This window comes from Corynebacterium yudongzhengii (assembly GCF_003065405.1).
GTDB lineage: Bacteria > Actinomycetota > Actinomycetes > Mycobacteriales > Mycobacteriaceae > Corynebacterium > Corynebacterium yudongzhengii.
This window is the reverse complement of record NZ_CP026947.1, coordinates 1,781,295-1,838,965: the sequence shown is the minus strand read 5'-3', so window position 1 is coordinate 1,838,965 and position 57,671 is coordinate 1,781,295. Positions and strand designations below refer to the sequence as shown.

At 62.7% G+C, this 57,671-nt stretch carries 47 protein-coding genes, 3 rRNA genes, 1 other RNA gene, 1 pseudogene and 1 riboswitch (2 of these 53 cut by a window edge); of the genes and pseudogenes, 25 read left to right on the top strand and 27 right to left on the bottom strand.

All coding sequences use genetic code 11. The features are described from left to right. From C3B44_RS08550 to C3B44_RS08540, 3 genes are all read right to left on the bottom strand, one after another. Positions 1-3, bottom strand: partial view of an SLC13 family permease gene (locus C3B44_RS08550; protein ID WP_108432007.1) — the 5' end (the start) only. It extends 1,491 nt beyond the left edge of the window; the window shows 3 of its 1,494 coding nt (coding positions 1-3); it begins with the start codon at positions 1-3; its stop codon lies beyond the left edge, outside the window. A 708-nt stretch (positions 4-711) separates the two neighbouring features. Beyond that, the gene (gene hisN / locus C3B44_RS08545; RefSeq protein WP_108432006.1) at positions 712-1,497 is read right to left on the bottom strand and encodes a histidinol-phosphatase; all 786 of its coding nucleotides are present in this window, start codon (positions 1,495-1,497) and stop codon (positions 712-714) included. Between the two features lie 10 nt (positions 1,498-1,507). Then, complete coding sequence (locus tag C3B44_RS08540) at positions 1,508-2,335, bottom strand: inositol monophosphatase family protein (protein ID WP_108432005.1); 828 nt, start codon at positions 2,333-2,335, stop codon at positions 1,508-1,510. Positions 2,336-2,362: 27 nt separating this feature from the next. On the opposite strand from C3B44_RS08540, the gene prfB reads away from it, so the two are divergent. Genes prfB through C3B44_RS08515 form a run of 5 tightly spaced genes read left to right on the top strand, consistent with a single transcriptional unit; the run spans position 2,363 to position 6,332 of the window. Then, positions 2,363-3,460, top strand: a complete 1,098-nt coding sequence (gene prfB / locus C3B44_RS08535; protein WP_108432004.1) for a peptide chain release factor 2 — start codon at positions 2,363-2,365, stop codon at positions 3,458-3,460. 20 nt (positions 3,461-3,480) lie between these two features. Then, positions 3,481-4,173: a cell division ATP-binding protein FtsE gene (gene ftsE / locus C3B44_RS08530; protein ID WP_108432003.1), complete on the top strand. Its 693-nt coding sequence runs from the start codon at positions 3,481-3,483 to the stop codon at positions 4,171-4,173. Further along, the gene (gene ftsX / locus C3B44_RS08525; RefSeq protein ID WP_108432002.1) at positions 4,173-5,069 is read left to right on the top strand and encodes a permease-like cell division protein FtsX; all 897 of its coding nucleotides are present in this window, start codon (positions 4,173-4,175) and stop codon (positions 5,067-5,069) included. Before ftsE ends, ftsX begins: the two co-directional genes overlap by 1 nt. 25 nt (positions 5,070-5,094) lie before the next feature. Further along, complete coding sequence (gene smpB / locus C3B44_RS08520) at positions 5,095-5,586, top strand: SsrA-binding protein SmpB (protein ID WP_108432001.1); 492 nt, start codon at positions 5,095-5,097, stop codon at positions 5,584-5,586. A gap of 56 nt (positions 5,587-5,642) precedes the next feature. Further along, positions 5,643-6,332, top strand: a complete 690-nt coding sequence (locus C3B44_RS08515; RefSeq protein ID WP_108432000.1) for an SDR family oxidoreductase — start codon at positions 5,643-5,645, stop codon at positions 6,330-6,332. Between the two features lie 150 nt (positions 6,333-6,482). On the opposite strand, the gene C3B44_RS08510 is transcribed toward C3B44_RS08515, so the two are convergent. Next, positions 6,483-8,123, bottom strand: coding sequence for an AbgT family transporter (locus C3B44_RS08510; protein ID WP_108431999.1), 1,641 nt, complete (start codon positions 8,121-8,123; stop codon positions 6,483-6,485). Between the two features lie 193 nt (positions 8,124-8,316). Here C3B44_RS08510 and ssrA point away from each other — a divergent pair. After that, positions 8,317-8,702, top strand: a transfer-messenger RNA (tmRNA) gene (gene ssrA / locus C3B44_RS08505). A gap of 690 nt (positions 8,703-9,392) precedes the next feature. On the opposite strand, the gene C3B44_RS08500 is transcribed toward ssrA, so the two are convergent. Then, entirely contained in the window at positions 9,393-10,907 is a 1,515-nt protein-coding gene (locus C3B44_RS08500) for an SLC13 family permease (RefSeq protein ID WP_199222469.1), read from the bottom strand. Positions 10,908-11,076: 169 nt separating this feature from the next. After that, positions 11,077-12,330, bottom strand: a complete 1,254-nt coding sequence (locus C3B44_RS08495; RefSeq protein ID WP_108430618.1) for an IS256 family transposase — start codon at positions 12,328-12,330, stop codon at positions 11,077-11,079. Between the two features lie 144 nt (positions 12,331-12,474). Here C3B44_RS08495 and C3B44_RS08490 point away from each other — a divergent pair, with 144 nt between their 5' ends. Continuing rightward, positions 12,475-13,041, top strand: a complete 567-nt coding sequence (locus tag C3B44_RS08490) for an ATP-grasp domain-containing protein (protein WP_108431997.1) — start codon at positions 12,475-12,477, stop codon at positions 13,039-13,041. A 24-nt stretch (positions 13,042-13,065) separates the two neighbouring features. On the opposite strand, the gene C3B44_RS08485 is transcribed toward C3B44_RS08490, so the two are convergent. From C3B44_RS08485 to C3B44_RS08465, 5 genes are read right to left on the bottom strand one after another with little or no spacing between them, the layout of a single operon-like run. Continuing rightward, the gene (locus C3B44_RS08485) at positions 13,066-14,445 is read right to left on the bottom strand and encodes a TRAP transporter large permease (RefSeq protein ID WP_108431996.1); all 1,380 of its coding nucleotides are present in this window, start codon (positions 14,443-14,445) and stop codon (positions 13,066-13,068) included. After that, positions 14,442-14,945 carry a TRAP transporter small permease subunit gene (locus tag C3B44_RS08480; protein WP_108431995.1) on the bottom strand — a complete coding sequence of 168 codons (504 nt, stop codon included), beginning with the start codon at positions 14,943-14,945 and terminating at the stop codon, positions 14,442-14,444. The genes C3B44_RS08485 and C3B44_RS08480 overlap by 4 nt, the downstream gene beginning before the upstream one ends. Then, complete coding sequence (dctP, locus tag C3B44_RS08475; protein WP_199222472.1) at positions 14,942-16,030, bottom strand: TRAP transporter substrate-binding protein DctP; 1,089 nt, start codon at positions 16,028-16,030, stop codon at positions 14,942-14,944. The genes C3B44_RS08480 and dctP overlap by 4 nt, the downstream gene beginning before the upstream one ends. Further along, on the bottom strand, positions 16,027-17,622 hold the full coding sequence (locus C3B44_RS08470) for a hydantoinase B/oxoprolinase family protein (protein ID WP_108431994.1): 1,596 nt from the start codon (positions 17,620-17,622) through the stop codon (positions 16,027-16,029). Before C3B44_RS08470 ends, dctP begins: the two co-directional genes overlap by 4 nt. 4 nt (positions 17,623-17,626) lie before the next feature. Then, positions 17,627-19,666, bottom strand: a complete 2,040-nt coding sequence (locus tag C3B44_RS08465) for a hydantoinase/oxoprolinase family protein (RefSeq protein WP_108431993.1) — start codon at positions 19,664-19,666, stop codon at positions 17,627-17,629. Between the two features lie 104 nt (positions 19,667-19,770). Here C3B44_RS08465 and C3B44_RS08460 point away from each other — a divergent pair, with 104 nt between their 5' ends. The 9 genes from C3B44_RS08460 (at position 19,771) to rrf (ending at position 31,151) form a co-directional block, all read left to right on the top strand. Next, positions 19,771-20,490, top strand: a complete 720-nt coding sequence (locus tag C3B44_RS08460) for a DUF4261 domain-containing protein (protein ID WP_158268675.1) — start codon at positions 19,771-19,773, stop codon at positions 20,488-20,490. Positions 20,491-20,559: 69 nt separating this feature from the next. Beyond that, complete coding sequence (locus C3B44_RS08455; protein WP_108431991.1) at positions 20,560-21,021, top strand: hypothetical protein; 462 nt, start codon at positions 20,560-20,562, stop codon at positions 21,019-21,021. A 212-nt stretch (positions 21,022-21,233) separates the two neighbouring features. Next, the gene (locus tag C3B44_RS08450; protein ID WP_108431990.1) at positions 21,234-22,280 is read left to right on the top strand and encodes a siderophore ABC transporter substrate-binding protein; all 1,047 of its coding nucleotides are present in this window, start codon (positions 21,234-21,236) and stop codon (positions 22,278-22,280) included. A 113-nt stretch (positions 22,281-22,393) separates the two neighbouring features. Beyond that, positions 22,394-23,389: an ABC transporter permease gene (locus C3B44_RS08445; RefSeq protein WP_108431989.1), complete on the top strand. Its 996-nt coding sequence runs from the start codon at positions 22,394-22,396 to the stop codon at positions 23,387-23,389. Beyond that, positions 23,382-24,542, top strand: a complete 1,161-nt coding sequence (locus C3B44_RS08440) for an iron chelate uptake ABC transporter family permease subunit (protein ID WP_235840513.1) — start codon at positions 23,382-23,384, stop codon at positions 24,540-24,542. Before C3B44_RS08445 ends, C3B44_RS08440 begins: the two co-directional genes overlap by 8 nt. After that, a complete protein-coding gene (locus C3B44_RS08435; protein ID WP_108431988.1) occupies positions 24,539-25,294 on the top strand; it encodes an iron ABC transporter ATP-binding protein in 756 nt (251 codons plus the stop codon). The genes C3B44_RS08440 and C3B44_RS08435 overlap by 4 nt, the downstream gene beginning before the upstream one ends. 603 nt (positions 25,295-25,897) lie before the next feature. Then, a 16S ribosomal RNA gene (locus C3B44_RS08430) occupies positions 25,898-27,423 on the top strand. Between the two features lie 388 nt (positions 27,424-27,811). Further along, positions 27,812-30,909 (top strand): 23S ribosomal RNA (locus tag C3B44_RS08425). A gap of 124 nt (positions 30,910-31,033) precedes the next feature. Beyond that, positions 31,034-31,151: ribosomal RNA gene (gene rrf / locus C3B44_RS08420) — 5S ribosomal RNA — on the top strand. The 16S, 23S and 5S rRNA genes sit together here, the layout of an rRNA operon. A 1,880-nt stretch (positions 31,152-33,031) precedes the next feature. On the opposite strand, the gene C3B44_RS08415 is transcribed toward rrf, so the two are convergent. Then, a complete protein-coding gene (locus tag C3B44_RS08415; protein WP_242979239.1) occupies positions 33,032-33,514 on the bottom strand; it encodes a sodium:solute symporter family transporter in 483 nt (160 codons plus the stop codon). Between the two features lie 202 nt (positions 33,515-33,716). Between C3B44_RS08415 and C3B44_RS08410 the strand changes: the two genes are divergently transcribed. Then, positions 33,717-34,475: a FadR/GntR family transcriptional regulator gene (locus C3B44_RS08410; protein ID WP_108431987.1), complete on the top strand. Its 759-nt coding sequence runs from the start codon at positions 33,717-33,719 to the stop codon at positions 34,473-34,475. On the opposite strand, the gene C3B44_RS08405 is transcribed toward C3B44_RS08410, so the two are convergent. The 3 genes from C3B44_RS08405 to C3B44_RS08395 all read right to left on the bottom strand — a co-directional run bounded on the left by C3B44_RS08405 (position 34,435) and on the right by C3B44_RS08395 (position 37,118). Next, complete coding sequence (locus C3B44_RS08405) at positions 34,435-35,166, bottom strand: N-acetylmannosamine-6-phosphate 2-epimerase (protein WP_108431986.1); 732 nt, start codon at positions 35,164-35,166, stop codon at positions 34,435-34,437. The genes C3B44_RS08410 and C3B44_RS08405 overlap by 41 nt on opposite strands. 11 nt (positions 35,167-35,177) lie before the next feature. Continuing rightward, the gene (locus tag C3B44_RS08400) at positions 35,178-35,915 is read right to left on the bottom strand and encodes an ROK family protein (RefSeq protein ID WP_108431985.1); all 738 of its coding nucleotides are present in this window, start codon (positions 35,913-35,915) and stop codon (positions 35,178-35,180) included. A gap of 237 nt (positions 35,916-36,152) precedes the next feature. Next, positions 36,153-37,118, bottom strand: coding sequence for a dihydrodipicolinate synthase family protein (locus tag C3B44_RS08395; RefSeq protein ID WP_108431984.1), 966 nt, complete (start codon positions 37,116-37,118; stop codon positions 36,153-36,155). Positions 37,119-37,254: 136 nt separating this feature from the next. On the opposite strand from C3B44_RS08395, the gene nagB reads away from it, so the two are divergent. Then, positions 37,255-38,028 (top strand): glucosamine-6-phosphate deaminase, encoded by a 774-nt coding sequence (nagB, locus tag C3B44_RS08390; RefSeq protein WP_108431983.1) that lies wholly within the window; start codon positions 37,255-37,257, stop codon positions 38,026-38,028. A gap of 116 nt (positions 38,029-38,144) precedes the next feature. Here the strand turns inward: nagB and C3B44_RS08385 are convergent, their stop codons facing one another. Beyond that, entirely contained in the window at positions 38,145-39,389 is a 1,245-nt protein-coding gene (locus tag C3B44_RS08385; protein WP_108430557.1) for an IS256 family transposase, read from the bottom strand. A gap of 251 nt (positions 39,390-39,640) precedes the next feature. On the opposite strand from C3B44_RS08385, the pseudogene C3B44_RS08380 reads away from it, so the two are divergent. Together C3B44_RS08380 and C3B44_RS08375 are read left to right on the top strand one after the other, a co-directional pair. After that, positions 39,641-40,883: pseudogene (locus C3B44_RS08380) on the top strand (IS256 family transposase). 166 nt (positions 40,884-41,049) lie between these two features. Continuing rightward, a complete protein-coding gene (locus C3B44_RS08375) occupies positions 41,050-41,925 on the top strand; it encodes an SGNH/GDSL hydrolase family protein (protein WP_158268633.1) in 876 nt (291 codons plus the stop codon). An 891-nt stretch (positions 41,926-42,816) separates the two neighbouring features. On the opposite strand, the gene C3B44_RS08365 is transcribed toward C3B44_RS08375, so the two are convergent. The 7 genes from C3B44_RS08365 to C3B44_RS08335 form a co-directional block, all read right to left on the bottom strand. Further along, entirely contained in the window at positions 42,817-43,602 is a 786-nt protein-coding gene (locus tag C3B44_RS08365) for a 3-oxoacyl-ACP reductase (protein ID WP_235840410.1), read from the bottom strand. 34 nt (positions 43,603-43,636) lie between these two features. After that, positions 43,637-43,760, bottom strand: a riboswitch (TPP riboswitch). A gap of 24 nt (positions 43,761-43,784) precedes the next feature. Beyond that, positions 43,785-44,432 carry a DUF3239 domain-containing protein gene (locus C3B44_RS08360; protein WP_108431980.1) on the bottom strand — a complete coding sequence of 216 codons (648 nt, stop codon included), beginning with the start codon at positions 44,430-44,432 and terminating at the stop codon, positions 43,785-43,787. Next, positions 44,429-46,081: a DNA repair helicase XPB gene (locus C3B44_RS08355; RefSeq protein ID WP_108431979.1), complete on the bottom strand. Its 1,653-nt coding sequence runs from the start codon at positions 46,079-46,081 to the stop codon at positions 44,429-44,431. The genes C3B44_RS08360 and C3B44_RS08355 overlap by 4 nt, the downstream gene beginning before the upstream one ends. 19 nt (positions 46,082-46,100) lie before the next feature. Next, entirely contained in the window at positions 46,101-47,291 is a 1,191-nt protein-coding gene (locus tag C3B44_RS08350; protein WP_108431978.1) for an ABC transporter permease, read from the bottom strand. After that, positions 47,288-48,169: an ABC transporter ATP-binding protein gene (locus tag C3B44_RS08345; protein ID WP_108431977.1), complete on the bottom strand. Its 882-nt coding sequence runs from the start codon at positions 48,167-48,169 to the stop codon at positions 47,288-47,290. Before C3B44_RS08345 ends, C3B44_RS08350 begins: the two co-directional genes overlap by 4 nt. 115 nt (positions 48,170-48,284) lie before the next feature. Beyond that, positions 48,285-49,106 (bottom strand): helicase-associated domain-containing protein, encoded by an 822-nt coding sequence (locus C3B44_RS08340; RefSeq protein WP_108431976.1) that lies wholly within the window; start codon positions 49,104-49,106, stop codon positions 48,285-48,287. Beyond that, positions 49,103-50,539, bottom strand: a complete 1,437-nt coding sequence (locus C3B44_RS08335) for a hypothetical protein (RefSeq protein ID WP_108431975.1) — start codon at positions 50,537-50,539, stop codon at positions 49,103-49,105. The genes C3B44_RS08340 and C3B44_RS08335 overlap by 4 nt, the downstream gene beginning before the upstream one ends. 64 nt (positions 50,540-50,603) lie before the next feature. On the opposite strand from C3B44_RS08335, the gene C3B44_RS08330 reads away from it, so the two are divergent. After that, positions 50,604-50,798, top strand: a complete 195-nt coding sequence (locus C3B44_RS08330; RefSeq protein ID WP_108431974.1) for a hypothetical protein — start codon at positions 50,604-50,606, stop codon at positions 50,796-50,798. Positions 50,799-50,878: 80 nt separating this feature from the next. Here C3B44_RS08330 and C3B44_RS08325 read toward each other — a convergent pair whose 3' ends face one another. After that, positions 50,879-51,508 (bottom strand): resuscitation-promoting factor Rpf1 domain-containing protein, encoded by a 630-nt coding sequence (locus tag C3B44_RS08325; RefSeq protein ID WP_108431973.1) that lies wholly within the window; start codon positions 51,506-51,508, stop codon positions 50,879-50,881. Between the two features lie 499 nt (positions 51,509-52,007). Here C3B44_RS08325 and C3B44_RS08320 point away from each other — a divergent pair, with 499 nt between their 5' ends. Next, the gene (locus tag C3B44_RS08320) at positions 52,008-52,391 is read left to right on the top strand and encodes a cold-shock protein (RefSeq protein WP_108432620.1); all 384 of its coding nucleotides are present in this window, start codon (positions 52,008-52,010) and stop codon (positions 52,389-52,391) included. Between the two features lie 16 nt (positions 52,392-52,407). On the opposite strand, the gene C3B44_RS08315 is transcribed toward C3B44_RS08320, so the two are convergent. Together C3B44_RS08315 and C3B44_RS08310 are read right to left on the bottom strand one after the other, a co-directional pair. Continuing rightward, positions 52,408-52,938 (bottom strand): DUF2771 domain-containing protein, encoded by a 531-nt coding sequence (locus C3B44_RS08315; RefSeq protein WP_108431972.1) that lies wholly within the window; start codon positions 52,936-52,938, stop codon positions 52,408-52,410. Positions 52,939-52,949: 11 nt separating this feature from the next. After that, entirely contained in the window at positions 52,950-53,747 is a 798-nt protein-coding gene (locus tag C3B44_RS08310) for a glutaminyl-peptide cyclotransferase (RefSeq protein ID WP_108431971.1), read from the bottom strand. Between the two features lie 29 nt (positions 53,748-53,776). Between C3B44_RS08310 and C3B44_RS08305 the strand changes: the two genes are divergently transcribed. After that, positions 53,777-54,526 carry a DUF3027 domain-containing protein gene (locus C3B44_RS08305; protein WP_108431970.1) on the top strand — a complete coding sequence of 250 codons (750 nt, stop codon included), beginning with the start codon at positions 53,777-53,779 and terminating at the stop codon, positions 54,524-54,526. Between the two features lie 282 nt (positions 54,527-54,808). Here C3B44_RS08305 and C3B44_RS08300 read toward each other — a convergent pair whose 3' ends face one another. Next, positions 54,809-55,537, bottom strand: coding sequence for an aminotransferase class IV (locus C3B44_RS08300; RefSeq protein WP_108431969.1), 729 nt, complete (start codon positions 55,535-55,537; stop codon positions 54,809-54,811). Positions 55,538-55,671: 134 nt separating this feature from the next. Here C3B44_RS08300 and C3B44_RS08295 point away from each other — a divergent pair, with 134 nt between their 5' ends. Together C3B44_RS08295 and C3B44_RS08290 are read left to right on the top strand one after the other, a co-directional pair. After that, on the top strand, positions 55,672-57,144 hold the full coding sequence (locus C3B44_RS08295; protein ID WP_108431968.1) for an NCS2 family permease: 1,473 nt from the start codon (positions 55,672-55,674) through the stop codon (positions 57,142-57,144). A gap of 15 nt (positions 57,145-57,159) precedes the next feature. Then, positions 57,160-57,671, top strand: partial view of a TrmH family RNA methyltransferase gene (locus C3B44_RS08290; RefSeq protein ID WP_108431967.1) — the 5' portion only. Its footprint extends 322 nt past the window's final position; the window shows 512 of its 834 coding nt (coding positions 1-512); the start codon lies at positions 57,160-57,162; its stop codon lies beyond the right edge, outside the window.

Genomic DNA, 57,671 nt, shown 5'->3' with positions numbered 1-57,671 from the left:
CATAAACAGAATCTTACTAGGAGATCTGCTGGCTTATGGGGTGAGCGTTGGGGGTTGTGTTCAGAGCTGCATGATGCGCTTGCGCTGTTTGGAAAGGGGCGGGGTAGAAGTGGATCTCGCGCGGTTGACGGGTCTTTTCCACCTGTTGGTTTCGGCCAGCGGTAACGCTGCATGCGTTGTGGGTGTCTGGGGTGGTTCTGAACGTGGTTCTGGACGTGGTGTGGGCTTCGCGGTCTCGCAGAACCTATGGTGCGATAACGCTGGTCGAAAGGAGGCGCACAGAAAGGACTCCCGCGTGGTCGAAAGGGCGCTTCGTTCCGACCGGTTGGTTTCGACCAGCGCTAGCGCATCATGGGTGCGGGTTTACCGAAGGTCAGTAGGTGCTCAGGGGTGTCATCACAATCCACACGCCAGCCCCATCCGCCACAGCAGAAACTTAAACGCCGTTTAACTAGACGCCTGGTCGAAAGCACCCTCATAGAAAGGAGTCCCGCGCGGTCGAAAGGGCGCTTCGTTTCGACCGGTTGCTTTCGACCAGCGCTAGCGCAACACGCACGCGGGCTTACCGAAAGCCTGCAGGCGACCAGGAGCGTCATCACAATCCACACGCCAGCCCCATCCGCCACAGCGGAAACTTAAACGCCGTTTAACCAGACGCCTGGTCGAAAGCACCCTCTCCGAAACGACTGCTTTCGACTCCCCGCAGCCCCGCTACGCCCCCAGCACGCTCAGGGTGTCTTCGTGCAGCTTGCCGTTGGTCGCCAAGGCGTCGCCGCCGTGCGGTCCGGGCTCGCCGGAGAGCGCGCTAAAGCGTCCGCCGGCCTCGGTGACCAGCACGGAGAGCGCGGCGAGGTCCCAGAGGGAGACTTCGGGTTCGCAGGCGATGTCGACGGTGCCTTCGGCGACGAGGCAGTAGGAGTAGAAGTCGCCGTAGCCGCGCAGTCGCCAGGTCTTTTCGGTCAGGGCGAGGAAGTTATCGCGCAGGCCGCGGGCCGCCCAGCCGGAGAGGGAGCTGAAGGAGACGGAGGCGTCGGCGAGTGAGGAGACACCGGAGACTCCCAGGCGGCGCGGGGACCCGCCGTCGACGATGCGCCACGCGCCGGAGTCCTTCGACGCCCACCACCGGCGGTTCAGGGCTGGGGCGGAGATGACGCCGACGACGGGCTCGCCGTCGTCGAGAAGTGCGATGAGCGTGGCCCACACCGGCACGCCGCGTACGTAGTTCTTGGTGCCGTCGATGGGGTCGATGACCCACTGGCGGCCGCTGAAGGTGACGTCGCCGCCGAACTCTTCGCCCAACAGGGCGTCGGAGGGGCGGGCCTCGGTGAGTTTTTCGCGTAGTGCTTCCTCGACGGCGACGTCTGCCTCGGAGACGGGGGTCATGTCCGGCTTGGTGTCGACTTGAAGATCCGCGGATTCGAAGTGTTCGGTGGTGAGGGAATCGGCGGCGTCGGCAAGCTCGATGGCGAGGGCGAGGTCGTCGGCATAGGAAGTCATGGCCCAAAGTCTAGGCGTTTTCGGCCAACTGCGAGCAGATCTCGTCAACGACGGCGCGGTTGCCGGCCACACACCACTCGACGCCGCCGGCTTCCACCTTGCGTCCCGCACCGCCGGCGCCGGTGACCAGGGCCTTGCCGGGCAGCCAATCCCAGTCGGCCACCGAGTGCTGCACCCACGCCCCCACCTTGCCCGAGGCCACCAGCGCTAAGTCGACGGAGCCGGCGCCGAGCATGCGTACCGTCGCAAAGCGGGAGATAGCGGCGACCCAGGCGTCGCGGATGGCCTCGTCGAGCATGACCGTCGGGTGCAGGTAGCTGGCGACGCTGATCTCGGCGGCCTGCTTTTCGGCAAGCGGGGCGACCGGCTCGCCATCGACCGTGGTGGGCCGCTCCGGCCCGCCGAGATACGTCACCCCCGGCTCGGGGCGGTGCACCGCGCCCAAAAGCAGCCGATCCGGGTGAGCGGCCGGGCCTTCGACCAACGCGAGCGCCGAGCAGTAGTAACTGAACCCGGAAGTGAAGTTGTAGGTGCCGTCGACCGGGTCGATCACCCAGGTGCGCCCGGTGCGCGACGTCCTCGCCGCGCCCTCCTCGCCGAGCACGCCGTCGTCGCCACGCAGTCCCTCGAGCACGCCGGCGACGAACTTCTCGGCCGCGCGGTCGGCTTCGGTCACGACGTCCGAGATCGAGGTCTTGTAGTCCGTCGATAGGCCGGAAGCGCGCATGCGGCTGGCCAGGCGCCCGGCCTCGGTGACCAGAGCGCGGGCGAGGGTGGCGTCGTCGGAGGAGGAATGCTGGGAGATGAAGTCGTCGATAAGCGTCGTCATGACTCCCATTATGGGCGCCTAGTAGCATGACAAACCATGCGACCAGAGATCACCTCCCAAATCGATGACCTGGAGACCACCCTGCGCACCATCGAGCAGGTGATGGACATCGATGAACTCGACTCGCGCGCCCGCGAGCTCGAGCAGCAGGCCGCCGATCCCAGCCTGTGGGACGATCCCGACCACGCTCAGCAGATCACCACCGAACTCTCCGGGGTGCAGGCGAAGCTGCGGCGCGTGCGAGATCTGCGCCAGCGTCTCGACGATCTGCCGGTCATGTTTGAGCTCGCCGAAGAAGAAGGCGACACCTCGCTGGCCGACGACGAGCTCGCCCAGCTTGCCGAAGGCATCGAAAAACTCGAGATCACCACCATGCTCTCCGGTGATTATGACGAGCGCGAGGCCGTCATCAACATCCGCTCCGGCGCCGGGGGAGTCGACGCCGCCGACTGGGCCGAGATGCTCATGCGCATGTACACCCGCTGGGCCGAGCACAACGGCCACAAGGTCGACGTCTACGACGTCTCCTACGCCGAAGAGGCCGGCATCAAGTCGGCCACCTTCGTCGTGCACGGCGAGTACATGTACGGCCAGCTCTCCGTCGAGCAGGGCGCACACCGGCTCGTGCGCATCTCGCCCTTCGACAACCAGGCCCGCCGCCAGACCTCTTTCGCGGAGGTGGAGGTGCTGCCGGTCGTCGAAAAGACCGACCACATCGAGATCCCCGATACCGACATTCGTGTCGACGTCTACCGCTCCTCCGGACCCGGCGGGCAGTCGGTGAACACCACCGACTCCGCCGTGCGCATCACGCATATCCCGACGGGTATCGTGGTGACCTGTCAGAACGAGAAATCCCAGATCCAAAACCGCGCCTCCGCGATGAACGTCCTGCAGGCCAAGCTTTTGGAGCGCAAACGCCAAGAGGAACAGGCCGAGATGGACGCCCTCGGCGCCGGCGGCAATGCCTCGTGGGGCAACCAGATGCGCTCGTATGTCTTGCACCCGTATCAGATGGTCAAGGACCTACGCACCGGCTATGAGGTCGGCGACCCGCAGAAGGTTCTGGACGGCGACATCGACGGCCTGCTCGAAGCCGGCATCCGCTGGCGCATGGCCGAGCATCAAAAATAGAGCAGAAGGAGTTTTCCGCCATGATCACCTTCCGTCAGGTCAGCAGAACCTACCCCCATTCACAGCGCCCTGCCCTCGACCACCTCGATCTCGAAATCGACCAGGGTGAGTTCTGCTTCCTCATCGGGCCGTCCGGCTCCGGCAAATCGACGCTGTTCAACCTCTTGATGTGCGAAGAAGACCCCACCGAAGGCGAAATAGAATTCGATGGCACGCGCGTGGATACGCTGCGCGGCGAGCAGATCGCGCGGCACCGCCGGCGCATCGGGTATGTCTTCCAGAACTTCCGCCTGCTCAACCGCATGAGCGTGCGCGACAACATCGCCTTCGCCCTCGAGGTCATCGACACCCCGCGCGCGGAGATCGACGCGCGTGTCGACGACGCGCTGGCCACCGTCGGCCTCGCCGACAAAGCCGGGCGCTTCCCGCGGGAGCTGTCCGGCGGCGAGCAGCAGCGCGCGGCGATCGCCCGGGCGTTCGTCAACAAACCGCAGCTCCTGCTCGCCGACGAGCCCACCGGCAACCTCGATCCCGACACGGCCGACGAGATCATGGAGCTGATCAACCGGCTGCACGCCGACGGCGCGACGGTGTTGATGTCGACGCACAACGAACGTGCCGTCGATAAGCTGCCGCATCGCATCCTCGCCATGCGCGACGGCAAAATCGTGCGCGACGACTACGGCACCTACCACCAGGCGGAGGAGGACTGATGCCTTTCATTCTGCGCGAAGGATTTCGTGGTCTCCGGCGCAACCTGACCATGACCATCGCCCTGATCATCACCACGGCGCTCTCGCTGGCGCTGCTCGGCACCGGGCTGCTGGTGGGCAAGATGACTTCGGATACCAAGGACATCTACCTCGAGCAGGTCCAGGTGCTGGTGCAGTTCGACGAGAACATCTCGGCGACGGACGGCGAGTGTTCGTCGCCCGAATGCTCCGAGCTACGGACTGAGCTCGAAGGCACCGACGGCGTCGAATCCGTCGAATTCCGCTCCCGCGAGGAGTCCTACCAGCGCTTCGTCGAGCTCTTCGCGGAATCCGACCCGGTGCTCGTCGAAGAGACCACGCCTGAGGCCCTGCCGGCGGCGCTGCACGTGCGCCTGAGCGATCCCACCGACATCAGCCCGCTCGACGGCGTGGGCGAGCGCCCCGGCGTCGAGCGCGTCGTCGACCAGACCGAAGACGTGCGCGGCGCGACCCAGCATTTGGACTCGATCCGCAACGCCACTTTGATCCTGGCGCTGGTGCAGCTGGTCGCGGCGGCGTTTTTGATCGCGAACATGGTGACGCTGTCCGCCCACCACCGCCGCGAGGAGACGGCGATCATGCGCGTCGTCGGCGCCTCGCGGATGATGACGAACGGGCCCTTCGTCCTCGAGGCCGTCGTCGCCACGGCGATCGGCGCGGTCGCGGGCACCGTGGGCATGCTCATCGGCAACAGCGTCGTGGTCGCCCCGGCTTTGCGCGGGCTTTACGACGCCCGCCTCCTCGCCCGCATCACAGCCGGCGACATACTGCTGTACATGCCTTTCGTGGGGTTAGGTGGCCTAGTGCTCGCCGGGGTCGTCGCCGCGGTCACCCTGCGTCTTTACGTGCGCAAATAGCCCGCGGGTACACTGAGCGGCAACTATGGGCAAGAAAAAGAACAAGAAGCAGGCACCCGGCACCATCGCCACCAACCGCAAGGCCCGCCACGACTATCACATCCTCGATACCTACGAGGCGGGCATCGCGCTGGTCGGCACCGAGATCAAATCCTTGCGCGAAGGCAAGGCCTCCCTCGTCGAGGCCTTCGCGACAATCGACGACGGCGAAGTCTGGCTGCGTAACCTGCACATCCCCGAATACTCCATGGGGTCCTGGACCAACCACTCGCCGCGCCGGCACCGCAAGCTTCTGCTGCACCGCCGCGAGATCGACTCGCTGGCCGGCAAGGTGCGCGACGGTAACCGCACCCTCGTGCCGCTGAGCCTCTACCTCAAAGACGGGCGCGTGAAAGTCGAGCTCGGCCTCGCCGAGGGTAAGCAGGCGCACGACAAGCGGCAGGCGATTAAGAAGCGCACCGAAGAACGCGAGATCGTCCGCGAGATGGGCCGGAAGATCAAGGGCATTAACGCTTAAGCCATGAACGCGTAGCCTGGCGCATAGACATCGCTTCCGCGAAAGGAGAGCTTTCTATGCGCACAGTCTTGATCACCGGAGCTTCCCGCGGCATCGGCCGCGCGATTGCCGAAAACCTGGGCCGCGACAGCCACATCCTCGTCGGCTCGACCACCCCAGAGGGCGCGGATGCCGTCGTTAAGACGCTGCCCAGCGCCGAGCCCTTCGTGGTGGATCTCACCGACCCGGACGCCGTCGAAGCCGCGGTGGCCAAGCTCGACCGCGTCGACGCCGTGGTGCACTCCGCCGGCATGCTGGAGCTCGCCCCCATCGCCGAGGTGACCTGGAAGCAGTGGCAGGACTCTTTCGGCCTCAACCTCTTCGCGGTGGCCGGACTGACCAAGCATCTGCTGCCGAAGCTGCGTGAGGCCCGCGGAACCGTGGTGACTATCAACTCCGGCTCCGGCTTCCACTCCGGGCCCAACCAAGCGCTGTACTCCGGCACCAAGTACGCGCTGCGCGCGTTTACCGACGCCCTGCGCGCCGAAGAAGCCGGCCACATCCGGGTGACCTCCGTGCACCCCGGCCGCGTGAACACCGAAATGCAACAAGCTTTGCGACGCGCCGAAGGCCACGCCGACGAAGACTACGACGGCTCGCAGTGGGCGCAGCCCGCCTCCATCGCCGACACGGTGCGCACGGTACTCGACCTGGGTGAGGACGCCACCGTGCCGGAGATTCGCGTGAACCCGAGCGGGTTGGCGTAGGTTTTCGCTGGTCCGCGTCTGGGTGCGTGTGCCCTAGTCGAAAGGACCCTCACAGAAAGGAGTCCTGCTTTCGACCGCGCGTGACTCGTTTCTGTGCTCTTCCTTTAGGTGAAGCGTGGGCGCACTATGGGGGATAGGCAGCCCGCCAGGCTAAGCCGCCGGGTACTCCATCGGCGAGCCCGGCCCGAGCGGGATGCCCAGGAAGTACCAGATGAGGAAGAAGACGAACCAACCCGCCATCATCGCTACCGCATAGGGCAGCGCCAGCGACATCAGGGTGCCGACGCCCGCCTTGTTGTAGTAGCGCTGCAGGAAGGTCAGCGCCAGGGCGAAGTACGGCGACATCGGGGTGATGATGTTGGTCGGGGAGTCACCGATACGGAACAGCATCTGCGCGACCTCCGGGGAGTGGCCGAGGTACATCATGATCGGCACGACGATTGGGGCCATCAGCGCCCACTGCGCCGAGCCGGAGGTGATGAACAGGTTGAGCGCGGCGACCAGCAGGACGAAGGCGCCGAAGAGTGCCCAGGTCGGCAGGTTCATGGCCTCGAGCAGCTCTGCGCCGCGGATCGAGGTCCACTGGCCGAGGTTCGACCACTCGAACCAGGCGAGGAACTGCGAGACCGCGAAGAAGAGCACGATCATCGGCAGCATGGTCTTCAGTCCCTTGACCATCATCTCCGGGATATCGCCCGGAGACGTAATCGACTTCGCGACCAGGCCATAAACAATGCCCGAGAGCAGGAAGAACAGGGTGATCGGCACCGCGATGTCGTTGATCAGCGGCGACTCCATGACCTCACCGTTGTTGACCATCGGCGAGCCCGGGATGAACAGCAGGGCGAAGTAGACCGCGAGCATGATCGCCAGGGCGATGCCGGTGATCCCCAGGGCGCGCTTCTCGTGCGGCTCCAGCTTCAGCTGCTCGATGCGCTCTTGCTTGCTCTGTGGGGTCTTGTCGCCGAAGGAGACCTCGTCCTCGTTGATCTGGGAATGATCGATCATCTGGCTGGCACGACGATCGACGAAGAACTCCGTGACCGCGGTGATGATCAGTGCCAGAACGATAGCGGAGGGGATGACGAAGAAGATGTTCGCCAGGCCGGAGACCGAGTACTCCGGATCGACCAGCTGCGCGGCGGAGGTCGAGATACCGGCCAGCAGCAGGTCGGTGATGTTCAAGACCAGCGAGGCGTTGAAGCCTGCCGACGACGCCGCGAACGCCACCATCGCACCAACGATGGGGGAGCGGCCCAGCGCGTAGAAGGACATCGCACCCAGCGGGATGACGATGACGTACACCGCATCCGAGGCCACCGAGCCGGTCACACCGGCCAGGGCAACCATGAAGGTCAGGGTCTTCGGGCCGGTCTTGGTGACCATCGCGCGCACCGCGGCAGACAGAAGGCCGGAGTGCTCGGCGACGGCAACACCCAGCATCGCGATGAGGATGACGCCCAGCGGCGGGAACGTCACGAAGTTCTCGACGGCGCCGGAGACCATCTGCTGCAGGCCCTCGGCGGTGAGTAGGTTGACGACCTCGACGGTGTCACCCGTATCCGGCTGGGTAGCACTCATGCCCACCTGGGATCCGATCCAGGAGGCGAGTGCCGTGATTCCGGCGAGGATGACGAACAGCCAGAACGGGTGAGGCAGCTTGTTACCAACCTGCTCGACGAACCCGAGGAAGCCTTTCGGCTTCGGCTGTTGTGCTTCTTGCTCTCCGGAGCCCTGCGCGGATTCCGTGTCGATGTGGGAAGCGGGCGTGGAGCCCCGGCGGTCGCTCATCGGACATCCAATCGTCGACTGTGAAGTGCACTACATGTTATATGGGTGGGTGGGCTCCTGTGGAAGTACACCCCCATCTTGCGGGAACCGAACGTCGGAAAGCCTGCCTGTTGTATCTGAGAGTGTCAAGAGGTATAGTTAGTTCTCCTGCTGATGGTGCGATCGCACGATCCCCGCCACAGCAGACGGACGAGGGGCTGATTTAGGTTTCGACTCCGGACATGAAGCCAGGGGAAGCGTGCCGGTGCAGGCTGGAGACCACCGTAAGCGTCGCAGCAACTTGATAAGCGCCGAGAAGAACTCTCAGCGTGACTACGCCCTCGCTGCCTAACTTGCAGCGACCGCGTGTCTGTCAGACCGGGCTCGTCACTGGCCCGGACCCTGGCATCGACTAAAGTGACTTGCCTTCCGGCCGCGTCAGCGGGGCCGGTGGGGACCTCATACCGCTGACTGGGCCCATCATCCGGAACGGAGTCCGACCACGCCGGAGGGCCGAGCAGAGATCATCTTCGGACTGCGCACGGAGAAGCCCTGGCGACGTGCTGGAGGACCCGGGTTCAATTCCCGGCAGCTCCACCACTAGGACGCTCATTTTGATACAAAGTGAGCGTTCTTTTGTTTTGCCTTCCGAGCGAGGTTTTGGCTTGTCAGAGGCGGTTTCTGGGCGAATAGGTGCCCGCTGGTTGGGTGCGGTGGGTGGTGCGTTGACACCCTCAATCGAGATCAGCCGTTGGAAATCGGCCCAGAAGAGAAATCGGCTCTGCACCAAGAATTTCTTAAAAATGGCGAGGTTAGCGCGATTAAAAGACTTCGGGAAACCACCCGAATGTAAGTATCGAGGATGCCCGTCACGTACTAAGTACCCTCATCAAGTAAAACACCACTACTAGGGTGCACGGCGATAGTGCAACTGTTGCCGTTCTTGTGATCAGCGCTTCGTAGGAGTTTCCCGTTCCCATCGCGGATGACAAGCAGTTAGCCCGAACATTACCTGAGCAGACCTCATCTATCGCCGAGTTGCAGGGGCAGAATAAGACACCGCGTGCAAACAACCTCACTCACCTGGGCGATGTGAAGGTGCGTTGAGGACCTGCAAAGGAAACGGGGACTACAAGTGGTTTGCCCCACCTTATGCAGTACTCGGCGTAGGGCTCAGGGCTGGAAACAGACTTCAGACAGGGCTCACTTTTCACGCACGTTTTGCTTCCTCAAAGCACAAACGCCGCGAGTATGAGGTCTCGCGGCGCTTGGGGACTAAACATATGCTTTCTACACTAGGCCCAGCCAGTTCCAGTACGTGACTGAGAAGATGAGTACCAATACGTAGCCCACCAGGGTCAATGGGATGCCCACTTTAAGGAACTGTTTCGTGGTGAACGTACCCGTTCCATAGGCCAGCATGTTCTGCGGCGCGGAGACAGGCAGAAGGAATCCGAAGGAAATGACAAACTGCTGGATGATGATGAACCCCAGCCCCTGGTCAGGGACCGGCAGGGTTGCGGCAAGGGCAATATAGATTGGGATCAAGGCCGAAGCCAGCGAGGTAGCAGAAGCAAAGCCCAAGTGGATGACAATGGTAAACGCCGTAACCAGTGCGATGGTGGCAAGGAGAGGGAAGTTCTCGATCCCCAAGGCACTAAAGAGGGAGTTAGATAGCCACTGAGCGGCACCCGTCTTGAGAAGTAGTGAACCGAGTGAAATGCCGATAGCGAAAACGAGAAGAGTACCCCAGTCCACTTTCTGCTCTAGATCCTTCCACGAGTTGAACACACCAACTCGTGGAATCAACAAGACACCGATAGCCAAGACGGTGATGGTGGCTGAGTCAATAGGCTGGAGAATTCCTTCCGTTGCCCAGAACAACAGCAGCAGAACAGAAACCACAATCAGGACGATTTCTTCCCGCTTGATTCGGCCGAGTTCAGCAAGCTGCTGCCTGATAGTATCGCGGCCACCGGCGAGGCGGTCAGTTTCAGGCTTAATGCTCATGCGCATGATGAAGTACAGCGCTATAGACATCAGGATGGACCACGGGGCTGCCCACAGGAACCATTGGCCCCACGTCACTTGAACACCCAAGCTCTCCTCAATAAAACCGATAGCTACAAGGTTCTGCGCAGCAGCCGTCTTGATGCCCACGTTCCAAATAGAAATAGACTGAACCGCACAAATGACCAAGAGGGCAGCCAAGTTTGAGGTCTTCGCTGCGCCGAAAGCCGCGATCATGCCGAGCAAAATAGGCAAGATAGCGCCACCGCGGGCAGTAGCGGAAGGAACAAAGAAGGCCAGCACAATAGAGATCATGATCGTGCCAACAAGCACATGGGATGTCTTCTCCCCGGCGATCCTGAGAATGCCTAGTGCTATGCGGTGGTGAAGACCGGTGACTTGCATTGCGACCGCAAGCATCAAGGCCGAGGCGACCAGCGCCACGGAGGAGCTTGAAAAACCATCTAGGGCTGTCCCAAGAGCTTTGGACGTGCCTGTGACGGTGCTTGGATCTTCCTCGCTGGGCGTGAACCCAATAAGGATAGCTATCAGAGCAGTCAGGATGATAGCGCTAATAGGGTAGGAGACCGACTCCGTGACCCACAAAATAACCGCAAAGCCCAATAACGCTAGGGCTATGTGACCTTGCTGCGTGAGCGGAGTTTCACCGGTGCCTTGTAACGGCAGAAGCAAGATACCGATCAGGACGGCGAAAGCCAATCCGAGATATGCCGGTTTGAAGTGACTTATTTCCTTTTTCTTTTCTGCAACGTCAGGAGACACTGCGGTGCTCATGAGGCATGTCCCTTCATCTAAGGAGCTCGGATGGGCGGTGGGTGTAAAGAAAACCCTCATAATTTTACGTCCGGCGTTCACAATTTAATGAATCGGTTACGTGAGAATGACCAGCTCAGGGTCAAGCCCCTGGTAGTGGTGTAACTGGTTTTTGATCCTTCGTTGGTGCTCAGGCGGGTAGTTGCATCAGTGGGTCGGTGTTTACCTCCGTCTGCGAGCTGGTGTCGGTGGTCAGGGCGAGTCGGCATCGGCTCAGGACTTCGAGGCCGAGGCAGCGACGTCCTTCGGCCCATTCGTCGGTCTGCTCGGCCAGGACGGCGCCGATGAGGCGGACGATGGCATCCCGGTTGGAGAAGATCCCTACAACGTCGGTGCGGCGGCGGATCTCGCGGTTGAGCCGCTCGGTGGGGTTGTTGGACCAGATCTTCCGCCACACGTCGTCGGGGAACGTGGTGAAGGCGAGCAGGTCCTCTCGAGCGTCACCGAGGTGGTCGGCGACCTCGGGCAGCCGGTGCTCGGTGTAGTCCAATAGTCGGTCGAACTGGGCGTTGACGGCGTCTGCGGTGGGCTGGTCATAGACGCTGTGCAGCATGGCCTTCACGGCCGGCCACATGGACTTCGGGCACACCGCCATGAGGTTCGCCGCGTAGTGGGTGCGGCAGCGCTGCCAGGCGGCTCCGGGCAGATTCGCCGAGATCGCATCCACGAGGCCGGCGTGCGCATCAGAGGTCACCAGCCGCATGCCGCCCAGGCCGCGGGCGACCAGGTCGGCGAAGAAGGTGTTCCACGAGGCCTTGGTCTCACTGGTCGCCACTTGCATGCCCAGCACCTCGCGGTGCCCGTCGCCGTTGACCCCGGTGGCCAGCAGCACCGAGGCCTTGACGACCTGCTTGTTTTCCCGAACCTTGATCGTCAACGCATCGGCGGTGACGAAAGTCAACGGCCCTGCCTCATCCAGGCGCCGGTGCCGGAACGCGGCGACCTGCTCATCCAGGTCGGCGGCCATGCGGGAGACCTGCGACTTCGACAGTGAGTCAATGCCCAGGGTCTTGACCAGCTTGTCCATGCGGCGGGTGGACACTCCGGCCAGATAGCAATCCGCCACGACGGTGATCAGCGCGGACTCAGCACGCTTGCGGCGCTCGAGCAGCCACTCGGGAAAGTAGGACCCCGACCGCAGCTTGGGCACCGCCACGTCGACGGTGCCAACCCGCGTATCGAGCGGGCGGTGGCGGTAGCCGTTTCGGTAGTTGGTGCGCTCGGCAGAGCGGGCGTTCCACTCCGCCCCGCAGACGGCGTCGGCATCGGCGGACAGCAAGGCGTTGATCATGGTCTGCAGCAGCTCGCGCATCAGATCCGGCGACGCCTCGGCGAGGGCTTGGCCAAGAAGGCCGGCAGGGTCGACAATATGAGGTGCGGTCATCGTGATGACTCCATTCGAGGATTCTTTAGACGGTTGACTCGAAGGATCACACGGTGGCCGCTCTACATCCGTGCACAACACGAATCTGCAGACGATCTCGGCCACCGAGTTACACCACCTTAAGGGGCATTACTCCGCTACCTGGTGCCCAGGCTGCTCGCCCTGAAAGACCCAGCGCGGAACGGCTCAATCATTCTCTCGCCTGTCGAAGATGCCGGCCTGTACGCCACCTTCGAGGACATGATGAAGAAGTTTGGCGAGGCCATGCAGTTGAGCTCCGGTGTCACCCACGCAGAGTTCTTCGTGGACGCTACTGGGCAGGCGTATATCTCCGAAGTCGCTACTCGTTTTGCTGGTGGAGGTGTACCTCGGGCAATCCATGCTGCCTTTGGTGTAGACATTATTGAGGCGTGGATGCGAGTGGAGTTCCGGCTGGAGCCGGGCCTTAACAGCGACCCAGCGAAGTATCAATTGGCTGGTTGGCTCCACATCTCCCCGCATGAAGACGGCGAGATTCGTACAGTTCCGAGTGCAGCGGAGTACTTAGCCGCCGGAGTCGTCGACGTGACTATCTCGGCTATCCCGGGGAAGGCGTGTCGGCATGACAACCCGTCCAATTGGTGCGTATTAGCCACGATCACAGCCCCGGATACGCAAGCGTTCATTGATCGCTGTGACAATCTGTACGCCACGCTGCCAGTGAAGGTGTGAGAGCCAGGCCCGGTCAACCTCCACCTACTGCGCCTCCGCGGCACTCGACATCTCGGGCAGGAAGGTAACGATGTCGGGTGCCATAATCAGGATCGCCACGACCACAATGTCGGCCAGGATGAACGGCACCAGCCCGCGGAAGACCGTACTTAGCTGCGCCTGCGGCACGGAGCCGGCGTAGACGAACGCGTTCATGCCCACCGGCGGGGTGATCAGCGCCATCTCGGCGACCTTGACAATCAAAATGCCGATCCAGATGCCTTCGAACCCATAGCCGGTCAAAATCGGGTGCAGTAGTGGGGTGGCGATGAGGATCATCGAGATGCCGTCGAGAAACATCCCCAGTGGGAGCAGCAACAGCAGGCAGATGATCAGCACGAGATAGGGGTTCATCTCCGCGCCGAGCACGCCTTCCACAATCGACGAGGTGATCCCCGAGAGCGCCAGGAAGTAGGTGAAGACGCCGGCGCCGAACATGAGCAGGAAGGTCATCGACGTCAGGCCGATCGCCTCGGTGAGAGAGTCTTTCACCGCACGCGCCCACTTCGGGGGCCGTATGCGCAGAAGCAACACGATGAGCGCGGCCATCGCGCCGAGCGAGGCCGCCTCGGTCGGGGTGGCCAGGCCGGCGTAGATTGTGCCGATCGAGACGCCGAAGATCACCGCCAAATAGCCCACCCCGATGAGAGTGCGTGCCGAATAAGGATTCGCGTCGTCCTCGGCCACGGCCTTCGTCGACCCGCCCTCACCAGGGCAAAGATCCTCCTGTTCTGTGACACCTCGCCTCCTGCGCGAGAACACCACCAGGATGATCGCGGTGACGGCGTAGGCCAGGAGAGTGAGCAAGCCCGGCCCGATGCCGGCCAACAGCAGCTCACCGATGCTCTCACCAGTCACAACACCGTAGAGCACCAGAATGATCGACGGCGGAATGAGAACCCCGAGCGTACCGCCCGCGCCGACCACACCGGCGGCCAAGCGGATGTTTAAGCCGGCGCGTCGGATAGCGTTGGTGGAGACCTTGGCCATGGTGGCGACCGTCGCCACGCTGGAGCCCGTGACCGCCGCGAACAGGCCCGAGCCGGCCAAAGAGGCCAGCGCCGGGCCGCCCGGCAGGCGCCTGAGTAGGGCAGAGGCGAGGCAGAAACCGGCGTCCGCCAGCCCGGAGCGGATCGCGAAGACACCCATCAAGATGAACAGCGGGATGACCGTGAGCGAGAAATCCGCAGAGACCGAGTAGGGCTGGTTCGCGATCGCGCTCGTCGAGGCGTCCATGCCGCGGATGAGCACCACACCCACGCCGCCGGTCAGCGCGAGCGCCAGGCCGACGTGCAGACGCACGGCGAGCAGGCCGAGGAAGAGCGCCAGGACGACGGTGACGATCACCCAGGTCGGAACGATCACGCCGGCTCCTCTCGCAACCACCCGCGCAGCTCGCCGGCTTCCCGAATCAGAGCCGCGACGAAGAACAACAAGAAGGAGACACACAGCACGACCTTCGTCTGCCACGTCGGCAGCAGCAGAATCGCATTCGTCGTCTCCTGGCGCTCGTAGGCGCTATACGCCGACTCGGCGAGGCCGTAGACCATCAGCACGCCGAGCACCGCGAGCGCTATCAGGCGCACGATAGAAAACACGGTGCGGGTGCGGGGGCCGACGTTGTCGTCTACAAGCGTGACCGAGACGTGCTTGCCGGTGATCTCCGCGGTGGCCAGCCCCAGAAAGGCGATGCCCACGAGCAACAGAGTGGAGATATCCACGCTGCCGAGGATCGAGCCGCCGAGCCAGTTGCGTCCGATGACGTCGGCGACAGTCAAAAGCATCAGCCCGAGCAACAACAGCGCGGCCAGGAGGTTGAGTAGGCGGGTGAGGCTGTTCAGCCACCTCGGAAAGTCAGTGCTCATGAGTGCTCCTCGATGCAACGCTGAAGAGGTGCGACATAATCGCTGGCAGCGGTTTCCGCCGCGGCGATCTCGCGGTAGTGCGCGAGGACGCCGGCCGCGTCGAAGCCTTTCTGCTCGTTTTCGGCGACCCAGTCCTCGGCGGCGCCGGCGGAGTCCCGCCAAGCGGAGACCGACTCCGGCGAAAACGCGCGGAACTCGGAACCGGTCTCCGCCAGGGCGCTACAGGCCTCGTCGCTTAAAGAGTCGAGCTCGTTGAGGCCGAAGTCGATGGTGTTCGCCGCCGCCTGCTGGATGGCGTCCTGGTATTCGGTCGGCATGGATTGGTAGAGGTCTTCGTTGATCACCACGATCGACGACGCCCACGCGCCCATGCCCGGATCCACCACCTGGGGTGTGGCATCCATGAGCCCGTAGGTCGGCAGGTTCGCGATCGAGAGGATATAGCCTTCGACCACCCCGCGCGATAAGGACTCGTAGATCTCTCCCGCGCCGAGCGCGACGGGGTCCACGCCGGCGTCGAGAAGCACCTCGGCGGCCAGCCCGGAGGCGCGGATGCTGCGCCCGGCGAGCTCACCTGGGGCTGCGGCCGCGGAGGCCAGCCCCAGCATCGCGTTGCCCAGAGGCAGCGGGAAGAGCATGCGCAGGCCCCGGGATTCGAAGCTCTCGCGGTATTCCTCGTTCTCTTCGTACAGCCTTTGCAGCGAGCGCATGTGCGCTTCGGGGTTGTGCACCTCGAAGGGCAGCTCGCTGAGGGTAAACAGCGGGAGATCCGAGGTCGCGTAGATGGAGGCGACCTGGCCCAGATCGGCGCGCCCGTCGGTGACGGCCATGGCGGTCTCGTCGCCGTCGAGAAGGCTGCCCGAGTGGTGGATGCGGAAGGTCACGGCGCCGTCGCTAAGCTTTTCGACCTCCTCGGCGAACGCCTGCACCGTGCGCGTCTGATCGGAATCGCCGCTGGAATACGTGGTGTAGTGCAGCTGATAGGTATCCTGCGCGCCGCGCCCGCCGCAGGCCACGAGGCTGGCGGCGGTTAAGACACAGGTGACGACGGGCGCCACCACCCGCCGCACGCTCAGCGCCCTCACCTGCCGGCCTCGGGTTCGCCGTAGCCGCCGCCCCCGGCGGTCTGGATGGTGACGGTGCCGTCTACACCCACCTGCAGCGAGCCCATGGATTCGAGTTCGCGCACCTCACCGTTGGTGCGCGCCTCGACGCGCGCCGGGCCGCCGTCGCCGCCGCCGTTTAAGCCCCACGGCCGCGTGGCTACGCGGGAGGTGCCGGCGACGACGGTGGCCTTGCCGCGGGTCAGCGTCAGCGAGCGGCGCAGGCCCTCGCCCCCGCGGTATAAGCCCGAGCCGCCGGAGTTGCGGACGATCTCGTAGCGCTCGACGCGTAAGGGGTATTCGCGCTCGATGACCTCGCACGGGGTGTTCTTCGTGTTCGACATGTGGGTGTGCGTCGCCGACGCGCCGGGTCCATCGGGGTTGGCACCTTGGCCGCCGCCGTAGGTTTCCACATACGAGTAATAGGTGCCGTTTTTCGGATCTATACCGCCGATGGTCACGATCGACATGCTGCCTGAAGACGCCGCCGGCACGAGGTGCTCGGTGAACTCGTTGAACGCGCCGAAGATGGTATCGACGACCCGCTGCGACGTCTGCGTATTCCCATGCGCGACCGGCGCCGGGAACTCCGCGTGCACGAGTGAACCCGGGCGGGTGATCACCTCGATCGGGCGGGTCAGCCCAGCGTTCGACGGCAGCGTGGGATCCGCCAGCACCTTCAGCACATAGGCCGCGCACGAGCGGGCGACGGCATAGGAGCAGTTCACGGCGCCGTCGACCTGGTCGGCGGTCTCGGAGAGATCGACCGTGACCTGATCGCCTGCCACCGTGACCGTCGCGGTGATGGGGATCTCTGCGGCGTAAAGGCCGTTGTGCTCGAGGTAGTCGGTGAAGGTTCCGGTGCCGTCGGGAAGCTTGGTGATCGCCGCGCGCGTGCGCCGCTCGGAGTAGGACAACAGGGAGTCACAGGCGCGGTGGAAGCCGTCCACGCCCCAGTCGTCGACAAGCTCGTGGATGCGCCTCAAACCCAAACGGTTCGCCGAGACCTGGGCGATGAGGTCGCCGCGGGTTTTCTCGGCGGTGCGGATGTTCATCATCAACAGCGCCAGCACCTCGGACTGGATCTGCCCGGCGGCGAAGAGCCGCATCGTGGGGATGCGGATACCTTCCTGGAAGATCTCGGTGGCGTGGGTGGCCATGGAACCGGGCGCGATGCCGCCGACGTCGACGTGGTGCGCCATCGTGGCCACCAGCGCGATGAGCTCGCCGTCGTAGAACAGTGGGCTGATCACGCAGACATCGGGCAAATGCGAGCCGCCGATATAGGGGTTGTTGGTCATCAGCACGTCGCCTTCGCGGATGTTCTCGGCGCCGTATTCGGCGATCGCGTTGGCGATCATCGTCGGCATGAGCCCCAAGTGCAACGGGATGTGCTCCGCCTGGGAGATCAGCGTGCCATCCGGGGCGTAGAGGCCGGCGGAGCAGTCGCGGCGGTCTTTGATGTTGGGGGAGTAGGCGGTGCGGATGAGGGCGGAACCGACCTCCTCGGCGATGGAGGACAGTCGGTTGCGGGCGATCTCAATCTCGATCGCGTTGAGCTCTTCGGTAGCCATGTCTCTACGCCTCCTCGGTGCGGGTGAGATGCAAAAAGCCGAACTCGTCGCATCGGCACTGCTGGTCAGGACGGATATAGGTGGTGGAGTCGAACTGGTTGATAATCGCCGGGCCATATAAAACGTGTTCGGTGGGGATGTCGCGGCGCTCGAAGATCGGGACGGTCTGCCACTTCCCGCTGATATAGACCTCGCGGTGATCGATGGGGGTGATGTCGCCCGCGGAGACCTCGCGCAGCTTCTCGGTCGCCGCCGGCGGCTGGGCGATGGTGGCAGAAAGCCTCACGGTGATGATCTCCATGGAAGCGTCCTCATCGCCGAAGCCGTAGCGCTGCTCGTGGGCGTCATCGAAGGCGGCGCGCTGGCGCTGCCAGTTCTCGGCGAGCGGGATCGTCAGCTCGTAGCTCTGGCCGACGTAGCGGCAATCCGCCAGAAAGCTGCGCTCGAACTCATCGGTTCCTAAGGCGGTGCGGGCGTCGTCGACAAGCGAATCGAACTCCGCCCCCAACCGCTCGAAGCCGGCCGCGTCGAGCACCTGGGTCGGGGCGGCGAAGTCGAGGCGCACCGGCGCATCCAGCATGCCGACGGCCGACGCGATCCCCGGCGCCGGCGGGATCACGGCGGAGTTCATGCCCAGCTCGTGGATGAGATCGGCACCGTGCAGCGGGCCGGCGCCGCCGAAGGCCATGAGCTCGCAGGCGCGCACGTCGATGCCGCGCTCGACGCTGACCTTGCGGATCCCGCGGCCCATCGTCGCCGTGATGACCTGGATGATGCCCTCGGCGCAGTCCTCCGGGCTCAAACCCAGCTCATCGCCCAATTCTTGCATCTTGGCATAGGCCGCCTCGTGGTCGAGCTCGAAACGCCCGCCGAGCAGGCTGCCGGACAGGTGCCCTAAGACCACGTGCGCGTCGGTCACCGTGAGGTTGTTACCGCCGCGCTGATAGGCGATCGGGCCGGGGACCGCGCCCGCGCTGTGCGGGCCGACGCGCAGGCTCCCGCCCGAATCCAGCCAGGCGATCGAGCCGCCGCCGGCGCCGATGGTGTGCACGTCGACGCTCGGCAGGCGTAGCGGCAGTGAGCCGATGGTGGTGGCGGTGGTCTCGTCCGGCTCGCTGTCGCGAATCAGGGCGATGTCGGTGGAGGTGCCGCCGATATCGAAGCTGACCACCTGGCCGAGGCCTAGCTGCCGCGACCAATTCGCCGCGCCGACCACCCCGCCGGCCAGGCCGGATACCACGGTGCGCGCGGAGTGCTCGGCGGCGATCTGCGGGGCGAGCAGCCCGCCGTTGGACTGCATGACCCGCATATTTGTGTCGACCCCCAAATCCTTCAACCCCGCGATCAGCCGCGTCATATACGACGAGACCTGCGGGCTGACATACGCGTTGATCGCGGCCGTCGAGGTCCGGTCATACTCCCGCATTTCCGCGGTAATACTCGTGGCGGCGACCACGCTCGGCGCGGCGTTTCGTTCGGCGAGATACTCCGCCGCGCGGCGCTCGTGCGCGGGGTTGGCATAGGCGTTGAGGAAGGAGACGACCAGCACGTCGAGGTTCAGCTTCTCGACGGCCACGGCCGCCTCGTCCAAGGCTTCGTCGGAAAGGGCGGTGATGGTCTCGCCGTCGGCGTCGATACGCTCGTCGATCTCCACGATGTCGGCCGCAGCGATCAGCGGCTCGACCCGGTGCTCGTGGGCGTCGTAGAGGTTCGGGCGGTCCTGACCGGCGATGGCGAGGATGTCGCGGAAGCCGCGGGTGGTCAAAAGGCCCACGCGGGCGCCGTCGCGGGTGAGCACGGTGTTCGTCGCGACGGTCGTGCCATGCACCAGGCGAGTGATCTCGGACGGGGTGGCTTCCTCGCGCTCGACGGCCTCGGCCACACCATTGATCACCGCTTCATCCGGAGCGTTAGGGGTGGAGGGCACCTTCCACACCGACATCGTGCCGTCGGGGCGGCGCACGGCGACGTCGGTGAAGGTTCCGCCGGTATCGACGGCGATCTGTAATCCGCCGTACTCTCGAAAGTCACTCTCTATACGCATTGGGCACATCAGTCCTAGCAAAAGGTTGGCGTCACGTGTGCTCAGTATTACATCTTTCAAGGAGTTATTCTGGCGGAATGACGAGACAACATAAAGCTTTAGGCATGGTATTGCTCTCCGCGAGGTTAAAGACCTCGGAGATTGAGCGCCGCCTGCGCGCCGCCGACCTGCCGGCGCGGGAGACTGAAGGCCTCGGCGGCGATACGGTGACCGTGGATACCGACGACGGCACGCTCTTCGTCACCGCCGTGCCGCGCGCACTGACCGGCGAGGATGTGATGAATAACATCCACCCGCTTTTTACCGAGGAAGACGAGATCCCCGCCCTCGGCAACCACGCGGCGCACCTGGTCGTGGTGGCGGTGAACTTCGAGGCGGAAGGGACGCGGAAGGTGCGTCGGCACCTGCACCAATTGCATGCCCGGGCCTTAAAGGCGTTGTCCGGGCTGGAGGAGGTGGTCGGCTATGCCATCGACGGCACCACCTTCGGGCCGGCGGCGCTGCGGCGCGAACTGGCCGATGAGCACAGCGCGCCGATCGATCTCTGGGCACCGGCGTGGGTCTGGTCGGGTGATCACGGCATCACCGCCTACACCTACGGACTGGCGGCTTTCGGGCACCCGGAGGTGCAACTGGTGGACGCGGACGTCGAGGTCGCTGAGGCTTATGTGGTGCTTAGCGACGTCGCCGCCTACGTCATCAAGGGTGTTGACTTAGAAGAGGGCGCGTCCGTGGGGTGGCGTGCCGAGATGCAGGTGGGCGTCGAGAAGCGTCCGTGGGTAGTGGATCTCGAACAGCCGGCGTGGCAGCTGCGAATGCATTAGTTGCGTAGGATGTGTGTCGGTCGGTTAGACTGGAATCGTAGACACGTCACCTAAATCTGAGGAGCATTCATGAACTTTCTGACCAGCGCCGCACTCCGGGTCATTCCGGGTGCCTTTATCCTCAACTCCGGCATCGGCAAGATCGGCATGCCGGCCGATGCCTCCAAGGGAATCCAGGACTTCGCCGCCACCGGCGTTCCGGCCGTCAAGGAGATCCCGAGCGACCAGTTCGGCACCGTCCTCGGCTGGTCCGAGACCGCCCTGGGTGGCGCCCTGCTCGCGCCGTTCGTCCCGAACGCCGCGGCCGGCGCCGGCCTGACCGCGTTCTCCGTCGGCCTGCTGTCGCTCTACTTCGCTGATGACGACAACACCGAAGAGGACGGCATCCGCCCGTCCGAGCAGGGCCTGTCCCTGGCGAAGGACTCCTTCCTGCTGGCCATCGGCTTGGGTCTGCTCGTTGGCGGCCTGTTCGGCGGCAAGAAGAAGAACAAGAAGGCCAAGAAGGCGAAGAAGGCGAAGAAGAACTCCTAGAGTGTTCTGCCCCCGCTAGGGGAGGAGCAAGGCCCGCTATCCGTGCAGGATAGGCGGGCTTTTTGCATGTCTGGACCAGCGGCGGGGGTAAATAGTTGAAAGTGATATCTCACATGGGGTTGTAAGGGAACTGTGTGGCAAGCTACGATTTTGCCTTAGCGTGCCCAAAGTAAGGCTCGGCTAAGCTAATCTAGAAGGAAAGGGATTCGAACGTGAAGATTCGACACACCGCCGTGGCAGTCCTCGCGGCCTCCGCGCTCGCCCTCAGCGCCTGCGCCACCGGCGAAGATTTTGAGGAGCAGCCCAACGATACTGCCAACTCCGCCGAGAACGGCTCGGATTCCGGCAGCACCGAGGCTTCCGCCGCCTCCGACGGTGAGACCATCACCCTCGAAGACAACCACGGCACCAAGGAGGTCCCGGCCAACCCGGAGACCGTCGTCGCCACCGACAACCGCGCCTTCGAGGTGCTCTCCGAGTGGGGCATCGAACTCGCCGCCGCCCCGCAGCCGCTCGTGCCCTTCACGGTCGAGGACTACAAGACCAGCGAAGACATCGTCGACATCGGAAACCACCGCGAGCCGGACCTCGAGGCACTGACCGCCGTCCAGCCGGACCTCATCGTCAACGGCCAGCGCTTCACCCAGTACTACGACGAGATCAGCGAGCTCAACCCCGATGCCACCATCATCGAGTTCGAGCCGCGCGACGGTGAGCCGCTCGACGAGGAGCTGCGCCGCCACACCGAGGCCCTCGGCAAGGCCTTCGGCCACGAGGAGGAAGCCCAGCAGCTGATCGAGGACTTTGACGCCGCTATCGAGCGCGCCCGCGAGGCCTACAACGGCGAAGACACCGTCATGGCCGTCAACGTCTCCGGCGGCACTATCGGCTACATCGCCCCGGGCCTCGGCCGCACCTTCGGGCCGATCTTCGACCTGCTCGAGCTGAACCCGGCCCTCGAGGTTGAAAACGCCTCTGACGACCACCAGGGCGATGACATCTCCGTCGAGGCCATCGCTCAGTCCAACCCGGACTGGGTCCTCGTCCTTGACCGCGACGCGGGCACCAACTCCCGCAACGAGGAAGGCTTCGTCGGCGCCCAGACCGTGATCGGCGAGAGCGAGGCGCTGCAGAACACCACCGCGATCTCCGAGGACCAGGTCTACTACGCCCCGGAGGACACCTACACCAACGAGTCGATCATCACTTACACCGAGATCCTCAACGGCATCGCCGAGCAGATGGAGCAGGCACAGTAGCCCTTAGGGGTACTTAACATAGGGTCGCCTCACGTCCTTGAGACGTGGGGCGATACTGTGAGTTCTGCAGTAAATACGTCACAAACCAACGCGACGAGTGGGATGTCGAACACATGACAACAGCCGCAGCCACCGTGCCGGACAACCGGCCCGGCCGCACGAGGGGCTCGCTTCTGGACTGGAAATTCGTGCTGGCACTAGCCATCGTGCTGGTGCTGCTCGTCATCTCACTTCTCCTCGGACAGTATGACCTCAGCCAACCCGACGGCCGGGAGATGTTCTTCACCACCCGCGTTCCCCGCTCCGTAGCACTCGTGCTCGCGGGCGCGGCCATGGCGATGTCGGGACTGGTCATGCAGATGCTCACCCAGAACCGCTTCGTCGAACCGACCACCACCGGCACGACCGAGTGGGCCGGCCTAGGCCTGCTGTTCGTCATGTACTTCGTGCCGGCGGCGACCATCCTGCAGCGCATGGTCGGCGCGGTCGTGTTCGCGTTCATCGGCACGATGATCTTCTTCCTCTTCCTGCGCCGAGTCTCTCTGCGCTCGTCGCTCATCGTGCCGATCATCGGCATCATGCTCGGTGCGGTGGTCAGCTCGGTGTCGACATTCTTCGCCCTGCAGGCCGACATGCTGCAGCAGCTCGGCGTCTGGTTCGCCGGATCGTTTACCGACATCATCCGCGGCCAGTACGAAGTGCTCTGGGCAGTGTTGCTCGTGGTCGTGGCCGTGTTCTTCTTCGCCGACCGGCTCACCGTCGCCGGCTTGGGCGAAGACATCGCCACCAACGTGGGCGTGAACTACTCGCTCATCGTCCTCATCGGCACCGGATTGATCGCGGTGGCGACGGGCATCGTGACGGTCGTCGTCGGCACCCTGCCGTTTTTGGGTCTCATCGTGCCGAACATCGTCTCGATGATCCGTGGCGACGACCTCCGCTCGAACCTGCCCTGGGTATGCCTGGTGGGTATCGGCATCGTCGTCATCTGTGACCTGCTCGGACGCCTGGTGATCGCCCCCTTCGAGATGCCGGTCTCCGTCATCCTGGGCATCGTCGGTGCCGTGGTCTTCGTCGCTCTGATCGTGAGGCAGGCCCGCCGTGGATAAACCCGTCAGCCGCAAATACGTCGATGACATGGTCAGCGAAACCACCGCGACCGGCATCGAAAACTACGTCCAGCCCCAGACCGACGACGCCGCTCTCGCCGAGAGGGAAGAATCCGAGTGGCCCGACCGTGCCACCGCCCCCGCTCCCGAGCACCGCAGCGCCGGCGCCTTCCAGAACCCGCAGGCCGCCCGGAAGTACTGGATCATCCTGATCGCCATGATCATAGTCGGCGGAGCCGCTGGTTTCGGCCTGCTCGCCTACGACAACCCGATGCCTTATGGCACCGAGCAGTTCTGGCTCATCGCGGAACGGCGCTTCAACTCCGTGCTGGCGATGCTCATCGTCGCCGTGTGCCAGGCGGTGGCGACCGTCGCCTTCCACACGGTGACCAACAACCGCATCATCACCCCGTCGATCATGGGCTTCGAATCGCTCTACATGGTGATTCACACCTCGACGGTGTACTTCTTCGGCGTCGCCGGCATCATCGAGGCCCGCACCACGGTTACCTTCATCGGCCAAGTCATTCTCATGGTCGGCATGTCCCTGGTGCTCTACTCCTGGCTGCTCACCGGCCGACACGCCAACATGCACGCGATGCTGCTGGTGGGCATCATCATCGGCGGCGGGCTGGGCTCGGTCTCGACGTTCATGCAGCGCATGCTCACCCCGAGTGAGTTCGACGTGCTCACCGCCCGCCTGTTCGGCTCGGTCAACAACGCCGATTCCGATTACTACCCGATCGCGATTCCGCTGGTTGTCGGCGCGACCGCGCTGCTGTATCTCAACTCGCGTCGGCTCAACCTGCTCAGCCTGGGCCGGGCGACCGCGACCAACCTGGGCTTAAACTACCGGTTTCACTCGATCAGCACGCTCATTCTCATCAGCGTGCTCATGGCGGTGTCCACCGCGCTGGTCGGCCCCATGACCTTCCTGGGCTTCTTGGTGGCCACGCTGGCCTACCAGTTCGCCGACACCTACGACCACCGCTATCTCTTCCCGATGGCCGCGGTCACCGCCTTTTTGGTACTCGCCGGCTCCTACTTCGTGATGAACCACATCTTCTACGCCCAGGGCGTGGTCTCGATCATCATCGAGCTGGTCGGCGGAACCGTCTTCTTGTTCGTCATCCTGAGAAAGGGACGCCTGTGATTACGCTAACCAACGTCTGCAAGGAATACAGCAGTGAGGTGGCGATCGGCCCCGTCAACCTGGAGATCCCGGCCGGTGGCATCACTGCACTGGTCGGCCCGAACGGCGCCGGCAAGTCGACGCTGCTCACGATGATCGGACGCCTGCTGAGCATGGACTCCGGCGACATCACCGTCGCCCAGTACGACATCTCGAAGACCAAGTCCAAGGACCTGGCGAAGATCATCTCGATCCTGCGCCAGGAGAACCACTTCATTACCAAGCTGACCGTGCGCCAGCTGGTCGGCTTCGGCCGCTTCCCGTACTCCAAGGGGCGGCTGAGCAAGGAAGACGAAAAGATCATCTCCCGCTACATCGACTTCCTTCACCTCACCGAGCTGGAAAACCGCTACCTGGATCAGCTCTCTGGTGGTCAGCGTCAGCGCGCGTATGTGGCGATGGTCCTGTGCCAAGAGACTGACTACGTGCTTCTCGACGAGCCGCTGAACAACCTCGACATCGCCCACTCGGTACAGATGATGCGCCATTTGCAGGACGCCGCGCGCGAGTTCGGCCGCACCATCATCGTGGTACTGCACGACATCAACTTCGCCGCGCGCTACGCCGACTACATCTGCGCGGTCAAGGACGGCCAGATGGTCGCGTTCGGCTCCCCGCAGGAGATCATGAAAGACGATCTCCTCACCGACATCTTCAACACCGGAGTAAAGGTGATTGATGGTCCTGACGGGCTGTTGGCCTGCTACCACTAGTTCGCGATTTATAGGCGTTGAGCTGGAGATATGTTTCTTTACAGGTGGCGATTTGCTTATCGACGCGAGCGCATCCTATAGTTGATCGAGTCGCCGCGAGGAGGTAGCCGGGAGGTTACGAGGCGGTGACAGGGAAGAATTTCATACGCCGGGCTTGACTTCGGTTGGTTTGGTGTGTAGCTTCTTTCAAGCCGCTTTCGGCCGGACCTGGTTAGGGTTCGTGTTCGGGGTGTGCGAATGTTGTGTGAGAACTCGATAGTGTGCCAATAGTTTTTGTTGTCCCCGCCTTTGTGTGTGGTGTGGCATCTTGCCCTTTTTTGGGGTGTGTGCCGGGGTCAACCACTGTGATGCTGCATGCGTTTGTTTCGTGTGTGGTGTGCTCTCGTTGCCTGGGGGTTGGTTGGCTTTTTGTTTTTGGCGCATGGATGTTGTGTCTGCTCACTTTTTGTGGGTGGGGATTTTTAGCGTGTGGTTGTGTTTGTCTCGTCGATGGCATGATCATGCGTGTTTGTTCATGTAATTTTTGGATTTACACACACTGTGTGACTGTTTTGTTGTGTGGTGTGTGTTTGTCAGGTTTGGGCTTTTCACGAGCCTTTTGTTTTTGTGGAGAGTTTGATCCTGGCTCAGGATGAACGCTGGCGGCGTGCTTAACACATGCAAGTCGAACGGAAAGGCTAGTGCTTGCACTGGTACTCGAGTGGCGAACGGGTGAGTAACACGTGGGTGATCTGCCTTGTACTCTGGGATAAGCCTGGGAAACTGGGTCTAATACTGGATAGGACTGCACTGTAGGGGTGTGGTGGAAAGCTTTTGCGGTATGAGATGAGCCTGCGGCCTATCAGCTTGTTGGTGGGGTAATGGCCTACCAAGGCGGCGACGGGTAGCCGGCCTGAGAGGGTGTACGGCCACATTGGGACTGAGATACGGCCCAGACTCCTACGGGAGGCAGCAGTGGGGAATATTGCACAATGGGCGCAAGCCTGATGCAGCGACGCCGCGTGGGGGATGACGGCCTTCGGGTTGTAAACTCCTTTTGCCGCTGACGAAGCCCTTTTGGGGTGACGGTAGGTGGAGAAGAAGCACCGGCTAACTACGTGCCAGCAGCCGCGGTAATACGTAGGGTGCGAGCGTTGTCCGGAATTACTGGGCGTAAAGGGCTCGTAGGTGGTTTGTCGCGTCGTCTGTGGAATTCCGGGGCTTAACTTCGGATGTGCAGGCGATACGGGCAATACTTGAGTGCTGTAGGGGAGACTGGAATTCCTGGTGTAGCGGTGAAATGCGCAGATATCAGGAGGAACACCGATGGCGAAGGCAGGTCTCTGGGCAGTGACTGACGCTGAGGAGCGAAAGCATGGGTAGCGAACAGGATTAGATACCCTGGTAGTCCATGCCGTAAACGGTGGGCGCTAGGTGTGAGGGGCTTTCACGTTTCTCGTGCCGTAGCTAACGCATTAAGCGCCCCGCCTGGGGAGTACGGCCGCAAGGCTAAAACTCAAAGGAATTGACGGGGGCCCGCACAAGCGGCGGAGCATGTGGATTAATTCGATGCAACGCGAAGAACCTTACCTGGGCTTGACATGCACTGGATCGCTGCAGAGATGTAGTTTCTCTTTGGAGTCGGTGTACAGGTGGTGCATGGTTGTCGTCAGCTCGTGTCGTGAGATGTTGGGTTAAGTCCCGCAACGAGCGCAACCCTTGTCTTATGTTGCCAGCATTTGGTTGGGGACTCATGAGAGACTGCCGGGGTTAACTCGGAGGAAGGTGGGGATGACGTCAAATCATCATGCCCCTTATGTCCAGGGCTTCACACATGCTACAATGGTCGGTACAACGGGTGGCGATGCCGTGAGGTTGAGCTAATCCTTTAAAGTCGGCCTTAGTTCGGATTGGGGTCTGCAACTCGAGCCCATGAAGTCGGAGTCGCTAGTAATCGTAGATCAGCAATGCTGCGGTGAATACGTTCCCGGGCCTTGTACACACCGCCCGTCACGTCATGAAAGTTGGTAACACCCGAAGCCCACGGCCTAAACCTTTTTGGTGGGGAGTGGTCGAAGGTGGGATCGGCAATTGGGACGAAGTCGTAACAAGGTAGCCGTACCGGAAGGTGCGGCTGGATCACCTCCTTTCTAAGGAGTTTTTGTGTGCCCACAGGCTTTTGTGGGTGTGTGGTTGAGTGACCGTGTGTGTTGCTGCCACGTTATTGTTTTTCGGCGTGTGAAACACACCTGGGTGCGTTTGTTGCGTGCTGGTGGGGTGTCATGTCATGTGTGGGGGCAGCAAAGGGTTTTTTAAGTGACTGTTGGCATGCTGTTGGGTGTCTGGGGCAACATTGTTCCCTGTTGTGCATCATTGATGATTGATTGCCTTGTTGTGGGTGGTTGGTTGTTGGTGGTGGTGTTGTGTGAGAACTGTATAGTGGACGCGAGCAATAATGATTTTCTTCTATTAAGGCACACTCGCTTGCTTTGGTGGGTGGGTGTGTTGTTCTTAGTGTTTTTTGTTCTGGCGTATCTTGTGTGTGTTTGTTTTAGGCGCATGGTGGATGCCTGGGCATGCTGAGCTGATGAAGGACGTGTGAGGCTGCGTTATGCCTCGGGGAGTTGCCAACAAAGCGTTGATCCGAGGATGTCCGAATGGGGTAACCCGGCACTCGTTGTGGGGTGTCACCAACATGTGAATGCATAGTGTGTTGGGGGTGACGCGGGGAAGTGAAACATCTCAGTACCCGTAGGAAGAGAAAATAATAATGATTCTGTTAGTAGCGGCGAGCGAACGTGGATGAGGCTAAACCGTGTGCGTGTGATACCTGGCAGGGGTTGCGTATGCGGGGTTGTGGGCCATGACTGTTCATGCGACTGTCATTGTGTGGTGTTGCTGGTGTGGTTAGTGGAACTGCCTTGGGATGGGTGACCGGAGTAGGTGAGAGTCCTGTACATGAAGACCATGATCAGTGGCATTGGTTGTGTGCCCGAGTAGCAACGGGCTCGTGGAATCTGTTGTGAATCTGCCGGGACCACCCGGTAAGCCTGAATACTCAGTGTGACCGATAGCGGATTGAGTACCGTGAGGGAATGGTGAAAAGTACCCCGGGAGGGGAGTGAAAGAGTTCCTGAAACCGTGTGTTGACAATCCGTCAGAGCCCTTTTTTGTTGGGGTGATGGCGTGCCTTTTGAAGAATGAGCCTGCGAGTCAGCGGCATGTCGCGAGGTTAACCCGTGTGGGGTAGTCGTAGCGAAAGCGAATACTTTTTGTGTGTTTTTAAGTGGCATGTTCTGGACCCGAAGCGGGGTGATCTACCCATGGCCAGTGTGAAGCAAGGGTAAGACTTTGTGGAGGCGCGAACCCACTTAGGTTGAAAACTGAGGGGATGAGTTGTGGGTAGGGGTGAAAGGCTAATCAAACTCCGTGATAGCTGGTTCTCCCCGAAATGCATTTAGGTGCAGCGTTGTGTGTGCTTGCCGGAGGTAGAGCGACTGGTTGGTTGAGCGGGACGATCATCTTAGCAATACCAGCCAAACTCCGAATGCCGGTGAAGTTTTAGCATGGCAGTGAGACTGTGGGGGATAAGCTTCATAGTCGAGAGGGAAACAGCCCAGATCGTCGGCTAAGGCCCCTAAGGGTGTACTAAGTGGAAAAGGATGTGTGATCGCGAAGACAGCCAGGAGGTTGGCTTAGAAGCAGCCATCCTTGAAAGAGTGCGTAATAGCTCACTGGTCGAGTGGTCGTGCGCCGACAATGTAGTGGGGCTCAAGTACACCGCCGAAGCCACGGCAGCAACAGTTGTGTTGTTGGGTAGGGGAGCGTCGTGCATGAGGTGAAGCTTTACTGTGAGGTGGGGTGGATTGTGTGCGAGTGAGAATGCAGGCATGAGTAACGAGTGTGAGGTGAGAATCCTTACCGCTGGATGACTAAGGGTTCCTGGGTCAAGTTCGTCTTCCCAGGGTGAGTCGGGGCCTAAGGCGAGGCCGACAGGCGTAGTCGATGGTTAACGGGTTGATATTCCCGTACCCGTGTGTGTGCGACCCTGATGAATCGGTGATACTAACCACCGCATGCTGCCTTTTAGCTAAGCATTTTTAATGTTTGGTGTTGGTGGTGTGTGGTGGGGCCTGATCTGGTAGTAGTCAAGTGATGGGGTGACGCAGTGGGGTAGCTACGCCACTTATTTGGATTGTGGTGCAAGCGTGTAGCACGGTGTGTTGGTAAATCCGTACACCTTTAAAGTGTGAGGCGTGATGCGTAGCCCTTTTGTGGGTGATGGTGGTGATCCTATGCTGTCGAGAAAAGCCTCTAGCGATGTACATGTACGGCCCGTACCCGAAACCGACACAGGTGGTCAGGTAGAAAATACTAAGGCGGTCGGGTGAACTGTGGTTAAGGAACTCGGCAAATTGGCCCCGTAACTTCGGGAGAAGGGGTGCCACTGGTGGTTGCTCACTCGTTGCGGTGGGTTGGCTTCTGGTGGTCGCAGTGAATAGGAGGGAGCGACTGTTTATCAAAAACACAGGTCTGTGCGAAGACGTTGAAGTTGATGTATACGGACTGACGCCTGCCCGGTGCTGGAAGGTTAAGAGGACCAGTTAGCATGCTTTGGTGTGCGAGGCTGAGAATTTAAGCCCCAGTAAACGGCGGTGGTAACTATAACCATCCTAAGGTAGCGAAATTCCTTGTCGGGTAAGTTCCGACCTGCACGAATGGCGTAACGACTCCCTTGCTGTCTCAACCACAGGCCCGGTGAAATTGCAGTACGAGTAAAGATGCTCGTTTCGCGCGGCAGGACGAAAAGACCCCGGGACCTTCACTATAGCTTGGTATTGGTGTTCGGCATGGTTTGTGTAGGATAGGTGGGAGACGTTGATGTAGCCACGCTAGTGGTTGTGGAGTCGTTGGTGAAATACCACTCTGATTGTGTTGGATGTCTAAACCTTGGCCCATGATCTGGGTTGGGGACAGTGCCTGGTGGGTAGTTTAACTGGGGCGGTTGCCTCCTAAATGGTAACGGAGGCGCCCAAAGGTTTCCTCAGCTTGGTTGGTAATCAGGTGGTGAGTGTAAGTGCACAAGGAAGCTTGACTGTGAGAGGGACTTCTCGAGCAGGGACGAAAGTCGGGACTAGTGATCCGGCATCTACTTGTGGTTGTGGTGTCGCTCAACGGATAAAAGGTACCCCGGGGATAACAGGCTGATCTTCCCCAAGAGTTCATATCGACGGGATGGTTTGGCACCTCGATGTCGGCTCGTCGCATCCTGGGGCTGGAGTAGGTCCCAAGGGTTGGGCTGTTCGCCCATTAAAGCGGCACGCGAGCTGGGTTCAGAACGTCGTGAGACAGTTCGGTCTCTATCCGCCGCGCGCGTTCAAGACTTGTGGAAGGCTGTCCCTAGTACGAGAGGACCGGGATGGACGTACCTCTGGTGTGCCAGTTGTTCTGCCTTGGGCATGGCTGGTTGGCTACGTGCGGGAGGGATAACCGCTGAAAGCATCTAAGCGGGAAGCCTGTTTCGAGATGAGGTCTTGTGTGAGGTTCCCTGTAGATGATGGGGTTGATAGGCCAGGGTTGTAAGCATTGTGAGGTGTTGAGGCGACTGGTACTAATTAACCGAATAACACACACGTGGTGTGTACGCCGCTAAGTGAGCAAGAAATACTAGTGAGATTGTTGTTGTTTGTGTCTGCTGTGCAGTGTCTGGCATGACACCGCCTGCCTTGTGGTGTGGGGTTTGTGTTGTCTTGTGGTTGTGTCGGTGGTTGATAGCGTCAGGGTCACGCCCGGTCCCATTTCGAACCCGGTAGCTAAGTCTGTGCGCGCTGATGGTACTGCACCTGGGAGGGTGTGGGAGAGTAGGTTGCCGCCGGCCACAATTGTGGTATGGATAAGTAAATGTGTGTGTGGTGGTCTGCCTGTGTACCTCTTGTTGGGGGTTGGGTGGGTCACCACACTCTTTTTTGTTTGTGTGTGGGGGTGTTTGGGGTTTTTAGGTGCGTGTGTAAGCCGGATTCTATGGGTTGCGGGGACCGCATAGGTGTACGGGATTTCTCTGGTGGAGGTGTGGAGTCGCTCTCTGGTTTTTACGCACGTTCGTAATTACAAATCAACAATCGCGGAGAACTTATAGGTGTACGAGACACACTGTCACGTGAGGCCTTGGTTTTTACGCGCGTGCGTAATCGGGAAGGGGTGAAACCCGGGGAATTCATAGGTGCGCGGGAAGGATTGTTACCTGAGGCCTTTGTTCATAACAGGCCCACCGCAGCGATCCTGCGAGCGGTGACAGCCCCAGGGGTACTATGCCGCCGCATAGTGCGGAGCGAGTTTTTACGCACGGGCGTGATCCGGATCCAATGGATCCAGGGGAACTCATAGGTACGCGGGACACACTGCCATCTGTGCCGTGCGGCGACTCTGGTACCGCCGCACGCGGGGTTTGCTGAGGATTGGTGAGTCTAGTGCGCCGCGCAGAGGCTGGGACGTGGCAGCCGGGGCGGATGGCTTTTACCAACTACCTGGAAACCGTTGCTTCCGTTTTGCCGGTGATACAGCTACCAACAAACCGCATCTCACAGCATTACGGTCCCCAAACCCAGCGGACTGCGTAGGAGAAATCAACTACCAGCAAGGAATTGATCTTGAACTGCCGAGTATGGTGATTGAATAGATAAATGTACCTAACCCTTATAGTGGCGTCATTTCTATTTTCTATTGATAGGATAAGGCTACCCGTTTAGACTGTAGGCGTTCAACTCGTGTCAGGATCGGCGGGCGGCTGGGCTGGAGGCGTCGTGGAAACAAGTAGAAAACCTTCCATTTTCCAGGACTCTAATTCCCCTGCTATTTATCGCAGTAACGGGCATTTTGCATCTGTTTGGATTCATTTCACTTTCCACGTTCTACTACATCGGTGGGGTTTATTTCCTGACCACGCTGATTCTTCTTGGTGTCGCACTGTGGTCAAGACGCTCCAGCTGGCCCCTCTGTCGCCAGACCGTGCCCGCTCATACTCCGAATCCGCAATAGGGGTTGCGGTTGATTCCGAGATCTTCGGCGAGTTTCTTCTTGAGGATATCGCAGTGTCCATACAGGACACTGCGTCCCGTTTGAACCTTACTGAGTAGTTCTTCTGCCCCGTGAGGTGAGGTTACCTCTCTCCTGCTAGTGTAGTGTCCTATAAATAGCTTTGTGGTGTGGTATGTTTAGTACATTTCTCATGCTGCTGCCGCGTTGCAGGTTACTGATGAACAACGCCGGGGATTAGAAGAGATCGCGTCATCCCCCTCACGCCCCTACCGGGATGTGGTGCGCGCCAAAGCCTTATTAGATACTTGCGATGGTATTGCCAACCTGGAGATTGCGCGTCGGCGTGAAGTCTCGGCGGTTACCGTCAGGGCGTGGCATCAACGCTTTAGTAAGCAAGGCCTTGCCGGTTTCGGGAACATAGCCCCAGGCAGGGGCCGTAAACCCACCTATAGCAATGACGATTACATCTCCATGCTGGAGATGGTGTTTAACTCCACCTCACCGAATGGTGATGCCCGCTGGAGCGTGCGCACCATGGCTAAGGCCTGTGGGATGGGTAAGTCAACGGTGGCGAAAATCTGGAAAGCCCTCGATATCACACCCCAGCGCACGGATACTTTTAAACTGTCCAATGACCCGCAGTTTAGCAAGAAGCTCGTCGATATCGTGGGGTTGTATCTTAACCCGCCGGAAAAGGCCGTGGTGTTGTGCGTGAATGAAAAATCATCCGAGGAAGGTGTAGATGATGCACAAGATGCCGACGCAGGCGGCCACGAGCACTGGGTTGATATCCACCACCGAGGTGATCGCGAGGGTGGGCAGGTAGGCCACGATGGCGATGCGCCCGAAGTGATAGAGCACGAAGAGTAAGGACCCGACCACGCGGAGGGCGACGCCGAAGCGTTCCTCGAGGTACTCATACGCGGTGGCCACGTTGAGTTTGCGGAAGAAGGGGACATAGTAGGCGGTCAGGATGGGCACGATGGCGAAGATCACCAGGTTACCGGCCGCATAAGCCCAGTCCGTGAGGAAGGCCTTCTCCGGGGTCGACATGTAGGTGATGGCGGACAGGGCGGTGGCGTAGATGCTGAAGCCCGCCGCCCACGCGGGGATGCGCCCGCCGGCTTTGAAGTAGTCGTCCTGGCTAGTGCCTGCGCGTCGGGCGAAGTATATGCCGACACCCAGCATGGCGAGTAGGTACACCACGAGAACTACCCAGTTAAGACGCCAAATCCATGATGCTGAATGGCCGTGGCTTTTTTAAGATTCGCTGAAGTGATGTAAGGAACGTTAATTGATAGTATGTGTCGCTCCTTTCGCCACTGATATTACATCTGATGTCTTACATTGGACAATTGTGGCGCAGGATAAGCTTTTCAAGGTAGTCTTAAGCCAAAAGGAGTGACACATGACAAAGCCAGTGATTCAGGGCAGGAGCACCCGGAAGAAGGGCTCGCAAACGGAACAGGCCGTCGAAGAGATTAAGGACTACATCCGCGTCCACCAGCTCGGCCCCGGCGATGCGCTGCCGACGGAGGCCACCCTCGTCGATGAATTAGGTTTTTCGCGTTCCACCATCCGCGAGGCGATCCGCATCCTGGGCACCCTCGACATCGTGGAGGTGCGCCACGGTTATGGCACCCGTATCGGCCAGATGTCGCTGCAGCCCATGCTCGACGGGCTGGTGTTTCGCACGATTAGCGAGGCCACGCAGTCCCACGAGCGGCTATTGCACGTGGTCGATACCCGCGAAGCCCTCGATATGTCCCTAGGCGCTGAGCTATGTGCTGCCGGCGACGCCGAGGCGCTCGCGCCCTTAAGGGAGCTGGTGGACGCCATGTACGAGGTTAGCCAGCGCGGCGAGAGCTTCTTATCGGAGGATCGCGAATTCCACCGCATGCTCGTCGGGCTGACGAGCAACCCTTTGATCTCCGAGCTCATCGGCGCTTTATGGCACGTGCATATGCAGGTCATCCCCGAGCTCAACCTCTCGGTGGCCACGGCCGACGACATCGAGGACACCGTCGCCGCGCACGCCGACATCCTCGATGCCATCGCCGACGGCGACGAAAACGCCTACCGTGACGCCGTGCGCCGGCACTACCTCCCGCTAAGGAGTATGCTCGTTAAGGCTGAGCAGGCTGACCAGACTGAAAACGACGCGTAATCCAGCCCGGATCCGTAATGGCGGTGCCGGCGATGATGGCGTCGGCACCAGCGTCGAAACCCGCCGCGACCGCCTCCGGGGAGTGGAACCGCCCTTCGCCGATGAGGAATGCTGACTCTCCGATCGCCTGACGGGCCTCGCGGATGCACTCGAGATCAGGTCCCTCCGTCGCGGCGCGCGCTTCGGTGTAGCCGGCCAGGGTGGTGGACATGAGATCGACACCGGCGGTGTGCGCGCGGGCCACATCCTCCGGGGTGGCGCAATCGGCCATGAGCAGTGCGCCTTCGTCGTGGGCGGCGGCGACGAGATCTTCCAGCGTCGAGCCGTCCGGGCGCGGCCGGCCCGTGGCATCGGCGCAGACCACGGCGGCGCCGGCCGTCGCCACCTGGCGTACCGAATCCACGGTGGGGGTGATGTAGGCGCCGGTGTCGCCTTCTTTGGTCAAGCCGAACACGGGCACATCGACGGCGGAGGCGATCGACGAGATGTCGGCGATCCCGCTATAACCGCCGCAGCGAATCGCGGGGCTACCGGCCTGGGCGCAGGCTAAGGCTACATGCGTCAGCGTCTGGGTATCGCGCATGGCATGGCCGGTGGGCGCCTGCGCGGAGACTATGAGCTTGCCGCGGGTGAGCTCGAAGAGCTCCGCGCGTTGGGCATCGGGCGAGGAGGAAGAAAAACGGAAAGGCATGGTGGTCGTCCTTACTCGGCGTGGTGGACAGCGTACAGGGCCGCCGCCAGGATGGGGGCGGGGTGCGGCAGGCTCGTGAAGTAGCAATCGACGCGCGCCTTCGTCGCATGCAGCCATTCCTCGAGGCCCGCACGCAGGGCTCGCGTGACGACGGGGCCGATCCCCGTCACCCCGCCGCCGAAAACAATCGCGCCGATGTCGGCGGCGTGGGCCAGACCGGCCAGCGCGGCACCGAAGCCGCGCAGGTTGCCGGCGATGATCTCCGAGGCGAGCTCGTCGCCCGCCTCGCTGCGGCGCAGCACCTCGGCGAGATCGACGTCTCCTTCACGACGCTCCCGCCAGCCAATCGGGCCGCTGAGCTCCGGGTTAAGGTGCAGCTCGTTGTAGTAGCGGGCCAGCGACTCCCCGCTGGCGATGTTCTCGGCGCGATCGGCGATCCCGCGGAAGTCGCAGGCCATGAGCTCGGCGATCTCGCCGGCGCGCAGACGCGGGCTGCGCAGAAGCTGGCCCTGGTCGATGATGGCGCCGCCCGCGCCAGTGCCGAGGGCGACGTAGAGGACGCGCTCGTCGGCAAGCTTCTCGCCAAAAATCAGGTGGTGCTCGCCGTAGGCCCAGGTGCGCACATCGTTGTGGATCGCGACGGGTGTACCCGGGGCGACCTCGCGCATGAGCGCGCCGAGGTCGGTGCCCGCCCACCCGGGGATCGTGGGGCTGGCATCGACGATGGTGCCGCTGGCGGGATCGACCACCCCCCGGGGAGCCCACGCCGATCCGGGCGATGGTGACGGAGTTGTCGCTGGCGAGCGCGTGCGCGCGTTCTAAGGCTTCTTTCAAGTTGTGGGCGACCTGCTGCGCGGCGTTGCCGTCACCGCCGCGCGAGGGAAGCTGATCCCAGGCGATCACCTCGCGGGGCGAGGCGGGATCGACAAGGCCATAGGCGATCTTGGTGCCGCCGACGTCAATGCCGAGGGTGACCTCACGCGTGCTCATGAGCGCGGCTCCTGGATGTCGGCGGCGTCGACGATCGCGTGGATGCGGGCACGCTCGGCGTCGTTGAGCGGTTCGTGCGGGGCGGCCATGCGTGCCGACGGGAAGATCCCCAGATGCGCCAGCGCCTCCTTGAACGCGCCGAGACCCGCGGAAGATCCACCCATGCGCGCCGGGTCACCGACGGCGACGATCTCGAAGAGGTCGATGATGTGCTCCTGGAGCTGTGCGGCCTCGTGGTAGCGGCCCTCGTGCAGCAGGTGATGCAGCTGGACGTAGGAGAGCGGATCGACGTTGCCCAAGCCCGGGACCACGCCATCCGCGCCGGCAAGGTAGGCGAAATCGACGGTCGTTTCCGAGCCGGTGAAAATCGCGAACTGCTCCGGGGTCAGGCCAGCGTGGCGGCGCGCCAGGATGACCGAGCGGGTGTAGGAATCCGACCCGCCGGAGTCCTTGATGCCGGCGAGAACGCCTTCTTGGGCCAGCTGGATCAGCAGCGGAATATCCAGCGTGACGTGGACGGAGACCGGGATGTTGTAGGCGATCAGCGGCACCTGTGGGGCGGCCTCGTGCAGGAGGCGGAAGTGGCGAGCGATCTCGTTAGGATGGGTGCGCACGTAGAAAGGCGCGGTGGCCACGAGCGCGGTGGCGCCGTTTGTGAGGGCGTCGTCGACGTGCTGGAGAACGCGCGGGGTGGTCATATCGATGACGCCCGCGATCACGGGCAGGTCAGCTTGGCGATCGCGCACCGCTTGAGCGACGGTGTGCACCACGACCTGGCGCTGTTCCCGGGTCAAAAACGCGGCCTCGGCGGAGGAACCCAGGACGAAGAGGCCGTGGACGCCGGCGTCGATAAGCCGGGTGGCCTGGCGGTGTAGGGCGTCGGTATCGATCTGGAAGTCTTCGGTGAAAGGGGTGACGAGCGGAGGAACCACCCCGCTGATAGGTGCGGACATGCCGGCCATCCTCTCAGGCTTTCAGGCCCGTTGGGAACACAAATAGTCGTAAGACATCATACGACCTATCATGCCGGTACGAAAGCATCATCACCGCCCGCTGCCCCCGCCAGCACCTTGGCATCAGAACCAGAAAAGAGTTCTCATGGACATCCTCGTCAGGACCGACGCCTCCGCCGTAGCCACCACCGCGGCCGACATCCTCGCCCGCTACGCGCGTGCACACGCCACCATCGGCGTGGCGACCGGATCCACCCCGCTGGCCACCTACCGCGAACTCATCCGCCGCCACCAGGCCGGCGAACTCAGCTTCGCCGGCTGCCGCATGTTTGCGCTCGACGAATACGTCGGCCTCGACTACTCGCACCCGGAGAGCTACCACGCGGTCATCCACCGAGAACTTACTGACCAGCTCGACATCGATCCCGCAAACGTGCACGTTCCCGACGCCGCCGCCGATAACCTGCAGCAGGCCTGCCGCGATTATGAAGCCGCGATCGAGGACGCCGGCGGGATCGACATCCAGCTGCTCGGCATCGGCGGCAACGGGCACATCGGGTTCAACGAGCCCGGAAGCTCCTTCGACTCGCTGACCCGGCTCAAGACCCTGCATCCGGCCACGGTGCGCGACAACGCCCGCTTCTTCGACTCGCCCGACGACGTGCCAGTGCACGTGCTCACCCAAGGGCTCGGCACGATCCGGCGCGCTGGGCATCTCTTGCTGCTGGCGACGGGTCAGGCCAAGGCCGACGCGATCGCCGCCGCGCTCGAAGGTCCGCTCAGTGCGTCGGTTCCGGCCTCTCTGGTGCAGTTGCATCGGCGGGCGACCATCGTGGTGGACGAAGCGGCCGCTTCGGGATTGAAGAACGTCGAGTATTACCGGTTCGTGGATGAGAACCGGCCTGAGTGGCAGCAGTAAGTGTGTTTTGGGGTCGGGGCGGTCAAGTCCGCGGGAGTGGTGTATCTGTCCTTCCTGAATCATTGGAATCTAGTGGAGGGGGTGTCGGGGACCGGCGCGGGCTGGGTTGCTGTGCATTAGGCCGCTCCCTCGGTCGTGACGGTGTTGCTCGCGTCGACGGTGTTGGCGACGATAAGCTTTCGGGTTTGTTCCAGGCTTGCCAGTGACATGTAGCGCTTTTGTTGAATCCAATCATCATGCTGCTCGGCGAGCACTGCCCCGACGAGTCGTACTACCGCGGCCCGATTGGGGAAGATGCCGACAACGTCAGTACGCCGGCGGATTTCCCGGTTGAGTCGTTCCGTCGGGTTATTCGACCACACCTTCGTCCACACAGCTTTCGGCGTGTTCGTGAACGCTAAGATCTCATCCAACGACTCTTCCACGTATCCGGCTACTTCTGGGAAACGCTGGTGACAGAACTCTACTACTTCCCGGGCTTGGTCCCACGTGGACCTGGCGTCGGCTTGCTGAAAAATGGAATGAAACATCCCCGACAACGTCGTCCACCCGCGCTTGGAAACTTTCGAGGAAAGGTTCTTGGCAAAATGCGTTCGGCACCGCTGCCAACCGGCAGTAGGAAGAACTTGGCCGACAGCGGCCTGGATACCCAGGTGGGCATCACTAGTGACGAGGTAGACTTCACCAAGTCCGCGGGCTTTTAAGTCCTGGAAGAACCCGGTCCAAGATTCCACGGACTCTGATGTTGCTACTTGCATGCCCAAAAGCTCCCGGTAGCCGTCGTTATTGACACCGGTGGCAATAAGCACGCTGGTCGTGACTACCCGTCCGCCTTCACGAACTTTCATGGTCACCGCATCACAGGACAGGTAGTAGTACGGGCCCTGATCAAGCGGGCGGGTTCGAAACTCCTCGACCATGATGTCGAGTTCTTTGGCCATGTCAGAGACCTGGGACTTCGACAGGTTGGTGATCCCCAGTGTTGCGACCAGGTCGTTCATCCTGCGGGTGGAGACACCCTTTAAGTAGCAGGTGGCGATCACTGTGGTCAGGGCCCGTTCGGTTCTGCTGCGTCGTTCCACAAGCCAATCAGGAAAGAAGCTCCCGGTGCGTAGTTTTGGGATAGCGACGTCAATGGAGCCGACACGGGTGTCGAGTTGGCGGTGACGGTAGCCATTGCGGGTGTTGGTGCGCTGCGGAGAAACAGTGGCGTAGTCAGCACCGCAGACGCTGTCGGCCTGAGCCGAGAGGATTTGGTTGATGAAGTCCGAGAGCATTTGGCGCATCAAATCTGGGGACGCTTGAGTCAGTAGCTCTTCGAGATACGCGGTCGGATCGATATGATGAGGGTCAGCGGCCATCGCAGGGTACTTCCTTTCGAGGATAGGTAGAAGTTGATTCGAAAGGTACCCGCGATGGTCGCCTTCATGCACACCGGCACAAGACTTACCGCGGGCTACAGATACACCACGCTAACGGACGCAACCAGTTACGGTTGCGTCCGTTAGCGTGGTGTATCTGTAACTGCCGGTGAGGACCCCATGGAAGATGTGGGCGGCCACCGCAGTACCTTTCGAATCCGTAACCACACTTCCTCGAAAGGGACACCACGATGGCCGCTGGCTTCCATTCTATCGACCCGACTACCTACCTCGACGAACTACTGGCCCAAGCCTCCCCGGACCTAATGCGCGAGATGCTCCAAGGTTTATCAACCAGATCCTTTTCGACCCAGGCCGACTAAGTCTGCGGCGCCGAGGACGCCACCGTCAGTGACAACCGCACCAACGTCCGAAACGGCTACCGCCACCGCGACCTCGACACCAGAGTCGGCACCGTCGACGTCGTCGTGCCCAAACTCAGAACCGGCTCGTTCTTCCCGGACTGGCTGCTTAAACGGCGCACCCGCACCGAACGGGCCTTGACCACCGTGATCGCCACCTGCTACCTCAAGGGTATCTCCACCCGCAGGATGAACGACCTGGTCGCCAGCCTGGAGATCAACAACCTGTCGAAGTCTCAGGTCTTAAGAGATGGCCAAAGATCTTGATCAGATGGTGGAGGACTTCCGCACCCGACCCCTGGATACCGTCCCCTACCTGTATGTTTCCTGTGACGCGTTGACGATGAAGGTCCGTGAAGGCGGACGGGTGGTCAAGACTTCCGTGCTGCTGGCCACCGGCGTCCATGCCGAAGGGTATCGGGAGTTGTTGGGCATGCAGGTCGCCACATCCGAGTCTGTGGCCTCGTGGACCGGCTTTCTTTCGCGATCTCAAGGCCCGCGGCTTAAACGAGGTGTACCTGGTCACCAGCGACGCACACCTGGGTATCCAGCACGCCATCGGCGAGGTGCTGCCGAACGCGTCCTGGCAACGGTGTCGCACGCATTGCGCGAAGAACCTCTCCGGAGTGGTGCCCAAAAGCCAATGGCCGACCTTGTCGGCGATGTTCCACACGATCTTCCAGCAACCCGATGCCCAGGCTGTATGGGATCAGGCCCGGGACGTAGTGACTTTCTGTGAGCAGAAGTTCCCTCATGTCGCGCACTCACCTCGAAGAAGCGCTCGACGAGCTGCTGGCGTTTACGAACACGCCGAGGACGGTGTGGACGAAGGTGTGGTCGAACAACCCCACCGAGCGGCTGAACCGGGAGATCTGCCGGCGCACCGATGTGGTGGGGATCTTCCCCAACCGCGACGCGGTGATCCGCCTGGTTGGTGCCGTGTTGGCAAAGCAGCATGATGAGAAGGATCCAGCAGAAGCGCTACATGTCGTTGACGAGCCTGGAGCAGACGAAGACCATGATGGCTGCCCACCACATCGATGCCGGCGACATTGTTCAGGAGGTTGCATGAGCCAGTCGCACCATCGGGCTCGTGCCGGTCCCTGAGATCGTCATGCTGCTTGTTTTATCGAAAGGCAGATACACCACTCGCGTGGACTTGACCTTTGGATTAATTCTTTCCTAGTATAAAGTGCCCAATATATTAACCTTCAAGCATGGAAAGAGGCCTGACTACTGTGCCCCTCAAGACGAAGATTGCCGCGATGGCCACGGCATTGACAGCTGCCTTCACCGGTGTTGGTATGTCCACCACCGCTGAGGCGGCAGAGAACGGAAACGTCGTCGTTGTCGGTGATTCCTTCACCGCCAACCCCGACGAGGTGCGTAACGCTGTTCGCGGATCGGCGCTGGTCCAATCCAGTAGTGTGACGAACGCATGGATCAACAACTACCCGCAAAACGGCGGGTGCCTGCAGGCGCCGGACAACTGGCCGCGTCTGTTGAGCCAGAACACGGGCGTGCCGGTGTCGGACTGGTCGTGCACCGCCCAAACCTCGCTTGGTGCCGTAAACCGTATCGACCAGGCCATCAAGGCTGGTGACATTCACCCCGGTACCCGCGCTGTGGTTGCGGCTGTGGGCATGAACGATTTCGGGCCGTTCGGAATTCTGGACGGGAACATTCCTTTCGATCTCAACGGAATTCACTACAATCTGAAGGACAACATCCGGACCATTGCGGATAAGGTCCGTGCCATTGCCCCGAACGCAAAGATCATCATTCCGGGGCAGCTGTCGATTTCGACCGCGAACTTCCCACACGCTATCTGCCCCATCAACGTCATTCCGAACCAGCCGGCGGGCCTTCCGGGCAACACTGTGCATTTTGTGGAGGAGCAAAACCGCCACAACCAGTACTGGGCGGCTCAGGGCGCGGGGGCTACGTTCATCGACATCATGGAATCCTCCAAGTACCACGACACCTGTGCCAGCGACCAGGAACGCTACGTAGCGGGTGCGATTGATACGACCACCCCGGGCCGGAACATGGGCCTGCACCCCTCCCGCGCTGGTTCCGAGCACATCGCTCAGCGCGTCGCCGAACATCTGTAATGGCGTAAGACAAGAGGTTTCATAATGTTTCGTCGAATTTTTGCTGGTCTCGCCGTGGCTGTAGGCCTCCTTGGGGGGCGTCGGTGCGGCACACGCCCAGTCGTCCCTTCCTGACCTAGGGATTCGCTGTACTCCCGTTGTGAATGTGGCTGTTCCCGGCGGGGGTCAGTCCTTGAACGTGTTAGGAAATAACCCGGAAATACCCTCGCCGTCGTACACCTCGCAGGTAGCGCGGGAGCTTAGTGCTCGGGGGATTTCCACCGTGAGGTCCCACTACTCCTCTATTCCGTTCGTGGGAATCCCTTACCTGGCGGCACAGCAGCAGGGCGTTGACAATCTTAACGCCACGCTGTCCCGCGTGGCTCGTGAGTGCCCCGCCTCGGATATCACGTTGACTGGGTACCCCTTGGGCGCGGATATTGCTGGCTAGGTAGCAGCGTCGATTGGGCACGGCCATGGGCCGATAACAGCGGAGAAGCTGCGCGCTGTGGGCCTGATTTCTAATCCTCATGCCGGCCCGGCCTCAGGAGTTAAAGCGGGGGCGGCACCACGAGACATTGGTGTTCTTGGATCGATGGCCTCCTATGGGGCTGTTGGGGATCGAGTCATGGACGTGTGTAATGCGGGCGACCTCGTGTGCGACTCGGACTCGATTCCTGGCTTGAGGGACCACGTATCTTCGCTTGTCGCGTCGTCTCTTTTCACTGGCCCTCACCCCGCATCGCCGCAAGATATGGGATTTGTCGCCACGCGTTTGCTCCCCGGTTTGTATGGGGCTGCGAAGCACATGGGGAGCTATGCTGGAAACGTCTCGGAAGTGGCGGCGTTCTTGGCTAGTTAATCCAGCAAGGGGCGTGAAAGGCGGCCAAAACCCACCATCCTCTAGGCCGCCTAATCCTTCACCAACCCGCCGTCGACAACTAAGTTTTGGCCGGTGACCGCCCGCGCCCACGGGGAGGCGAAGAACAAGATAGCGTCAGCGAATTCTTCCGGGGTGGTCACCGACTGTAGTGGGGTGGTCTCCGCGATCGCGTCGAAGACCGCCTCCGGCGTCGCGGCGCTAGCGTCCGTGGTGCGCAAGAGCCCGCCGCTGACCATGTTCACGGTGATGCCCTTGGGGCCCAGGTCGGCGGCGAAGGTGCGGGTCAGAGACAGCAGAGCCGCCTTCGCGGCGGTGTAGTCGTGGTAGGGGACCACTGGGTTTTGGAACAGGTTCGTGCCCACGTTGATCACGCGCCCCCACTCGGCTCGCTCGAAGCCCGGTAGTGCCGCCTGCGTGGTATTCAGCGCGCCCTGCACGGCGCTGGCGAACTGCGCCTGGAAGTTCTCGTAGCTGATGTCTTCCGCCTTGGGGCGGGCGTCGCCGTTGAAGGAGAAGTCCGTCAGGGCGTTGTTCACCACGGTGGTTATGGGTGCCCCGAAGACTGACTCGGCGGTTGCGAAGAGTTCTTCGATTTCTTGGCGTTCGCGTACGTCGGCACGTACCGCGCAGGCGCGCTCGCCGTGTGAGGCGGCAATGTCCTTGGCGGCCTCGGCGCTGGTGAAATAGTTGATCACCACGCGGGCGCCCTCTTTCAAAAAAGCCTCGGTGATTGAGCGGCCTAAGCCGCGGGCGCCGCCGGTGACGAGGACGATCTGGTCGGAAAGTGCTGTGCTTTTAGTGCTCTCAGTACTCACAATGCTCCTTGCTGGGAAAGGCCAGCGAAAAGAGTGAGCTCGATGAGACCAGTCCCTTCGCCGGCGTGATCCGGATCAGGTTCTAAGGGTCACCACATCTGCCTTGAGGCACTAGCGGTATCTCAGCCCCTTGGCTTGGGGCACCCCTCGGTATGTTTCCCGACGCTAACAGAAACCCAGCGTTAGAGCACCAAAAGATCCTGTGAGGTGGCCTTGACGTCGTTGAGTTTGTCGCGGTTGCGATCCAGCCGGTTCCACTGCTCCTGCGGGATGGAGCGGCGGGCTTCCTTCACGATGTCCTGATCGGGCGTGCCCCATGCAATCGGCATGGGGGTGATTTGCTGCCAGTGGTCGCGATCGTGGGTGGTGCGCCGGCCGAGGACCGCGGCAGAAGGGATCTTCATGCCGATCTTCGGCGTCTTGATCCCAGGTACGGCCGTGACCGTGCGCAGCGCGAGACCCCAGCGCGGCGGCAGGGAAGGATCGACGTTCGTGTTCACCAGTGCCATGAGCACGAAGTCACGCTCGTTGACCTCCGCGATCACCGAGGGCACGAGTGGGTAGCGGTCGTATAGGGGCTGGATCTTGTTGTACTTGCGCGCCACGGTGATGCCGACGATCGCGAACACGATGCCCATCGCGATCGCGACGATGAGGATCATCAACGCCCACACCGCCTGATCGGCAATAAAGAAGTAGAACAGCAGCGCCAGGATGATCACGATGGCCCCGAGCAGGATGCCGCCGGCGCGTACCCGGCGGGTGTCGCGGATCATCTCGTTGTGCTTGCGTGCGAACGGTTCGTCGACCTCGAACTTGAAGACCTTCACCCGTCCAACGATACCGAATCGACAATCCGGTAAGCATACCCCTGTTCGGCGAGGAAGCGCTGCCGGTTGAGGGCGTATTCGGCATCGAGCGAGTCCCGGCTGACCACGGTGTAGAAGTGCGCCTCCGCCCCGGAGGACTTCGGTCGGAGCAGTCGCCCCAGCCGCTGGGCCTCCTCCTGCCGGGAGCCGAACGTGCCGGAGACCTGGATGGCGACGGCCGCCGCGGGCAGGTCGATGGAGAAGTTCGCCACCTTGGAGACCACCAGCACCGAGACCTCCCCGGCCCGGAAGGCCGCGAACGCCTCTTCGCGTTTGGCATTCGTGGTGTGGCCGTCGATGAGCGGGGCGTCGATACGCTCGGCGATGGCCTCCAGCTGCTCGATATAGGCGCCGATGATCAGCGTCGGCTGGCCGCGGTGCTGCTCCAGGAGCTTATCGACGACCCGCAGCTTCGCCGTCGACGTCGCCGCGACGCGGTACCGGTCGCGGGTTTCGGCGGTGGCGTAGACCATGCGCTCGGCATCTGTCATGGTGGTGCGGATCTCGGTGCACTCGGCGGTGGCGATGAAGCCGGCGAGCTCGAGTTCCTTCCACGGGGCGTCGTAACGCTTCGGGCCGATCAGGGAGAAGACGTCGTCTTCGCGCCCGTCCTCGCGCACGAGTGTGGCGGTCAAGCCGAGGCGGCGGCGCGACTGTAAGTCGGAGGTCATGCGGAAGACGGGGGCGGGCAAGAGGTGGACCTCGTCGTAGATGATGAGGCCCCAGTCGCGGGAGTCGAAAAGCTCGAGGGCCCGGTATTCGCCCTTCGTCTTGCGGGTGACCACCTGGTAGGTGGCGATGGTGACCGGCTTGATCTCCTTCTTCTCGCCGGAGTATTCGCCGATCTCGTCGGGGGTCAAGGTGGTGCGGCGCAACAGCTCGTCGCGCCACTGGCGCCCGGCGACGGTGTTGGTCACCAGGATCAAGGTGGTGGCCTGGGCCCGGGCCATGGAGGCGGCGCCGACGATCGTTTTCCCCGCCCCGCAGGGAAGCACCACGATGCCGGAGCCGCCCGAGAAGAAGGACTCGGTGGCATATTCCTGGTAGTCACGCAGCTGCCAGTCGACGTGTTCGGTGGATAAGGCGATCGGGTGGGACTCGCCGTCGACGTAGCCGGCGAGATCCTCGGCCGGCCAGGAGACCTTGGTCAGCTCCTGTTTCAGGCGGCCCCGCTCGGAGGGGTAGACGACGATGGTGGTGTCGTCGATACGCTCTCCTAACATCGGCCGGATCTTTTTGTGGCGGATGAGTTCCTCGAGGATCGGCTTCTCGTCGGCCTCCAGGATGAGCCCGTGGGCGGGGTGTTTCTGGATGCGGACCCGGCCGTAGCGGCTCATGGTCTCGGCGACGTCGATGAGCAGCGACTGCGGCACCGGGAACTTCGAGTAGGTCTCTAAGACGTCGACGGCCTGCTCCGCGTCGTGGCCGGCGGCGCGTGCGTTCCACAGTGCCAACGGGGTCACGCGGTAGGTGTGGATGTGCTCGGGGGCGCGCTCCAGCTCCGCGAAGGGAGCGAGCGCGGCCCGGGCCTCGGCGGCCTGGGGGTGGCCGACTTCGAGGAGCACGGTTTTGTCGGACTGGACGATCAGGGGGCCGTCGCCAAGTGTCATAGACGACCAGCCTATACCCTTAGGCCGGGGTGGCGCGCACTGCCTTCAGCCAGCTCATCTTCTGGCCGTTGTTGAGGATCGCGGCCCGGTAGATGCGGGCGACCAGCCAGATCGCGGCGAGGGTGACCACCACCATGATCGCGAAGGAGCCTAAGACCTCCCACAGGCTCATGTTGCCGGCGGCGTACTGCAGCGGGGCGGTCATCGTGGAAATCGGCGGCACCCAGCCCATGACCTGCATCCACGTGGCATCCAGCTGCGACCAGCCGAACAGCGGCACGTACATGGTGGTGAACACCAGGATCATGATCGGGCCCTGGGTCGACTGCAGATCCTCGGTGCGCTGGACCATCGCGCCGGCCGCCGCGTAGAGGGAGCCGAAGAAGATCAGGCCGATGAGGAAGCCGAGTAGCATCAGCGGTAGGACGGTCCAGTCGAATTCGAAGCCTTCGAGAAGCCCGGAGATCATCAGCGCGCCCACCGCCAAGAACACGATGATGAGAGTCCAGACCAAACCGAAGATGACGTTGCCGAGGATCTTGCCGGTGAGGAAGTCCATCGGACGCACGGAGGCCAGGATGAGCTCCACCACGCGGGAGGATTTTTCCTCCGTGACGCGGGAGCCGATGTTCGCGGCGAACAAGATGATCGCGAAGAGCATGACGAAGATGCCGGCCAGACTGACGAGCAGCGTAAAGAAGGTCGAGGGGTTCATCTCCTCGTCTTCGTCGCCGGAGACGTCGACCGGGGTGACGGTGGTATCGCCGACCTCGGCGGCGTATTGCGCGGGATCGATACCTAAAGCGCCGAGCGCGCGTTGGGTTTCGAAACTCTGCACGGCCGCGCCGATGGCCTCAACGATGCTGGTGGACGGGGAGCCGTCGGAAAACAACTCCCACCCGCTATCGCCGCCGATGAGTGCGGCCTCGGCATCGCCTTCGGCGACAGCCTGCGTGCCGGCACCGCGGTCAGCGACCTCGATGACCTCGTAGTCCATGCCCTCGAGTACGGCCGGCTCGGTGGTGGCGACGGCCGGGGGCTCGCCGGCGGCCTCCTCGTCGCGGTCGACGAAGTAGGCGGCGGCGAAGATGCCGCCGAGCACCAAGATGAGCGTGAGCGCCATCGAGATCATGATGCCGCGGTTTTTCACACCGACCTGGATCTCCCGCTTGGCGACGGTCGTGATGGCGTATCCAGACGAATAACTCATGACGAGACCACCTCTCGGAACAGATCAGTCAGGTGCGGGACCAGGCGGGTAAAAGAGTGCACCGGGCCGGCGGCCAGGGCGGCGTGCAGGATCTCCTGGTCCCGTTCGGTGGAATCGGCCTCGACGACGATGCGCCCGGGCTCCTGACTGACGATGCGGGTGCTCTCCGGAAGCTGGAAGGGGTTCGCGGTCTCGACGGAGTAGCGGATCGGGCCGTTTTGGCGCAGCTCGTCGACGCTGCCCTCGGCGACCATGCGGCCTTTGGCGATGATGCCCACCCGGTCGCAGAGGCGCTGCACCAGATCCAGCTGGTGGGAGCTGAAAATCACGGGTACGCCGGCGCGGGCGCGCTCGGTGAGCATCTGGCTCATAACCTCGACCGCCACCGGGTCCAGGCCCGAGAAGGGTTCATCCAAAATGAGCAGGTCGGGGTCGTGGACGAGCGAGGCCGCCAGCTGCACGCGCTGCTGGTTGCCGAGGGAGAGACCATCCAGCTTGTCGCCGATACGCTCGCCGAGGCCGAGGCGCTCGAGGAGGTTCTCGGCGTTGGTGCGCGCCGCCTCAGCCGACATGCCGTGCAGGCGGCCGAGGAAGGTGAGCTGATCGCCGATCTTTTCCTTCCCGTAAAGGCCGCGTTCTTCGGGCATGTAGCCGATGCGACGGCGGATGTCGTCGTCGAGCGGGTGCTCGCCGAAGCTCACCTTCCCGCTATCGGCCGAGAGCACGCCGAGCGCGATACGCATCGTGGTCGACTTGCCGGCGCCATTCGAGCCGACGAAGCCATAAATTTCTCCCTCGCGCACGCTAAACGTCATGTTGTCGAGGACGTGGTGATCGCCGTAGGACTTGTTCAGATTCTCGATATGTAGGTCGGGCACGTCCGTTTAGGCCCCCTTCGCGGGTTGAGCGCTCGCCATAGAGCTGTTCAATAGCATGACCCCGAGTATCGCATAAGGTTTAACTGGTGTCGTGCTGAAGCGTGGGCTTGAGCGCTTAGGCGAAGGTGACCTCGGTGATCCGGTGAATGAGCAGCCGGCGCACCTGTCCGCTGGCCTCGTCGAGCCCGTCGACCTGCCCGCCGCTGACCGACAGCGGCAGCACGGTCATCTCCAGGCGCTGGCCATGCTTATCGACGGCCACGATCCGCACCTGCCTGCGCGAGCGCGCCGCCAGCTGCAGCGTCGTGGTCGGGCTCTCCGGGCTCTCGGGCGTATCGGTGGCAGGCTCCGTGGCCGATTGCGCGGCCGATGCGCCGAGCACCGCGGAGACCGCCGCGTCGATCTTCGCCTCGCTGATCCCAGAGCGCGGTACCTCTGGGGTCTGCGGGCGGCCGAAGACGCGCGCCGGCTCGGGGCGCACGTCGACGGTCGCGCCCTCGGCGTTTTCGGCTACCGGGCTAAAACCGTGCTCGCGCAGGTGGTGTAGGACCTTGGCCAGCGGCAGCGAGGAGATCGCGACGGTGGGTGCCAGCCGGGTCAGCTCCGCCGCCTCAGCCGCCGGGGAGGCCATGACCTCGGCGAGCAGTGTGTCATCGTCGCTACGCAGATAGCTCAGCGCCGCACCTCCCCGCAGGCCGCCGTGGCGGCGGGCGACGTCGCTGATGAGATAGGTGACGGTAGGCGGGAGCTCGCCGAGTGAATGTACTTCCAAAAACTCGGTGATCTCGCGCTCGCTGAGGCCGGCGTCGAGGCCGCGGCGCACGGAGGCGTCGGTGATGCGAAACATCGCGGCCAGGCCCGGGGTTTCCAGCTCCGCGATCAGCGCCAGCCGGCGGTGCAGCTCGAAGGGCAAGGGGCCGGGCACCATGATCGTCATATCCGCCTGGACGATGAACTGCTCGACCTCCGCCGGGTGTGCGCGGCGACGGTGGCGACGGGATCGGCGCCGGAGATCAGCTCGCGTACGACCGTGGTCGCCGCACCGTGTGCGAGGGCGCCGAGGGTATGGGCTTCGTCGATAAGCGCGCCGACATCGTGGTGTGCCGCGCCGGTGGCCACCAGAGGGGCGTAGAACCCGAGGTGGGAGGCGATATCTTCGGCTGCAAGCGGGCGATCCGCCGGCAGGTGAGTATAGAGCGCCAAGGCGACGCGGCGCAGTTCGGGCAGGGCCTCGCGCACCTCGTCGTTATCCAGCAGGCGCCCGCCGTGGAAGTGCGCGTGCGGGCTGCGCAGCCAGCCGGTTAAAAGCCGCGCGTAGCGGGCGGGCAGGTCGCCGGCCAGCCAGTCGTCGACATCTCGGGTGGGCGCGAGGTAGTTCGCCTCTGGGTCGAGGGGCTCGGGCACCTGGCCGGTCAGTCCCGTGCCGAGGAGTCCGGCAGACTGCGCGATCGCGACGAGCAGCTTGATCTCTTCTGGTGAGTAGCCGAGCCGGCGCGCCAGCTGGCCGGTGGCCCGCGCCGGGACGGAGGAATCCTTGTTGAGGGCGATCGGTTGGGTGCCGAGGGCGTCGATAAGCTCCACCACCTGCCGGGTGATCTCGAGGCCCTGGGCGATGCCGGCGGTGTCGACGCGGTCGATCGCTTTCTGTGCGGCGTCGCTGGCCGGCGCGGGGTGGGGCAGGGGGCGCACGAGCGGCAGGTGATGAGTCGGGGTGCCGGTGAGCACGCGGGCGATGGTGCGCGGCAGGCGCACGTGGCTGGCGTCGAGCCGTTCGAGCAGCCCGGCGTTGATCAGCTGGGGAATGGGGTGGGCGGGTTCGGCATCCACGCCGGCGCTGCGGCTGTGTCCGATGCCGCCGGAACGCGCCAAGGACTGCAGCAGGTGCAGCTGGGCGGGCTCCAGGTCGTTGAGGCGGGACTGGATCTGCGTTGCCGGGGTGGCCGGCAGGAGGCCGAAGGACCAGGGCAGCGCCGACATCGCCTCGGTGACCAGACGCCAGCCGGTCTCGGTGGGGTAGAGGAGGCCGAGCTGGGTGAGCTTGGCGACGGAGGCGGTCACCTCATCGTCGGCAAGCGTATCGTCGCGCGCCTGCGCTCGTTGGACAATGGTGTTAGTCAGTGCCTCGGGGCTGATCGCGGAAAGCTCCGCGCCGAGGTCGGCGGCGACCTCGATGGTGGCCAGCTCGAGGGCCGTCGCGCTGCGTAGAGCGCGCGCGACCGAACTGCGCAGCTGCAAACGCTTAGCCAGCGGGCGCGGGCCCGGCGGCGGGGGTAGGACCACATCCGGGCGGTGGCGGAGCAACGTGGCGAGTTGCTCGGCACCGAGCCCGCGCAACCAGCTGAGATAGGAATCGCTCGGCGAGGAAGTCATCGTGGTGAGAAATTCTACTGCGGTTACAGTTACGTTTCCGCGACAGGTTTGGTTGAATGGGGATATGGCTAACGTAGAGAAGCATGGCCGCCCCGATAACCCGGCCTGGCCCGCAGATGTCCCGGACGGCTTCCACGCCGTGTCCGAAGTCGTATCCACCACCCCCGGAGCGCACAGCCCCTACGGCGATGATCTGGAACTGCCCATCCCGCCGGAGAAGCTGAACTACGTCCACCCCTATACCCGCGTCAACCGATAAGACTCGCCGACTGGTACTGAAAAAGGCGGTGCCGGCTACCTCTTAGAAAGGAGCCGGCACCGCCTTTGTTATGGGGGTGCTTAGTTGAGCACCGAGCTCAGGATCGGGTCGATCTGGGGGCGAGCGGCCTGGTAGAAGGCGTCCAGGTTGTCGCGGTGCTGGTGGTAGAGCTTGTCGATCGAAGCCGGGACGGTGACGCCGAAGCGGGCCAGGGCGTCCTTGACAAGGTTGTAGAGCTCGTCGACGGCGAGGGCGTCGTTGCCCTCGTGGGCGGTGCGGACCTCGTTGACCACGGAGGCGGCCGGGGTGGCGGTGCCGCCGGAGTGCGGGTGCGGGCGCTCGCTCGGCGCGTAGCTCAGGCCGAGGGAGGCGGAGCAGGCAGGCCAGGCGCCCCAGCCCTGGGCGGCGAGGGTCTTCTCGGCGACGTAGATCTGCTCTTCACGGGAAGCCAGATCGGCGCGCGGGGCGAACTCGCCGCCACCGAACGCGTTCCAGGTGCTCTGGGAGAACTGCAGGCCGCCGTGGTAGCCGTTGCCGGTGTTGATGGACCAGTCACCGCCGGACTCGCACTGTGCCAGGCGGTCCCAGGCGTGATCCGGGGCGGCGGTGGCGATCGGGGCGGACAAGAGCGACGCGGCGACGCCGACGGCAGCGGCCGAAGCGGCGAAGGCCGTGCGCTTGGAGGCGGTGGTGCGGGCGTGACGGGCCATGGAAGTGAATTCCTTTCATAAGCGACGCGCTGACCCGCCCTGCCGATCCGAAAAGCGCGACGCCGTGCTGTTCTTTAGTGTCGTGATCTTTTGAAGTAGCTACGTGCACTTGAACGTGTGGCCGCGGACGCCGGCTACCGGTCCTCGCCCTGATCGGGCGGGTCACTGTTGTGTCGGTGAGCGAAGACCTCGTCGTCCGCATCTGAAGTGCTTGGACGCAACGGTAACGGTTTGTAACGAAAGTGTCACGCTAGCGACACGGAGTGATCACAACAGAAGTCACACGAGCAACAGGCGTCACTGGGGCGGGCGCTGTACGCTGGGAAAATGAGAAGTATGACGTTCATCACATTTTCCGTCGTGGCGGGAAACGGTGGCCACGTTTTGGGCCCTTAGGGGAATAGGGGTGGTGCTGCTACACTGGCGAGACTATCTGTTAAGACAAAACGAGTGGGGGCGCGGCATGAAGCCCGCCCGCTGGAAGAAAGTGGTGATCGACGTGCCCGTCGGAAAGGTGAAATGGTACGACCCCGATAAGGGATTCGGCTTCGTCACCAACCCGGGAGACGAGGACGTCTATGTCAACAAGTCCGTCCTGCCCGAAGGGGTCGACGAACTCGTCCAAGGGCAGCGTATCGAATTCGACTTCGCCGCCGGCCGCCGGGGCCCGCAGGCGCTGCGCGTGAATATTAAAGACACCCCGAAGCGCCGTCCGGTGAACCGTCGGAAGCCGGCCGAACTCGCCAGCATGCTCTCTGACGTGCTCACCGTCATTGAGACCCGCATCCAGCCCCCGCTGGAGGCCGGGCGCTACCCCGAGCGCAAGGAAGGCCGCCAGGTCGCGGAGATCCTGCGGGCCGTGGCCCGGGAGCTGGACGCCTAAGCGTTTTTAAGCGTTTTTAAGCATGCTGCGTGGCGACGGACCACACCGTCGTATAGGGCGTCTGCTCGCCAGCGTCATTGGTGCCGATCATCACCGACTGGATCTCCACCACCATCAGGCGTGGGGTCTCGCCGTCTTCCTCGACCGGCTCCGCGGTGACTGGGACGGTGATCTCCTCGGCCTCGTAGGGGCCGTGGAGGATCTGATCGTTCGCGCCCGGCTCGTCGTAGATGATGACGGCCGTCCAATCGTGGTCGTAGACATGCTCCGGAAGGGAGATGAGGACGTTGTCCTCGTCGGCCACCTCGATCGTGGGCACCTCGTTTTCGGCCGGCTCCACCCCGGGCTCGGCGATCATGTACGGGTAGACCTCCTTGGTCTGCTCGCCCACGCTCACCTCGATCGCCGTGTCCTCCGGCTCCGGGTCCGGCTGGTTGCGCAGCCACGACTGCGCGAGCACCACCACGGCCACCACGACCGCGGCAATCACCAGCAAGGTCAGGACCTGCAGCAGGGACTTCCTCTTTGCTTCTTTCCGGGTGGCCATGGCGGGTAAGTCTACCCGCTGGGCACGAAGCGGACCTCGTACAGGTCCGGCCACCACTTGCCGGTGAGGTAGAAGCGATCCGTGCCCGGCAGATGCGCGATGCCATTGAGGACCGCGTCCGGGTGGTCGGGGCCGTTATTCGGGAGGCGAGAGGCGTCGATAAGCGCCGTGACCTCGCCGGAGTCTGGGTCGATGCGCACGATGTCGGTGCTCATGAAGATGTTCGCGTAGACCTCGTCGCCGACGCACTCTAACTCGTTGATGCCCGCCAGCGGCTCGCCCTCTAAGGTGATCGGCACGCGGCCGATCTCGGAGAAATCCTCCGGGGCGAGGTAGCGCAGCTCGTCGGTACCGTCGGAAAGGATCAGCCGATCCTGCTGGGCGCACAGTCCCCAGCCCTCGCCGGGATAGCTCGCGCGCCCTTTTTCTGTGAGGGTGGTGGCATCGCGCTCGATGACGGTGCCGGCCTGCCACGTCAGCTGCCAGACGGTATCGCCGTGGCGGGTAATGCCCTCGCCGAAAAGCTCTTCATCCAGATCGTGAGAGTGGCTCTGCTCATCGGCGGTGGTGGTGCGATAGATCCGCGACTCGCCGGTACGGCCCGTGCCGACGAGAATCGAGCCGTTTTCATCCACCTCGAGGCCCTGGGTGAAAGACGTCTCGTCGAAGGGGTGGCGCTCGACGATCTCGACGCCAAGCTTCTCGACGCCCGGCTTTTCGACGCCGACGTCATCGCTGGCCTGGCAGGCGCTCAGCGAGGTGGCCAGCAATCCCGAGAGGGCAAGCGAGGAGAACATGCGCAGGGTCATGTCCCTTATTATGCGTCAGATGATCCATAATGAAAGACGTGTCCCATCCGAAACGATCCTCCCGTAACCGACGCAACCGCCAGCGACACCATCCACTGCTGGGAGAGCGCGCCATCGCTACGGCCCGTGAGGCCTTAAGCGAACTCGACGACGGGCCGATCGGCGGCCACCTCGGCGTCGCGGGCGTGTGCAAAAACGTCGCCACCCACCGCTTCGCCGCCGACGTCCCCGGCTACTCCGGCTGGGAATGGAACGCCGTGCTCGCCTGCGCCACCGGCTCGGACTACGTCACCGTCAACGAAGTCGCCCTCGTGCCGACCCCGGAAGGCGACGCGCTCACCGCCCCCGACTGGGTGCCCTACACCGACCGGCTGCGCCCCGGCGATCTCGGGCCCGGCGATCTCATGCCGCCCGCGCCCGACGACGAGCGACTTGTCGAGGATGCGGAGGATGCTCGGGCGGTGGTCGTCGATAAGCGACGCAAACACCACCTCACCCGCGCCGGGCTCGAGCAGGCGACCACGCGGTGGCGGACCGGCGACTTCGGGCCCAACAGCGAATTCGCCGAGAAAGCGGCGCTGCGGTGCCGGACCTGCGCGTTCTACCTGCCGCTCGGCGAACCCGTGGGGGAGAACTTCGGGGTGTGCGCCAACGAATATTCCGCCGACGGCACCGTCGTGCACGCGACCTACGGATGCGGCGCCCATGCGGACACCGTGGTCGACGAGGATAACGACGAGCGCGCCGCCGCCTTCGACGACGAGCGGCCGATTTTTTAGGGTCTGGTTTAGTTCGGTTCTTGGGGTTCTGTTCTTGGGGTCGCTGAGCTGCGGTTTTGAGTGCGTTGTCGGGCGGGTGTGCGTGTTGCGTTATCGCTGGTCGAAAGGAGGAACCCCTAAAGGAGTGCTGGTTTCGACCGCGTGAGACTCCTTTCTATGAGGGTGATTTCGACCAGCGCTAGCGCAACATGACACACGGCGCTACAAACGCAAGCGCAACATCACCCGACCGGAAGTTCTCACCCCCTGAAGCCCCTGCCTGCCATAAACCCCCGCCGAAACCTACAGAAAGTCCGCCACCGGCTGCGCGAGCTCCCACATCCGCGCGTCCATTTCGACGGCGGAGGGAACGTTCGTCCCCGCAGGCAGCTGTGCCGCGGGCAGCGCCGATCCGTATTCGAGCCACCCGCGCACCCGCCGGATCCCGTGCACGGCGGAGACGGTCCAGGTTTCGTTGGATGTCATGAGGGCTCTCGATAAGCCTTCCGCCCGGTGGCGGATGGGGATGCCGGCGTGGGCGAGTTCGTCGAGAAGCATGTCCACCAGCACCGACGGGCTGGTCGAGGGGTGGGTGGAGACGAACGCCTGCTCCTCGGCGAAGCACACCAGCGCCGCCGAGAGCGTCTGGCTGCTCAGGCCGGGGGTGATGCGGAGGAGGGCGTCGTCGGCACCCCGGCTGATCACCCGGTTGAGCTGCTGATTCAGCCAGCCCAGATCCGCGCCGGGCACGGCGGGGCGCACGCGTGCGTCGGGTACGGCCTCGGCGAGGACCTGGACCTCGGGCATCGACGCCGGCAGCGGGCGGCGCGAGACCGACATCGTGCCGGCATGCGCCCTGATCACCGGGCGCACCGGGCCGGGGCACATCGCGGCGAGCTTCTCGACGACACTGGCCGCCTCCTCGTCACCCACCCCAGCGCAGGTGCGGATCGCTTCGAGGTAGCGGTTGAGGCCGATGGCGCGGCCGTCGCGAAGCGCGAAGGTGAGAAGGAGTTCGTCCGCGGCGCTCATAATCTCTCACCCTACCTGGTGCTCCGTTTTGTGGAAGCTGAGCGCAAGTGGGAAAGTCTAAGGCGTTGTTCAACCACCTATCATCCACGGCCGCGTAGGTGGCCTGAGTTTAAGGAAAGACTTAAGAATCACTCATGAGCACCTCGACGCAGACTGAGAAAGCGGAACAAACCGGTTTTCTCGACCGTTACTTCCACATCTCGGAGCGTGGCTCCACCATCTCGACGGAAGTACGTGCCGGTGTCGTCACGTTCTTCGCGATGGCCTACATCATCCTGCTGAACCCCCTGATCTTGGGTACCGGTGCGGACTCCGAGGGCACCGTGCTCGGGGTGAGCCGGGTCGCCGCGGTCACCGCCTTCGCTGCCGGCGTGATGACGATCGCCTTCGGCATCTTCGCCAAGTATCCCTTCGGTATCGCCGCGGGCCTGGGGCTCAACACCCTGGTCGCGGTCACGGCCGTGGCGGGGGAGGGGCTGACCTGGGCGCAGGCGATGGGCCTCATCGTCATCGAGGGCATCATCATCGTCATCCTCGCCGTGACCGGGTTCCGCCAGCTTGTCTTCGAAGCGATCCCACAGTCGATGAAGGCCGCGATGAGCGTCGGCATCGGAGCGTTCATCTCGATCATCGGGTTTGTCGGCGGCGGGTTCGTCACCCGCGTGCCGGATGCGGCGAACACCACGGTGCCGGTCAGCCTGGGCATCGGCGGCTCGATCTCTACGATCCCGACGCTCGTGTTCGTCTTCGGCCTCATCCTCTGCGGCATCCTCGCCGTGCGCAACGTGCCGGGCGGGTTGTTCATCGGCATCGTGGTCACCACAATCCTCGCGATCGTGCTAGAGGCCATCTTTAAGGTCGGCCCCGTCAACGACGACGCCGGCAACTACAACGAAGGCGGCTGGGGCATGGCCGTGCCCACCGCCCCGGACGGGCTCGGCACGATCCCGGATCTCTCGCTGCTCGGCAACGTCGATCTCTTCGGCTCCTTCGTCAACATTGGCGTGCTCGCGACGACGCTTCTGGTGTTCACCCTGCTGTTTGCCAACTTCTTCGACGCCATGGGCACCATGACCGGCCTCGGCCGCCAGGCGGGGCTCGACGACGAGAATGGCAACCTACCCGGCATGAAGCGCGCCCTCATCGTCGAGGGCACCGGCGCCGTGGTCGGCGGTGCCGCCTCGGCCTCCTCGAATACCGTGTTCGCCGATTCCGCCGCTGGTGTCGGCGACGGCGCGCGCACGGGCCTGGCGAACGTCGTCACGGGCCTGCTGTTCCTGCTCGCCATGTTCTTCACCCCGCTCTATGAGATCGTGCCGCTCGAGGCCGCCAGCCCGGTGCTCGTGATCGTCGGCGCCATGATGATGGCGGGCGTGCGTGACATCGACTGGTCGAAGTTCTACGTCGCGCTGCCGGCGTTTCTCACCATCGTGGTCATGCCTTTTACCTACTCCATCGCCAACGGCATCGGCGTCGGCTTCATCGCGTTCACCATCATGTTCGTCGCCGCCGGCAAGGCCAAGGAGATCCACTGGATCATGTGGCTGGTCTCCGCGTTGTTCCTCATCTTCTTCGGCGCCGACCCGATCCTCGACGCCCTGCGCTAAAAAGGGGCTTCCGACATGACTGAGCGCTACGCCTTCATCGAGCACGCCGCGGATGAACGTCTCGACGACATCCGCGACCTCAACCGCTCCGACCGCCGCCCCGACCTGCCCGGAGGCAAAGGCCTCGTCATCGCCGAAGGTCCGCTGGTGGTCTCCCGGCTCGTGGAATCCCGCTTCCCGCTGCGCCTCATCGCGGGCTTTCGCAACAAACTCGACGCCTACGACGAGGCCTACGGCCTGCCGGGCGACGTCCCCATCTACGAGCTCGAGCGCCCCACCCTCGCCGAGGTCGCCGGCTTCGACATGCACCGCGGCCTCGTCGCCGCCGCCGACCGCGCCCCCGCCCGCAGTCCCGAAGACGTGCTCGATAACGCCCGCACCGTCTGCGTCCTCGAGGGCGTGGGCGATCACGAAAACATCGGCGCGCTCTTCCGCAACGCCGCGGGATTAGGAGTCGACGCCGTGCTCTTCGGCAACGGCTGCGCCGACCCGCTGTTTCGTCGCAGCGTACGCGTCTCGATGGGCCA

Coding starts and splice junctions, on each gene's coding strand:
- hisN (WP_108432006.1), bottom strand. CDS start 1,497: ATGACTTCCTATGCCGACGACCTCGCCCTCGCCATCGAGCTTGCCGAC.
- C3B44_RS08540 (WP_108432005.1), bottom strand. CDS start 2,335: ATGGGAGTCATGACGACGCTTATCGACGACTTCATCTCCCAGCATTCC.
- prfB (WP_108432004.1), top strand. CDS start 2,363: ATGCGACCAGAGATCACCTCCCAAATCGATGACCTGGAGACCACCCTG.
- ftsE (WP_108432003.1), top strand. CDS start 3,481: ATGATCACCTTCCGTCAGGTCAGCAGAACCTACCCCCATTCACAGCGC.
- ftsX (WP_108432002.1), top strand. CDS start 4,173: ATGCCTTTCATTCTGCGCGAAGGATTTCGTGGTCTCCGGCGCAACCTG.
- smpB (WP_108432001.1), top strand. CDS start 5,095: ATGGGCAAGAAAAAGAACAAGAAGCAGGCACCCGGCACCATCGCCACC.
- C3B44_RS08515 (WP_108432000.1), top strand. CDS start 5,643: ATGCGCACAGTCTTGATCACCGGAGCTTCCCGCGGCATCGGCCGCGCG.
- C3B44_RS08510 (WP_108431999.1), bottom strand. CDS start 8,123: ATGAGCGACCGCCGGGGCTCCACGCCCGCTTCCCACATCGACACGGAA.
- C3B44_RS08500 (WP_199222469.1), bottom strand. CDS start 10,907: ATGAGCACCGCAGTGTCTCCTGACGTTGCAGAAAAGAAAAAGGAAATA.
- C3B44_RS08495 (WP_108430618.1), bottom strand. CDS start 12,330: ATGACCGCACCTCATATTGTCGACCCTGCCGGCCTTCTTGGCCAAGCC.
- C3B44_RS08480 (WP_108431995.1), bottom strand. CDS start 14,945: ATGAGCACTGACTTTCCGAGGTGGCTGAACAGCCTCACCCGCCTACTC.
- C3B44_RS08470 (WP_108431994.1), bottom strand. CDS start 17,622: ATGGCTACCGAAGAGCTCAACGCGATCGAGATTGAGATCGCCCGCAAC.
- C3B44_RS08465 (WP_108431993.1), bottom strand. CDS start 19,666: ATGCGTATAGAGAGTGACTTTCGAGAGTACGGCGGATTACAGATCGCC.
- C3B44_RS08460 (WP_158268675.1), top strand. CDS start 19,771: ATGGTATTGCTCTCCGCGAGGTTAAAGACCTCGGAGATTGAGCGCCGC.
- C3B44_RS08455 (WP_108431991.1), top strand. CDS start 20,560: ATGAACTTTCTGACCAGCGCCGCACTCCGGGTCATTCCGGGTGCCTTT.
- C3B44_RS08445 (WP_108431989.1), top strand. CDS start 22,394: ATGACAACAGCCGCAGCCACCGTGCCGGACAACCGGCCCGGCCGCACG.
- C3B44_RS08410 (WP_108431987.1), top strand. CDS start 33,717: ATGACAAAGCCAGTGATTCAGGGCAGGAGCACCCGGAAGAAGGGCTCG.
- C3B44_RS08405 (WP_108431986.1), bottom strand. CDS start 35,166: ATGCCTTTCCGTTTTTCTTCCTCCTCGCCCGATGCCCAACGCGCGGAG.
- C3B44_RS08395 (WP_108431984.1), bottom strand. CDS start 37,118: ATGGCCGGCATGTCCGCACCTATCAGCGGGGTGGTTCCTCCGCTCGTC.
- nagB (WP_108431983.1), top strand. CDS start 37,255: ATGGACATCCTCGTCAGGACCGACGCCTCCGCCGTAGCCACCACCGCG.
- C3B44_RS08385 (WP_108430557.1), bottom strand. CDS start 39,389: ATGGCCGCTGACCCTCATCATATCGATCCGACCGCGTATCTCGAAGAG.
- C3B44_RS08355 (WP_108431979.1), bottom strand. CDS start 46,081: ATGACACTTGGCGACGGCCCCCTGATCGTCCAGTCCGACAAAACCGTG.
- C3B44_RS08350 (WP_108431978.1), bottom strand. CDS start 47,291: ATGAGTTATTCGTCTGGATACGCCATCACGACCGTCGCCAAGCGGGAG.
- C3B44_RS08340 (WP_108431976.1), bottom strand. CDS start 49,106: ATGACGATCATGGTGCCCGGCCCCTTGCCCTTCGAGCTGCACCGCCGG.
- C3B44_RS08335 (WP_108431975.1), bottom strand. CDS start 50,539: ATGACTTCCTCGCCGAGCGATTCCTATCTCAGCTGGTTGCGCGGGCTC.
- C3B44_RS08330 (WP_108431974.1), top strand. CDS start 50,604: ATGGCTAACGTAGAGAAGCATGGCCGCCCCGATAACCCGGCCTGGCCC.
- C3B44_RS08325 (WP_108431973.1), bottom strand. CDS start 51,508: ATGGCCCGTCACGCCCGCACCACCGCCTCCAAGCGCACGGCCTTCGCC.
- C3B44_RS08315 (WP_108431972.1), bottom strand. CDS start 52,938: ATGGCCACCCGGAAAGAAGCAAAGAGGAAGTCCCTGCTGCAGGTCCTG.
- C3B44_RS08310 (WP_108431971.1), bottom strand. CDS start 53,747: ATGACCCTGCGCATGTTCTCCTCGCTTGCCCTCTCGGGATTGCTGGCC.
- C3B44_RS08305 (WP_108431970.1), top strand. CDS start 53,777: ATGAAAGACGTGTCCCATCCGAAACGATCCTCCCGTAACCGACGCAAC.
- C3B44_RS08300 (WP_108431969.1), bottom strand. CDS start 55,537: ATGAGCGCCGCGGACGAACTCCTTCTCACCTTCGCGCTTCGCGACGGC.
- C3B44_RS08295 (WP_108431968.1), top strand. CDS start 55,672: ATGAGCACCTCGACGCAGACTGAGAAAGCGGAACAAACCGGTTTTCTC.